Origin of the sequence: Komagataeibacter nataicola (assembly GCF_003207795.1) — a bacterium.
Lineage (GTDB): Bacteria > Pseudomonadota > Alphaproteobacteria > Acetobacterales > Acetobacteraceae > Komagataeibacter > Komagataeibacter nataicola.
This window is the reverse complement of sequence record NZ_NIRT01000008.1, coordinates 1-57,671: the sequence shown is the minus strand read 5'-3', so window position 1 is coordinate 57,671 and position 57,671 is coordinate 1. Positions and strand designations below refer to the sequence as shown.

Below are 57,671 nucleotides of genomic sequence, written 5' to 3'. Positions count from 1 at the left end.
GTGATCCAGCGCGACCGCAACCAGCCGGAATTCCACCTCACCTGGGCGCAGTATCGCAGCCGCGTGCTGGGCGCGCGCAAGATCAGTGACGGGCGCGCGGCCTTCGCCGCCCAGCGCGGCGTGCTCGAGCAGCAGGTGCTGACCCGCTATAATGTTGCACCCGGCGCCGTGATGGGCATCTGGGGGCTGGAATCGGCCTATGGCGCGCTGACCGGCAAATTCACGGTGGTCGATGCGCTGTGCACGCTGGCGTTCGAGGGCAGGCGGGCGAAATTCTTCCATGATGAACTCTTCCACGCGCTCGCCATCCTCAACGCGGGTGACATCACGCCAGACCTCATGACCGGCAGTTACGCCGGCGCCATGGGCCAGCCACAGTTCATGCCCAGCGCCTACCTCAGATACGCCGTGGATATCGACGGCGATGGCAGGCGCGACATCTGGCATTCCATGCCCGACATCTTCGGTTCCATCGCCAACTATCTGGCGGGTTCGGGCTGGGTGGGCGGCGAAAGCTGGGGGCAGGAAATCACCGTGCCCGACAGCGTGGCGCAATCCGAACTCGGGCGCACCCACACCCGCACCCATGCGGAATGGATGGCCATGGGCGTGCGCCAGATGGGTGGCGCGCCCTTTGCCGACCCCACCACAACCGGCGCGGTGCTGCGCCCCGATGGGCCAGGGGGCGAGGCCTTCATGGTCTATCGCAATTTCGCCGCGATCCGTCGCTACAATCCATCCGATTTTTATGCGCTGGCCGTGGGCCTGCTCGGTAACGAAATCACCTGACGGCTCCCGTCACGCCAGTCCTGCGCGCGGCTGGCACCTACCGGACCAAGGACGCAATGCACACCCGACGTTTCCTTCTGGCTGGCGCCACCAGCCTTCTTTTCTCGACCACGGCGCTCGCCGCACCCGCGGCCCGGCGGCGCCACCCTGCCGGGCCTGCCGCTGTTGATGCGGCGGCGCCTGTCGTTGCATCCTCGCCCGCCAACAGCCTGATCGGCCCGATCGACACCATCGCGCGCTGGGCGTGCATTGTCGATTACACCACAGGCGCCGTCATACTGGAGAAGGCGGCGGACGAGCGCATGCCGCCCTCATCGCTGACCAAGATGATGACGGCCTATATCGTGTTCGGCATGCTGCGCGCGGGCCGGCTGACGCTGGAGCAGATGCTGCCGGTCAGCGAGAAGGCATGGCGCATGCAGGGCTCGAAGATGTTCGTGCCGCTCAATGGCACCGTGGCCGTGGCCGACCTGATCCAGGGCATGGTGATCCAGTCCGGCAATGATGCCTGTATCGTGCTGGCGGAAGGCGTGGCAGGTTCGGAGGACCAGTTCGTCAGCCTCATGAACACGCAGGCAGCACAGCTGGGCATGACCAACACCCACTTCCTCAACGTGACCGGCTGGCCGATGGACGGGCATTACATGTCCGCGCGTGATGTGGCGACCATCGCCATGCACCTGATCCATGATTACCCTGAATACTATCATTTCTTCTCGGAAAAGAGCTTCCGCTACAATAAGATCACGCAGGAAAACCGTAACGCGCTGGTGGTCAAGGGCGTGGCTGACGGACTCAAGACCGGCCATACCGATGCCGGTGGCTTCGGCCTGTGCGCCAGCGCCGAGCGCGGCGGCAACCGCGTGGTCATGGCCATCAACGGCCTGCCCAGCAGCAATGCCCGCGCCAACGAGGGCGAGCGGCTGTTCGAGTGGTCGTTCGTCAATTTCGAGAACGCGACCCTGCTCCATAATGGTGCTGTGGTGGATCATGCTCCGGTCTGGCTGGGGCAGGCGCCCACCGTGCCGCTGGTGGCTACCCGTGATGTCACGCTCACCCTGCCGCATGGCTGGCAGAACCGGGTGCATGTGAGCATGGACTACCGCAGCCCCGTGGCGGCCCCGGTCACGGCGGGCCAGCAGCTTGGCGAGATGGTGATCGCCAATACCGGCCTGGCCGAGATCCGCATTCCGCTGGTGGCGGGTGCCGATGTGCCGCGCCTTGGCCTGATGGGCCGTGCCACGGCGGTGCTGGGCCGCAAGCTGGGGCATGGCTAGACCATGGCGGGCCTGTTCATTACCTTTGAAGGCGGCGAGGGGGCGGGCAAGTCCACCCAGGCGCGGCTTCTGGCCGAATATCTGCGCGCGCAGGGGTATGATATTGACCTCACGCGCGAGCCGGGTGGCACGCCGGGGGCGGAGGCATTGCGCGAACTGCTGCTGTTTGGCGGCCACGGCCTTTCGGCTAGGGCCGAGGTCATGGCCCATTTCGCCGCCCGCACCGATCATGTCGAGCAGCGCATCGCGCCCATGCTGGCGCGCGGCGGCGTGGTGATCTGTGATCGCTTTACCGATTCAACCGAGGCCTATCAGGGCTACGGCCTGAGCCACGGCGACCCGGCCATGCTGGGCCTGATCGCCACCCTGCGCGGCCTGATTCCCGTGGTGCCAGACCTGACGTGCATGCTCGAGGTGCCGCCCGCCATGGCGCAGGCCCGCCTGGCCGGGCGGGGCGATGCCCGCATCGACCGCTACGAGGCGGAAGGCGCTGCCTTCCATGCCCGCGTGGCCGAGGGTTTTGATGCCATTGCCCGGCGCGACGCCACGCGCTGCCGCCGCATTGATGCAAGTGGCGCCACGCAGGAAGTGCAGCAGGCATTGCGCGATATCGTAACCCCGCTGCTGCCCCATGCCTGATCCGCGCACCTGCCGCCGCCTGCTTGGTCATGACGCGGCATGGCGGGAATTCCAGGCGGTCATGCGCACGGGGCGGCTGCACCATGCCTGGCTGCTGACCGGGCCGGAAGGCATCGGCAAGGCCAGCATGGCCTTTCTCATGGCGCGCGCCCTGCTGCGGGCCGAGGACCATGACAGCCCGGTGGGCCGCCGCGTCACCGCTGGCACCCATGCCGACCTGCTGGTGATTGCGCGCGGCATGGATGAAAAGCGCAACCGTCTGCGCCGCGAGATCGTGGGCGATGACATCCGCCCCATTGGCGCTTTCCTGCGGCGCACGGCGGCCGAGGGCGGCTGGCGGGTGGTGATTGTCGATGGCGCGGAATACATGAACCGCACGGCGGCCAACGCCATTCTCAAGATTCTGGAGGAACCGCCCGAGCGCGCGATCCTGATCCTCACCACCGCCGTGCCGGGCCGCCTGCTGCCCACCATCCGCAGCCGCTGCCGGGTGCTGGGCCTGTCCGCCCTTGATGAAGCGACGATGCGCGCCGTGCTGGCCACCATGCCTGATACCCCTTCAGTCGAGGAGATCGAGGCCATCATTCCACTTGCGCATGGCGCGCCGGGCAAGGCGATGGAACTGCTTGGCGGTGATGGTCCGGCCCTGTCGCGTCTGGTGGCGGATGTGATGGAGGGCACGGCAGGCGAGGGGGCAGGCTATGACATTGCCGCACAGGTCACAAAACGGGAAAATGACTTTTGCGTCTTTTTCGATCTGCTGTGTGATGCCATATCTCACAAGGCACGCGCCCTGGCCGCCAGCACGGACAGGGTGCAGAATACGGATCTGCGCCCGGCCCGTCTGGCCCTGCTGTGGCAGGACATGATGCGGCTGCGCGCGGAAACGGAACAGTTCAATCTGGATAAACAGCAGGCGGTCCTTACGGCCCTTGCGCGGGTGAGTGAAACATGACACGGCGCTACTACGTCACAACACCAATCTATTACGTGAACGGGGCGCCTCATATCGGCCACGCCTACACCTCGGTCGCAGCCGACGTGATCGCGCGCTTCAAGCGGCTGGCGGGCTTTGACGTCTTTTTCCTGACCGGCACCGACGAGCACGGCCAGAAGGTGGAGCAGGCCGCCGAGGCCAAAGGCATGCAGCCGCAGGCCTTCGCCGATGCGGTCGCTGCCGACTTCCGCGACATGTACGACACGATGGACATCTCCTATGATGACTTCATCCGCACCACGGAGCCACGCCATGTGCAGGCGGCTCAGGCATTGTGGAAGAAGCTCGAGGAAAACGGCCACATCTACCTCGATGCCTATGAAGGCTGGTACGCAACCCGTGATGAATGCTTCTATGGCGAGGAAGAACTCATCGACGGACCCGACGGCAGGAAGGTCGCCCCCACGGGTGCCGCCGTTGAGTGGGTGAAGGAGCCGTCCTACTTCTTCAACCTGTCCAAATTCGGCGACAGGCTGCTTGAACTTTATGAAACCCGCCCCGGCTTCATCGAGCCGCAGAGCCGCCGCAACGAGGTGAAGAGCTTCGTAAAGCAGGGCCTGCGCGACCTGTCCATCAGCCGCACCAGCTTCAACTGGGGCATTCCCGTGCCGGGTGACCCGAAGCATGTGATGTATGTGTGGGTCGATGCGCTGGCCAATTACCTCTCCGCCGTGGGCTACCCGGACGAGACGGCCCCGCGGTGGGATTTCTGGCCCCCCAACCTGCACCTTGTGGGCAAGGACATCCTGCGTTTCCACGCCATTTACTGGCCCGCGCTGCTGATGGCGGCCGACCTGAAGCTGCCCGAGCGCGTGTTCTCGCATGGCTGGTGGACCATCGAGGGCCAGAAGATGAGCAAGTCGCTGGGCAACGTGGTGGACCCGCGCGACCTGGTGAAAACCTTCGGCCTCGATCCCATCCGCTTCTTCCTGATGCGCGAGATGCCCTTTGGTGGTGACAGCGACCTCAGCCGTCGCGCCATCATCTCGCGCATGAATGTCGAACTGGCCAATGACCTCGGCAACCTTGCCCAGCGCACCCTCTCGCAGGTTGCACGCAACTGCGAAGGTAAATTGCCCGCGCAGGGCAAACATACCGATGAGGACCGCGAACTGCTGGCCACCGCCAGCCTTCTGCCCGACATCATGCACCAGCAGATTGACCGCCAGGCCCTGACCGACGCGCTGGAAGAAGTGTGGAAGCTGATCCGCGCGTGTAACGCCTATATCGACCATCAGGCCCCGTGGAAGCTCAGGAAAACCGACCCCGAGCGCATGGGCGAGGTGCTGCGCGTGCTGGTCGATGCGCTGCGCATCATCGCTACCGTGTTGCAGCCTTACATGCCCGGCAGCATGGATAAAATGCTGACACAGCTTGGCGTGGCGGAAAGCGAGCGTGATTTCGCAGCCCTCGATGTGCCGCTGCCCGCGGGCCGCGTGCTGCCCAGGCCTGAGGGCGTTTTCCCGCGCCATGAGGAGCCTGAGGCATCATGACCCGCACGGGGCTGACCGACTCCCACTGCCATCTCGATCATTTTTCCGATGAGGAAATGCCCGAAGTCCTGGCCCGCACGCGCGAGGCCGGGGTGGACGGGCTGGTGACCATCGGCACGCGGCTGTCACGCGCGGACCAGCAGAAAAAGCTGGCCACGCTTGATACGCCCGACCTGCGGGTCTGGTGCACCATCGGCACCCATCCCGACCATGTGGACGAGGAGGCGCTCCCCACCGGGGCCGAACTCGCGGCCATGGCAGATGATGCCCGCGTGGTGGGCATTGGCGAGAGCGGGCTGGACTACTTCCATGGCGGGGAGGACATCCGCCCCCGCCAGCAGGAGAGCTTTCGGGTGCATATCGATGCCGCCCGCCGCACTGGCCTGCCGCTGGTCATCCACACGCGGGAGGCCGATGACGACACACTGGCCATTTTGCGTGACGAGACCGAGAGCCGGGGGGCGTTTCCATTCCTGATCCACTGCTTCTCATCCGGGCCGGAGCTGGCACGGGGCGCGCTGGAACTGGGGGGGTATATCAGCTTCTCGGGCATCGCCACCTTCAACCGCGCGCAGTCCGTGCGCGATGTGGCGAAGGACGTACCCGCCGGGCGGCTGCTGGTGGAGACCGATTCGCCCTATCTGGCGCCCGTGCCCAGGCGTGGCAAGCGCAACGAGCCGGGTTATGTGGCCTATACCGCGCGCCTGCTGGCCGAACTGCGCGGCATGGACGATGCGGCGTTCGCCAGCATGACCACGCGCAATTTCGGTCGACTGTTCACACAGGCGGTATAACGGCATGGATATGATCATACTGGGCTGCGGCGGTTCGGCGGGCGTGCCCATGCTCGGTGGTCCGGACGGGGCGGGGGACTGGGGCGAATGCGACCCCACCGAGCCACGCAACCGGCGCACCCGGGCCTCCGTGCTGATCGATGACGGGCCGGGCCGCCGCCTGCTTGTCGATACGGGGCCGGACCTGCGCGCACAGTTTCTGGCGCAGCGCATCGGCATGATCGACGCCGTGGTCTATACCCATGCCCATGCCGACCATATCCTTGGGCTGGATGAACTGCGCGCCATCAACCGCATCATCAACGGCCCGATTCCCGTCTATGGCACGGCGGAGGTGCTGGAGGAGATCCGCACCCGATTCGATTACGCCTTCCGCCCATGGACGCCGCCAGGCATCTTCCGCCCCATACTGGATGTGAACACCATCGCCCTGCCATCCACGCAGGTTGTGGCCGGGATGGAAGTGCAGTTTTTTGCCCAGACCCATGGCCGGATCGAAACGCTGGGCCTGCGCGCGGGGCCGATGGCCTACTGCACCGATGTTGCCGAACTCGACGAGCACGCCCTGGCCGTGCTGCGCGGGGTCGATACATGGGTGGTGGACTGCTTCCAGCGCGCAACCCATCCCTCGCATGGCTGGCTGGAGTGCGTGCTGGCATGGCGCGACGTAATACGGCCGCGCCGCACGGTGCTGACCCATATGGGGCCGGACATGGACTGGGCATGGATGCAGGCCAACCTGCCCGCAGGGGTCGAGGCCGCGTATGACGGCCTGCGCCTGAGCGCGTAAGGGCAGGCAGGCTGCTGTTTTTTTGCCCCGTGCGGGCAGAAAGCGCACGAAGCCCGCGCGTAATGCTTGCCAGCGCCCGCTTAGCCCCCTAAGAGGGTGCGCCAACGGTCGGTGACCCGAGGCGCGGGGTAGCCGCCATCTGCTGACGAGGCCCCTGCATCATGTCTTCCATTTCCCAAACCACATCGACTCCCCGGCTTGAGGACCGCATCCGCGAGGCCCTCGCCTTTGATGACGTGCTGGTCGTGCCCGATGAATCGAGCGTGCTGCCTTCGCAGACCTCGACAAAAACCCGGCTGACCCGCAAGATCACCCTCAACATTCCGCTGATTTCCTCGGCCATGGATACCGTGACCGAAGATAACATGGCCATCGCCATGGCCCAGAACGGTGGGCTCGGTGTCATCCACAAGAACCTGACCATCGAGCAGCAGGCCGAGCAGGTCCGCCGCGTCAAGCGCTTCGAATCGGGCATGGTGGTCAATCCGGTCACCGTCTATCCCGACCAGACGCTGGCTGAAGTGAATGCCACCATGTCGCGCCATGGCATCAGCGGCCTGCCGGTGGTCGAGCGTGAGACCAACCGTCTCGTGGGCATCCTGACCAACCGCGACGTGCGCTTCGCCACCGATCCCGCCCAGCGCGTGTATGAACTCATGACGCGCGAGAACCTCGTGACCGTGCGCAACGGCGTGGACCGCGACCAGGCCCGCCAGCTCCTGCACCGCCACCGCATTGAAAAGCTTCTGGTCGTTGATGACGAGGACCGCTGCATCGGCCTCATCACCGTAAAGGACATGGACCGCGCGGTGCAGTACCCGCAGGCCAACAAGGACAGCCTTGGCCGCCTGCTGTGCGCCGCCGCCACCGGCGTGGGCGATGATGGCGTGGCCCGTGCGCGCGAACTGATCGCGGCGGGGGTGGACGTGGTGGTGATCGATACCGCTCATGGCCACTCGGCGGGGGTGCTGAAAAGCATCGAGCGCATCCGCGCCATCGAAAACGATATCCAGATCATCGCGGGCAATGTGGCCACCCCCGAGGCGGCGCAGGCGCTCATTGGCGCGGGCGCCGACTGCGTGAAGGTAGGCATCGGCCCCGGCTCGATCTGCACCACGCGCGTGGTGGCGGGTGTGGGCGTGCCGCAGTTCTCCGCCGTGATGGAAACCTCGGCCGCGTGCCATGAGCTTGACGTGCCCGCCATTGCTGATGGCGGCGTGCGCACATCGGGCGATATCGTCAAGGCGATCGGCGCGGGGGCCGATGTGGTCATGATCGGCTCGCTGCTCGCAGGCACGGAAGAGGCGCCGGGCGAGGTGTTCCTGTATCAGGGCCGCACCTACAAGTCCTATCGTGGCATGGGCAGCCTTGGCGCCATGTCACGCGGGTCGGCGGATCGCTACTTCCAGCAGGACATCAAGGACACGCACAAGATGGTGCCCGAGGGCATCGAAGGCCGCGTGGCCTACAAGGGTGCGATGGGCGCCGTGGTGCATCAGCTCGTGGGCGGCCTGCGTGCAGGCATGGGCTATACCGGCTCGGCCACTGTTGCCGACCTGCAAAAGCGCGCGCGCTTCCGCCGCATTACCGGCGCGGGCCTGCGCGAGAGCCATGTGCATGACGTGTCCATCACGCGTGAAGCCCCGAACTACCGGCAGGACTGATCCTGCCGGCCTTTCCCACAATAACGGTTCCCTGATTCATGACACCCAGCGCACGGCTTTCCGCCGCCATTGACCTGCTTGCCGCAATGGAGGCGACGCCGCAGCGTCCTGCCGATGCGCTGGCCAATGCCTTCTTTCGTGAACGGCGTTATATTGGCGGCGGCGACCGCCGGGCCATATCGGCGCGCGTGTGGCGCGTGCTGCGGCACTGGCGCAGGCTGCACTGGTGGATTGAACGCGTGGGGGGCAAGGTCACGCCCCGCACGCTGGTGCTGGCCATGATGGCGCTCGACCCGGATGCGCGTGAAAACCCGCAGCATCTCTTTACCGGTGAGCGGTACGCGCCGCTGGGGCTGATTGGCTCCGAGAGCAGCCTGTATGACCAGCTTGAAGGGCAGGGGCTGCTCCACCCCGACATGCCGCCCGCCGTGCGGCTGGAGGTGCCGGACTGGCTGCTGCCCCGCCTTGAGCGGACCTTTGGCGCGGGGCTGGAAGCCGAACTGGCCGCCATGGATGGCGAGGCGACGCTTGACCTGCGGGTGAACCTGCTCAAATCAGACCGCCCCAGCGCGCAGGCCGCCCTTGAAGGGGAAGGCATCCATGCGGTTGATACCGCGCTCTCGCCGTGGGGGCTGCGGGTTGCGGGCCGCCAGCCCATCACGTCGTGCGCGGCGTTTCGCAGCGGGCTGATCGAAATTCAGGATGAAGGCAGCCAGCTTGTCGTCGCCGCCGTGGGCGCACGGCCGGGCATGCGCGTGCTCGATTACTGCGCAGGTGCCGCAGGCAAGACGCTGGGCATGGCCATGACCATGGAGAACCGTGGGCACATCGTGGCGTGCGACGTGTCCGAACCCCGACTGGAAGGCGCGGTGCGTCGCCTGCGCCGCGCGGGCGTGCATAATGCCGAGCGCCACCTGCTGGTGGCGGGCGACCGCTGGGCGCGCCGCCGCAGTGGCAGCTTTGACCGTGTGCTGGTCGATGCGCCATGCACCGGCACCGGCACATGGCGGCGCAACCCCGATGCCCGCCTGCGCCTGCGCGAGCAGGACCTTGTGGAACTGACCGAAAAGCAGGCCGCGATCATGGACCGTGCCGCAGCCCTGGTGCGGCCGGGCGGGCGGATGGTCTATGCCACATGCTCCGTGCTGCGTGAGGAAAATGGCGACCAGATTGCAGCCTTCCTGGCTCGCAATCCGGCCTTTTCGCTCGTCGTGCCCGATGGCGCGGATGATGACCTGCCCGCGGGACTGAGCACAGATGGACAGGTCAGCCTGACACCGCGCCAGCACCATACGGATGGTTTTTTTGCCGCCATCATGCAGCGTGAAGCGGGCTGAGGCCGTTTGAAAAAGATTCGCCAGAAAATTTTATAATTTCAAGGTATTATGAGGCCCGCCTTTTCAAACAGGCGGTGTTTTCCAGCTAAATCCTTTTCTCTGGCATCCTGTGCCCGTCATGTAGGGGGGAGGCAGCCATCAACAAAGCGTCAGCGCAACAAAAGAAAGTCAAAGCGCGCTTGCGGGGTCTTTAACATTCACGCCGTATTCTGTTGCGGCAAGAAATATTTTTGGCTTATCTATGACAGGCCGGTTCTGGTTTCCTGCCCTGGGGCGTTATTGTTGCACATATACAGTGTCATGTGCCGAATCTGACGGGATCATGGATGCGGCGCAGGGATGGGTGTGCGCGTGCCGCGCGCGGGGCTGAGGGGCCTTCCCATTCATGATCCATCGGCAGGCTGGCGCCAGCGGCATGTGCAACATTATGGGACATCGGAATGCAGGCAACAAACCTGGCAATTGGAATTCTGTTCGTGCTAGGCGGCGGCATTGCGGCCCAGTGGGTAGCGTGGCGCTTCAAGCTGCCTGCCATCGTGCTGCTGTTCGCCCTTGGGCTGATCTGCGGGCCGGGGCTTGGCATCCTGCATCCGGCGACGGCCATCGGGCCGTATTTCCACCCGCTCGTGTCCATGGCCGTGGCGTTCATCGTGTTCGAGGGCGGGCTCGCGCTTGACCTGCGGCAGTGGCGTGAATCGGGCGAGGGCGTGCTGCGCCTGACTGCCGCGGCCCTGCCCATCAACTGGGTGCTCGGCTCACTGGCGGCGCATTATGTGGGGCATCTGAACTGGGGCACGGCGTGGCTGTTTGGCGCCATTGTGGTGGTGACGGGGCCAACCGTGGTGCTGCCCCTGCTGCGGCACACCAAGCTGCGGCCAAGGGTGGCGGCCTTCCTGCGGTGGGAGGCGATCGTGAACGACCCCATCGCCGCCATTCTGGCAACACTGATGCTCGAATGCCTGCTGATCAGTTCCAGCCACACATCCGATGCATCGCTCGCAGCGGTGGAAATCGGGCCGCATCTGCTGTTCGCCACCATGTTTTCCATCGGGTGCGGCATTTTTCCCGCCCTGCTCATCAAGTTCCTTTCGGCGCGCGACCTGCTGCCCGAGATCCTGCGCATTCCCATGATCCTGGCCTTCGCCATGGGGGTTGCGGCCATCTGCAACCTGCTCATGCAGGGCGCGGGGCTCATGGCGGCCACCGTGTTTGGCATGGCGCTGGCCAACCTGCATGTGACCGGCATGTCGGAACTCCAGCGCATCAAGGAATCGCTGGGTGTGATCGTGGTCTCGTGCCTGTTCGTGCTGCTGACGGCGGACCTGCAGCGCACGGTGCTGTCAGAGCTGTCCTGGCCCATCATGGCGCTGACATTCACGGTCATGTTCGTGGTGCGGCCGCTGGGCATCTACCTCTCCACCATCGGGGCGAGCATGTCGTGGCAGGAGCGGCTGTTTGTGGGGTGGATCGCGCCGCGTGGCATCGTGGCCGCCGCCGTGTCCGGCGTGGTGGGGCTGCAGTTGCAGGAGGCCGGTTACGCGGGGGCCAACATGATTACGCCCGCCGTGTTCGCGCTGATCGCCTCGACCATGATCCTGCATGGATTCTCGCTGCGCCCGCTGGCGCGCGCGCTCAAGCTGACCCTGTCCGATGAGCCGGCGCTGGCCATCATGGGCGCCAATGCATGGTCCACCAACCTCGCCCGCGTGGTGCATGACCGGGGCGTGCCGGTGCTGCTTGTCGATACTTATGCGCCTGCGCTCAACAAGGCGGCGGGGGTGGGCGTGCCGGTGCTGCGCGCCGAACTGCTTTCGGTCGAAGGGCAGGAAAGCCTGGAGGAGCGCCCCGCCGACTACCTGATCGCCACCACGCCGGACGCCATCTATAACGGCCTTGTCTGCGCGCGCATGGCGCCTGATCTGGGGCGGCAGCGCGTGTTTCAGGTCAGTCCGGGCATTGCGAGGCTGGACCTGTATCACGGGCTGAGCCGGGATTCGCGCGGCAAGGTGCTGGGCGAGCCTGCGTGGAATTTCTCGCTCATCGATTCCCGCTACGCCCAGGGCTGGCGCTTTGGCAGCTATATTGCCGATGAAACCATAAGCGAAACCCGGCTGACCGATGGCCCGGCCATGTTGTTCATGATTATCCGCAAGGGCACGGCGATCTGGGTTTCCTCCGCCGAGGATGCGATTCCGGCCGAACCGGCGGAGGGTGACATCATCGTGCTGTTCATGCCGCCGGGGCAGGAGGATGCCAGCCGGACGGGCCTGCCCGTGGTCGATGGGCCTATCCCGGCGGCCTGACCTCGATTTCCGCAAGGCCTGCGGCCAGCAGGCGGCGTAGCACGGGCTCGGGCAGGGCGATGCAGCCCTCCGTGGGCCTGCCGCCTTTGGGCGGAAGGTGGAGGAAGATCGCCGACCCCGCACCAGAATGGACAGGCGCGTCGTTATAACCCAGCACAACCACAATGTCGTAAACGTGATCCTCGCGCCACAGACGCTCATGCCGGGCAGGGTGGGGCAGGGTGACATGGCGGTTGTAATCGGGGCTGGCGGGGTCATCGCACCAGCCATCGAGCGGCGAGAGCGGCTCGACAGGCAGATGACAAACAGGTGATGCCACCCGGTCGGCGCGATAGAACACGCGCCGCAATGGCAGAATACCGGCAGGTGTTGCGTGATCTCCCTCAATTTTACGGGTTTTTACGCCGCCCGCGCCGATGATGGCGGGCATAATTTCGCGAATGCAATGCAGTTGTGCATCCAGCCCTGTATTCGTTTGCAAAATAGCGCGTATCATGAATTCCTCTGGATCGGGTCGTATTTATGTTATCTCCGGCCTCATCCGGCTGCATACGGCATCGGGGCCGGCGGGTCATGGGCCTGCTGGTCATGGGGTCGGGCATGAACAGCAAGACAGAGACCGGTTCGATAAAGGGCCGGGACTAAAGTGATAAAGAGGGTTCGATGGCAGGAGCACGTCCCATACTGATAGCGGACGACGATCAGACTTTACGTCAGATGCTCGTTGAACAGCTACAGATTGATGGTGAATTTGAAGCGATCGAGGCTGGCTCCGTCGCCGAAGCCTGGGAAAAGCTGCAGAAACCGGGGGCGCGTTTTGACGCGATCATCCTCGATGTATCCCTGCCCGACGGGGACGGGCGTGATTTCTGCGCCGACCTGCGGCGCAAGGGCAAGCGCATCCCCATCATCATCCTGACTGGTTCTGATGACGAGACGGATGTGGTGCGCGGGCTAGATGCGGGCGCCAATGACTACGTGGCCAAGCCGTTCCGCATTGCGGAGCTTCTGGCCCGGCTGCGCGCACAGATGCGCATTTTCGAGAACAGCGAGGACGCGGTCTTCGCCATCGGGCCGTATATCTTCCGCCCCTCCGCCAAGCTGTTGCAGGAAACGGCCAAGAACCGCCGTATCCGCCTGACGGAAAAGGAAGCGGCCATCCTGAAGTTCCTGTACCGCGCGGGCACGCGCCCCGTGCCCCGGCAGGTGCTGCTCAATGAGGTATGGGGCTACAACGCGGCGGTGACCACCCACACGCTGGAAACCCATATCTACCGCCTGCGCCAGAAGATCGAGCCCGACCCCACCAATGCCAGCCTGCTGGTGACGGAAGGCGGCGGCTACCGTCTCGACCCCGAAGGCGGCAAGAGCGCCCTTGCCTGAACGGGTTTCATTCTGAACCGTGGATTGTGACGGGCCGCCCGGTTTCGGGCGGCCCGGTCGCGTTTGAACGACGGATTGATAAAAGTTTTGGGTGAGGCGTTTAAAAAGGCGGCGCCCGTCAATTTATCTGCTGATAACAGGCCGTCAGGCGTCGATGTCGATCAGCACCGGCACGTGGTCGGACGGCTTTTCCCAGTCGCGGGCGGTGCGGAGCACCTCCATGCCGCGCAGGGCATCCTGCAGGTCGGGCGTGACCCATACATGGTCCAGCCGCCGCCCCCGGTTCGATGCACTCCAGTTGCGGTTGCGATAGGACCACCACGTATAAAGCTTCTCATCCGGCGGCACGAATTCGCGCATGGCGTCGATGAAGCCGGTCTGCTGCCAGGCCAGCAGGCGCTCTGTCTCCGCAGGCGTGTGGCTGACAATCCTGAGCAGTTGTTTGTGGCTCCACACATCCTGCTCGAGGGGGGCGATGTTCAGGTCGCCCACCAGCACGGTGCGCCGCATGGCGCGGGCCGAGAACCACTGGCGCGCCTCCTCCACAAAAGCCAGCTTGTGGGCGAATTTGGGGTTCTCGACCGGGTCGGGCACATCGCCCCCCGCAGGCACGTAGAAATCGTGCACGTCAATCGCGTCATCCCCCGTGCCATGGCGCACGGCGATGTGGCGGCAGTCGCCCTTTTCGCACCAGTCCGGCGTATCCTCCAGCACGGTTACGGGTTGGCGTGACAGGATGGCCACCCCATTATATCCCTTCATGCCCCGAAACACGACATGCCCGAAGCCAAGGGCGCGCACGTCAGCAAGCGGGAACAGGGCATCGGGCACCTTGGTTTCCTGCAGGCAGACGATATCGGGTGATGTGTCCTGGCACAGCCGGGCGAGAAGCGGCATCCGCAGGCGAAGGGAATTGATATTCCAGGTGACGATACGCATATCGGCTGCATTGCCGATCCGTGGCAGGCTGACAAGAATATTTTTTTCCCCACACAGTCCGGCGCAGGACGAAAACAGGAACGAATGGCAAAAGGCGGCTGATATTTCCTGCAAAAATACAATCCGGGGAGCAGGACACAGGGATGCCATAATTTGTCCACCTGTGGGGTTGACAGCACTGAATCCGGCCTGTCGTGGAGCGGATTTTTTTTCCGGCCTCCGGCTTGTCCAATATAATTGTTTAAAAACAGTAGGTTGTTGTTAGTGATGTTTTTTTGGGCAATCCAAGTGCAGGAACGGAAAACCGCCACCCGCACGTTTTTTTCGGCCCCTGCTCCACAGACTTATCCACATTATCGGTGGATGAACGGCTGCCGTCCATGACAACTGCCATTTCCGACGCACCAGTCCGCCCGGTGGGGGTCGACGCGATCCACCATGCCCTGCGCACCATGCCGCAGGCGCCGGGCGTGTACCGCATGCTCGGTGAAAAGGGGGACGTGCTCTATGTGGGCAAGGCGCTGAACCTGAAGAAGCGCGTGATTTCCTACACCCATGTCAGCCGCCTGACCGAGCGCCTGCGCCGCATGGTGTCGGAAACGCGCAGCATGGAAATCGTCACCACCCATACCGAGGCCGAGGCCCTGCTGCTTGAGGCCAATTACATCAAGCGCATGCAGCCGCGTTACAACATCCTGCTGCGTGATGACAAAAGCTATCCGTGGATCATGCTGACCGACCGGCATGACTTCCCCCAGATCAGCAAGCACCGGGGCAAGCCGGTCAAGGGGGCGTCGTACTGGGGGCCGTTCGCCTCGGCCTGGTCGGTCAACCAGACGCTGAACCTGCTCCAGCGCACCTTCCTGCTGCGCTCGTGCTCCGATAGCGAGATGCAGGGCCGCACGCGTCCGTGTCTTCTGCACCAGATCCATCGCTGCTCGGCGCCGTGCACCGACCGCATCAGCCGTGAGGACTATGCCGAGCTTGCCGCCCAGGCGCGCAGCTTCCTGGCGGGCAAGGATCCGGACATGCGCGAGAAGCTGGGCCGTGAGATGGAACAGGCCGCCGAGGCGCTGGAATTCGAGCGCGCCGCCGCCATCCGCGACCGCATACGCGGGCTTTCGGCCCTGCAGCAGGATTCCAGCGTCATCAATCCCTCCAGCGTGAGTGACGCGGACATCATCGCCATCTGGCAGATTGCAGGGCAGTCGTGCATTCAGGTGTTCTTCATCCGTGCGGGGCGCAACAACGGCAACCGGGCGTTCTTTCCCAGCCATGCGCGTGATGAGAACGCGCCCGACGTGCTCGCAGCCTTCATTGGCCAGTTTTATGATGACAAGCCCCCGCCCGCCCAGGTGCTCGTCAATCAGGACCTGCCGGAGCTTGACGTGCTCACCGCCGCCCTGAGCCTGCGCCGGGGTCGCAAGGTCGAGATCATCCACCCGCAGCGTGGCGAGAAGCGTGGCGTGATCGAGCATGCTGCCCTGAACGCGCGCGAGGCGCTGGAGCGCAGGATGGCCGAAAGCGCGGGGCAGGCGAAGCTTCTGCAGGGCGTGGCCGACCTGTTTGGCCTCGACTCTCCACCCAAACGCATCGAAACCTACGATAACAGCCACATTCAGGGGGCGAATCCCTATGGCGTGATGGTGGTGGGCGGCCCCGAGGGGTTTGAAAAACGCGCCTACCGCAAATTCTCCATCAAGGGGCCGGTCACGCCGGGCGATGACTTCGCCATGATGCGCGAGGTGCTCGAACGGCGCTTCCGCCGCGCACTCAAGGACCGCGAGGAAGGCGTGCGCCCCGAGGACTGGCCCGACATCCTGCTTATTGATGGCGGGGCAGGGCAGTACACCGCCGTGCGCGGCGTGCTTGACGAACTTGGCGTGACGGGCGTGACCCTGGTGGGCATTGCCAAGGGGCCGGACCGTGATGCGGGGCGGGAGTGGTTCCACACCGCCGACCGGCCACCCTTCCAGCTGCCGCCGCGCGATCCGGTGCTGTATTACCTCCAGCGCCTGCGTGACGAGGCGCACCGCTTCGCCATCACCACCCACCGCGCCGGGCGCTCCAAAACGCTGGTGCGCTCGGAACTCGATGATATTCCCGGCGTTGGACCGGCACGCAAGCGCGCGCTGCTCAAGCATTTCGGATCGGCGCGCGGCGTGCGGCAGGCTGGCCTGGGAGAACTCGAGCATGCGCCAGGCATCAACCGCGACATGGCGCGGGTCATTTACGGTTTTTTCCATCCCGACTGGACAGGAGAGTGAGCGGCTGTCATGCAGATGTGAGCCTGTAAACTGCCTGACAGGCGTTATCAGTATCTTGGCTTTCTCCTTTTCTTGGTTATAGCAGTATCAGCATGCTTACCGACCTGCCCAACCTCCTGACCCTGTCCCGCATTGTCGTGGTGCCGATTGTCGTGGCGCTTGTGGTCATTCACACGGCGCAGACCGATTGCGCCGCGTGCGTGCTGTTTATCCTGGCGGGCATTACCGATTACTTCGATGGCAAGCTGGCGCGGGCATGGAACCAGAATTCCGACCTCGGCCGCATGCTCGACCCCATTGCCGACAAGCTGCTCGTTGGCGCGTCGCTCATGGTCATGGCGGGGCTGGGGCGGCTGCCTTACGGGTGCCTGTACCCCGCCATCATCATCCTGTGCCGCGAGATTCTGGTCAGTGGCCTGCGTGAATATCTTGCCGCCACCCGCATAGGCCTGCCGGTGACGAAACTCGCCAAATGGAAGACCGGATTCCAGATGACGGCCATCGGCTTCCTGCTGGCAGGCGACAGCACGGCGGGGCTGCTGCATATCGGCTGGCTGCCGGTCAATGTGCTCGGGGCCGTGATGATGTGGATCGCCGCCGCCCTGACGCTGATCACCGGGTGGGATTATGTCTCTACCGGGCTGCGCCATGTGGGGCGCGGCGCTTCGGGCGCCACCAAATTATCTTCCTGACCTACATGAAAAATTAACGCGCTTCATGGCTGATCGTCCCTGCGGGCCCATGCGCCCGCCGGTTTGGCGAGGAGGCGAGGGAAGAGCGTGGTGCGCAATGCAATGGTGCTGTCATTGCTGGCGGGGCTGGCAGGATGCGGCGGATTCGGGCCGATCCTGGCCGATAATACCGAATTTCCCGGCAGCCTGCCCAATACGCCACGCGCGGAGGGGGAGAACATGCGCCGCGTGAGCGGGCAGGCTCCGCAGGTGCTGCCCATCATGCCGCAGGCGCGCAACATCTGGCCCGTTCTGCCTGATGGGCAGGTGGACCCGGCGCAGGGGGACAGGGTCGCAGCCATGCTGCCCGGCGCCGGAGCCCGGCCCGGTGGCGGGGCCGGGCATGACCTGCCCGCGGGGGGCGAGATGCAGATTGGCAACGATGCAGTGGACGATGGGCTGCCCGGGCACGTTTCCGCATTGTCTTCGGGGCAGGGGGCAACGCATAAGGGCGCAGCGGATGCGGCGATCATCGTGCCCAATGGCGATGGCACCACAACCGAGGTCAGCGCCGATGGCACGGTGCATGAACAGCAGGCCCCCTGACGTGACCCGCCCCTGCGGGGCGCCGGGCCTGCCCTGAGTGGGAGAGAAGAGCGGAATGCTACGCATTCTTTATTTTGCATGGCTGCGCGACCGCCTCGGCCGCTCCGGCGAGACGCTGCCCCTGCCGCAGGGCGCGCATTGCGTGCAGGATCTGATTACGGCCCTGCGCGCGCGTGGCGGAGAGTATGCCGCCATCTTCGCCAGGCCTGAGCTGATCCGCGTAGCCGTGAACCAGAGTTTCGCCACGATCGCCGCCCCTATTGCCGCGCATGACGAGATTGCCTTCTTCCCGCCGGTTACAGGGGGCTGAGACCATTATGCCGCGTGTCACGATCCGCGTTCAGGCCGAGGTGTTCGATAGCGCCCATGAAACCGCGCTGCTGCTGCGCGGGCACGAGGATGTGGGAGGAGTCGCCGCCTTTACCGGAATCGTGCGTGGCGGTGGCGGGCTGGTGGCGCTGGAACTCGAACATTACCCCGGCATGACCGAATCCATGATGCGCCGCATAGCGGAATCGGCGTGCACGCGATTCGGGCTGGTGGGCTGCACGGTCATCCACCGGGTAGGCAGGCTGGCGGTGGGCATGCCCATCGTGCTGGTGCTGTGTGCCTCCGCCCACCGCAGCGCAGCGCAGGAGGCCACCGCCTTCATGATGGACTGGCTCAAGACCAGCGCGCCGTTCTGGAAACGCGAGGAATTTGCCAGCGGGCACAGCGCCTGGGTCGAACCCCGCGCACAGGATGAGGCGGCAAAGGCGCGGTGGGGCAGCCTGACGGACTGAGGCGGAGGGGAGAAAAATTAAAAAAAATAATCTCCCGTCAATGCGCTTGACGTAAGCTGGCCGCTGATTCGGAACAACGTTCCCCATTTTTCATGGCCTACATTATGTAGTGCAAAGCGGCATGAAATGGTCCATATATAGGGGCATATCATAAAACCCCGTCCCACCACGCAGGCGCCCGAAAGGCCCTGCGTGCCTTGGCGCGGGCCGATTACGGAGAATGTAAATGGTCCTGGATGACGTATCCGGCGGCATGGCCGATCGTTCTGCCAACGGGGATGGGATCGTCCAGGGAAAGGACAGTACGCCCATGCCTGACACGTCTGACATGCTGGACAGTGTGGTCCAGCTTCCCGGTCATCATCCCGTGCGCGTGGACCATTCCCGCGATGCGCTGCTTACGGCGTTTGGCAAGGCAACGCTCAACAACCGCTACCTTCTGCCTGATGAGAGCTATCAGGACCTGTTTGGCCGCGTGGCCTCGTATTACGGGGCCAACCCGGCCCATGCCCAGCGGCTGTATGACTACATCTCGCGGCACTGGTTCATGCCGGCCACGCCGGTGCTCTCCAATGGGGGCACCTCGCGGGGGCTGCCCATCTCGTGCTTCCTCAACGAGGCCAATGACAGCCTGCGCGGCATCGTGGACCTGTGGAACGAGAATGTGTGGCTGGCCAGCAAGGGTGGTGGCATCGGTTCCTACTGGGGCAACCTGCGCTCGATTGGCGAGAACGTGGGCCGTAACGGCAAGACCTCGGGCGTCATTCCCTTCATCCGTGTGATGGACAGCCTGACGCTGGCCATCAGCCAGGGCTCGCTGCGGCGTGGATCGGCTGCGGTGTACCTGCCGGTCTGGCACCCCGAGATCGAGGAATTCATCGAGCTGCGCCGCCCCACCGGCGGCGACCCCAACCGCAAGGCGCTCAACCTGCATCATGGCGTGCTGGTGTCGGATGCGTTCATGCGCGCTGTGGCCGATGATGATGAATGGGCGCTGCTCTCCCCCAAGGACAACACGGTCATCCGCAAGGTCTCGGCGCGTGCGCTGTGGATTCGCATCCTGACCGCGCGGATGGAGCAGGGCGAGCCGTACATCATCTATTCCGACCATGTGAACAACGCGCGCCCCGAGCACCACAAGCTGGCGGGGCTCGAGGTCAAGACATCGAACCTGTGCGCCGAGATCACGCTGCCCACCGGCATGGACCACCATGGCCGAGAGCGCACGGCGGTGTGCTGCCTCTCCTCGCTCAATCTCGAGACGTGGGATGAGTGGAAGGATGACCCGCAGTTCATCGAGGATGTGATGCTGTTCCTCGACAACGTGCTGCAGGACTTCATCGACCGCGCGCCCGATGACATGGAGCGCGCCCGCTACGCCGCCATGCGCGAGCGCTCGGTGGGGCTGGGGGTCATGGGGTTCCATTCCTTCCTGCAGGCCAAGAACGTGCCGTTCGAGAGCGTTGTGGCCAAGAGCTGGAACCGCAAGATCTTCCAGCACATCCGCGCGCAGGCCGATGCCGCCTCACGCAAGCTGGCCGAAGAGCGTGGGCCGTGCCCCGATGCGGCGGAATATGGCGTGATGGAGCGCTTCTCCAACAAGATGGCGATTGCGCCCACGGCGTCGATTTCCATCATCGCGGGCAATGCCAGCCCCGGCATCGAGCCGATCGCGGCCAATGTGTTCCTGCAAAAGACGCTGTCCGGCTCGTTTACCGTGCGCAACCGCCACCTTGACAAGCTGCTGACCAGCAAGGGCCGGAACACCAGCGATGTCTGGTCGTCCATCACGCTCAACAAGGGCAGCGTGCAGCATCTCGACTTCCTGACCCAGCAGGAGAAGGACGTGTTCAAGACCGCGTTCGAACTCGACCAGCGCTGGGTGATCGAGCATGCGGCGGATCGTGCGCCGTTCATCTGTCAGGCGCAGTCGATCAACATCTTCCTGCCTGCCAACGTGCACAAGCGCGACCTGCACCAGATCCATTACATGGCGTGGAAGCGGGGGGTGAAATCGCTGTATTACTGCCGCTCCCTGTCCATCCAGCGGGCCGATGCGGTGAGCGATGGCCAGGAAAAGCGTGACGTGCCGCCAAAGGATGGCGGCAGCCCCCCCGCGACATCGGGCGACTATGAGGAATGCCTCGCCTGCCAGTAGGGTGAGAAGAAAAGTTTTTGGTGAAGCTTTTTTTTAAAATCTTCAGAGACGCTGCCTTTCTGAAAAAAGGCAGCGTCCAGAAACTTTCATTATTTTTCAAACATCTGTGCGTTATTTAGGCCGTAAGCGGCATACCCTGTTCCAGGATGGCGCGGGCCGCGGGCGTAAAGCGGCCATCTGCTTCATGCAACACGAGGCCGGGCAGCATTTCGCTGCCCGCGCGTGAATTCGCCCGTCCCTGCACCAGCATGATACGCGCTGCCTGCCCTGCGCGGGGCCAGAAGGGCAGCACCCTGATCCGGCCCAGCTGCGCGCTCTCCATGGCTGTGCAGCATGCTGCCAGCAGGCTGGCGGGCAGGGCCATTGTCAACGTGCCGTGGTGGCGTAGCTGGGCGGCGAGGGCGCGCACCCAGCCGCCCAGCGCACCGGTGGGCAGGCGGCGGGCAAGGTCGCGCTGGGTGTGGGGTGAGGCCGACGACTCCTGCCCATGCCATGGCGGGTTGGCAAAGGCGTGGTCGATGCGGCGCACGCCGGGGCCAGACAGCAGAGGGTCATCGGGCAGGGCAGGCAGGGTGGCATGGCGCACATGCAGGTCGTGGCGATGGTTGAGCATGAAGTTGTGCCCGGCCAGCGCCGCGGTGGCGCCATCATGCTCCAGCCCGATTCCGGTCAGCCGTGGTACCCGATTCGACAGGCAGAGCAGCCCGGCGCCCGCGCCGCATCCACCTTCCATTACGGTCTGGCCAGGGCGCGCCGGCACGAAAGCCGCCATCAGAACAGGCTCAAGTCCGGTCCTGTTTCCAGTCGAAAACTGGCGATAGACCACCTTTCCGCCCAGCAGGTGGCCTGTGGTTACAGGGTCCATGCCCGTGGGGGGGAGAGGCAGGTCATGTACTGCTCCGTGCCGTGTGCCTGTGTGCTCCGGCTTGACCGTTATTCCAGCGCCGCCCATATACTCATTCTATGTTCATACATTCGGAACCGGGAGAGTAACCTTTTGGCCCTAGCAGTTAGTCTGCCGGAATCCGACGAAACGGCAAGTCAGAAAGACGAAGGGGCTCGCCGCCCGATGGCAGATGGATCAGAAGTCGCCCTGCGCGATCTGGCGGAATATCTTGCGGATGACATGGCGGCGTGCAACCGCGCCATTGTCGAGCGGATGGACAGCCCGGTCGCCCTTATTCCCCAGCTTGCAGCCCACCTCGTGGCCGCCGGCGGCAAACGGCTGCGCCCGCTGCTGACGCTGGCCTCGGCCCGGCTGTGCGGCTACAGGCCCGACGCCACGCACCAGCGCCACGTGGCGCTGGCCGCCTGCGTGGAGTTCATTCACACGGCAACGCTGCTGCATGATGACGTGGTGGACGAGAGTTCGCTCCGCCGGGGCATGGCCAGCGCCAATGCGGTGTTTGGCAACAAGGCCTCGGTTCTGGTGGGGGACTTCCTGTTCGCCCGCTCGTTCCAGCTCATGACGGATGATGGCTCGCTCAAGGTCATGAATATCCTCTCATCCGCTTCCGCCACCATTGCGGAAGGGGAAGTGTTACAGATGTCCACGCAGAATGACCTCTCCACACAGATCGATCAGTATCTGGAGGTCATTCATGGCAAAACTGCGGCACTGTTCGCCGCAGCCTGCCGGGTGGGCGCTGTCGTGGCCGACCGGGGCGAGGCGGAGGAGCGCGCGCTCGAATCCTACGGCACCAATCTGGGCATGGCCTTCCAGCTGGTTGATGACGCGCTGGATTACGCTGCTGACCAGGCCCGTCTGGGCAAGACGGTGGGTGATGACTTCCGTGAAGGCAAGATCACCCTGCCGGTGCTGGCGGCCTATGCCGCAGGTTCGGCGGAGGACCGTGCCTTCTGGCAGCGCGTAATCGAGGAAAGCGAGCAGAAGCCCGAGGATCTGGATCATGCCCTGCGCCTGATCGAACAGACTGGCGCCATCCGCACCACGCTTGAGCGTGCAACGGAATATGCCGATGCGGCACGTGAGGCGCTGTCCATCTTCCCGCCGAGCCGCCTGCGCCAGATGCTGCAGGATACGGCCAGCTATACCGTCAACCGCCTGCGCTAGCAGGCGGGGCGGCGGGTGTGTGCCTGTCCCTTGACTGGCACGAGAGGCGAAATGCGGGGGGCCTTGCCCCGTGTTTTGATACAGGAGGGTGCCGCATGCACCCTTCTCAAAAAGCTTCAAGGAACGTCGCTTTTTGTCAAAAGCCGACACCTCCTCCGAAAAAAATACTATCCGTGCTCAGAATTGGCTGCAGCGTCAAATAATCTGATCGCACCCTGCCTGTAGCCCAGTGCCGCCAGACCTGGCTGTAGAGCCGCCAGATCATGCGGCAGGGCGGTAAAGCAGAACTGCTCGGGCAGGGAGGAGGAAGGGGCTTCGGTTAGGGCTGGGCACGAGGCCAGTACGCGGGCAGCCTGCCGGGCTACGGCCGGGGCCGGGTCCAGCCAGGTGACATGCGGCGGCCCAGCTTCACGCATGGCATCGAGCAGGAAGGTGTAGTGTGTGCAGCCCAGGCCCACCACGTCGATTGCCGCCCCGCCGGGCTGCCCGAACAGGCCCGCGAGTTCCGCCCTGAGGCGGGTCGGGTCGGGCGGGGTGCCGCGAAAGGCGTTTTCCGCCATATCCGCCAGTCCGCGCGCGCCGTGGGCGAGTAGGGTGCAGTTGGGCGCAAAGCGCGCGCTGAGTGCCTTCAGGTAGGGCCGGCGCACGGTCGCCCGCGTGGCCAGCAGCCCGATCGTGCCGGTGCGGGTCTGGTCGGCGGCCCATTTTATGGGCGGCACGCAGCCCACAAAGGGCACGTCATAAGCCGCGCGCAGGCTATCGAGCGCCAGCGTGCTGGCGGTATTGCACGCCACCACCACCACGCTGGGCCGCAGGCGGGCAATGGCCGCCCCCACCAGGCGCACGATCCGCTCGCGCAGCAGGGTATCGGGCTGTTCGCCGTAAGGGAATACGGCCGTGTCAGCCAGATAGTCGACCGGTATGCCGGGCAGGAGGGGGCGGAGCTGGGCTACGACGCCCAGCCCCCCGATCCCTGAATCGAAGGCAAGAACACGCGGCATCAGTGAGCCCGTGGATCAGGCCCCGGCATCACGCCTGGCCTTGAGCGCCAGTGCCTCTTCCGCGCTGCCCACGCCACCATGCTTGGCTGACCACGCGCAGGGGTCTTCAAGGAAGCGACGGACCTCGGCGGCGTCCTTCTCCGAGAAGTAGGGCTTGCCCGCGCAGGCCTCGAGCACATCCCACCAGGTGCACAGGGCATGCAGGCTGATGTCCATATCCGCCAGCGTGCGGTATGCGCCGGGGAACACGCCGTAGAAAAACACGACAAAGGTGTGATCCACGATCGCGCCCGCCTTGCGCAGTGCGTTGGCAAACTGCACCTTCGATGAGCCATCGGTGGTCAGGTCTTCCACCAGCAGGGTGCGCATGCCCTCGGGCACATCGCCCTCGATCTGGGCATTGCGGCCAAAACCCTTGGGCTTTTTGCGCACATAGGCCATGGGCGCCATCATGCGGTCGGCAATCCACGCGGCGAAGGGAATGCCCGCCGTCTCGCCACCCACCACGGCGTCGATGCTTTCATAGCCGACATGGCGGCCGATCTTTTCTACTGCCAGTTCCATGATCTTCTGCCGCGCACGGGGGAAGAAGATGATGCGGCGGCAATCGATATAGACCGGGGATTTCCAGCCTGAGGTCAGGGTGTAGGGATCATCGGGGCGGAAATTGACGGCCTTGATTTCCAGCAGCAGGCGCGCGGTCATCAGCGCTGCATCGCGGTCCCATGCCGTTGTGCCTGTTGAAAGTCCTGCCCCATTCCCCGTGGCGTCGTGCATACCCTATCTCCGGCCAAATGAATTGCGTGTACTGAATGTCAGCACAGACGATTAACCGCAACAGGGCGGAAAATCCATCGGTGTCCGGCACGCAGGGGGCGTAATTGCCAAAAAAAGGCCGCATCGGAAATATAACGTGACCGGATCAGCAGAGTGTGAGTGCTCGCGTACCTTGCCCCCACGGGGTATTCGCTCTAGTATCTCAATATTAATAATCATTCTCACTAGTGGATCATCGCATCGTGTCTGTTGAAAACAGTCGCATCGCCCGCAAATGCGAGCGTGCCGTAATCACCGCCTACCAGGAACTGCGTGGCGTCGGGACCAGCGATGTGTCGGCTTTCCATGCCTGCACGACCCTCTACCGTATTCACCACCCCGAATCCTCGCTCAACGAGGCCCGGCGCCTGGTGTCGGAATGGATCGACCATCACCTGATCCAGAAGCGCCCCGGCCCGACAGCCGGGTGTGAGTGCGACTGACCCATCTGGAGGGCTTTATAAAAAAGAGAGCAGGCTGCGGATGGAGCCTGCCTTCTTTTTATGTCAGACGAGGGCCTTTATCGGAGAGGCAGTTCATGCTTCGTCAGGCCAGCCTGCCACAGAAACGCTGCATGTCTCCACGAAGGCGGATAATTCCGGCGGTGTTACAGGGGGACTGACGTGGCTTGGCCAGGCCGCTTCGCGAGACCCGCCTATCCATTGAAAACGACATGATGTTTTTCAGGCCCTCTGGCGCGTCGTAGCGGATGAGAGGCAAGGGCATGAATGATCCCTTTAAACAGGATCATCATATCTACGTGTCGTTCCATACGGGGTATGAGGAATTGCGTAAAATGGAGCATCTGGAAGCTGTCTGGCCAACTTCCGCAAGGCTCTTGGCCAAAAGCCATCCGAGGTGGTTCCCTGAACCGGCCCCCGGGAAATGAGAAGCTTATGGGTTAAAGAGCTTCATAAAGCGCAGTCATCCGCAAATCTAATTTTGATGATTCGATTGATAAATATGCCCGGTCCATTGGCATATGTAACCGACGCAACGTGTTATGGTAAAGGCAGTCTAAATAGATAGGGCCTCTACAAAAATCAAAATGTCGTGCCGGGCAGGGCCGTTTACCCACCCGGCACGGTCTTCAATCAGGCCCGCTTGTCAAACGGCACAAAGTCGCGCTGCGGCGAGCCGGTATAGAGCTGGCGGGGGCGGCCGATGCGCTGGCCGGGTTCCTCGATCATTTCCTTCCACTGGCTGATCCAGCCGGTGGTGCGGGCTACGGCAAACAGCACGGTGAACATGCTGGTGGGGATGCCCATGGCCTTGAGAATGATGCCGGAATAGAAATCGACATTGGGGTACAGGCTGCGCTTGACGAAATATTCGTCGTGAATCGCAATCTTTTCCAGTTCGATGGCGAGGTCGAGCAGCGGATCGTCCTTGATGCCAAGCTCGCCAAGCACCTCGTGGCAGGTGGCCTGCATGATCTTGGCGCGCGGATCGAAGTTCTTGTACACCCGGTGGCCAAAGCCCATCAGGCGCACGCCGCTGGTCTTGTCCTTCACCTTGGCGATGAATTCGGGGATGTTGTCCTTGTGGCCGATCTCGGCCAGCATCTTCAGCACCGCCTCGTTGGCGCCACCATGGGCAGGGCCCCACAGGGCCGCGATGCCCGCGGAAATACACGCAAACGGGTTGGCCCCTGTCGAGCCCGCAAGGCGCACGGTAGAGGTGGACGCATTCTGCTCATGATCGGCATGCAGGATCAGGATGCGGTCCATGGCGCGCGCAAGCACCGGGTTGATCTTGTAGGGCTCGCTCGGCACCGCGAACATCATGGACAGGAAGTTCTCGGCGTATGACAGGTCATTGCGCGGGTAGATGAAGGTCTCGCCCTGCGTGTATTTATAGGCCCAGGCCGCAATGGTCGGGATCTTGGCGATGATGCGCATGGCCGACTGGTTGCGCGTGGCCGCGTTCGAGACATCCAGCCCTTCATGATAGAAGGAGGACAGCGCGCCAACCGTGCCGCACAGGATGGCCATGGGGTGCGCATCACGGCGGAAACCGTTAAAGAAATTGCGGATCTGCTCATGCAGCAGCGTGTGGTGCTTGATGGAATTCACAAACCCGTCGTACTGCGCCTTGTCGGGCAGTTCGCCGTTAAGCAGCAGGTAGGCCACTTCCATGAAGGTCGCCTGTTCGGCCAACTGCGCGATGGGGTAGCCACGATGCAGCAGCACGCCCTTTTCACCATCGATGAAGGTAATCTTGCTGGAGCATGATGCGGTCTCGCCATAGCCGGGATCATAAGTGAATACACCGGCCTGGGCGGGCAGCTTGCGGATGTCGACTACCTCCGGCCCCATCGTGCCGGACAGCATGGGCAGTGTAACATCCTTGCCGTCTAGCGAGATTGTGGCAGTTTTTCCGGACTCGCTCATCTACAACTCTCCTCCTGGGGCCACGCCTGCGCTGGTGGGGCAGGGGGCCATGTCTCCAACCTCCGGGCATTCTGCCGTTCATGCGGCAGTTTATGGCTATGCCCAAATTATATTGCCCCGCGTGCCGCAAGGCGCGGCAGTCATCGGGCCTCGGTTCTGACGATAGGAACGAAACCCCCGCCGTGGCAATCCATGCACCCCCTTTGCCGCAATGACATTATTGGCAAGACAGGGCGTTAAGGTGGATTTCGCGGTCGGTGGCGGAATTCCATGGTTTTTCGGCAGTAAAACAGGCGATCGAGGCCGGCGGGAAGCCGCGCTGCATCGCGCCATCAAGGGCAGGCGGGCAATGCCGCGCGCCCCAGCCAAACACCAGGGCACCCAAGGCCGGATTGTGGCCTAACATCATGATATCGCTTGTTTTATCGTCAATGGCATAGAGCATGTCACGCACCGTTTCGGCGGTCGCTTCATACAGTTCGTTCACATATCGGATATCGGGTTTCTGATCGCCATAAAATGATCCCAGTGCCGCAAGCGTCTCGACCGTGCGCCGCGCGGGGCTGACCAGCACCACCTGCGGAGCAAAGGCGCGCGCGCGCAGCCACGCCCCCTGGGCGCGTGCGCTGTCACGGCCATGCGGGGTCAGCGCGCGGTTGAAATCGGCCTGCGCGCCGATCTCGCCAAACGCGGCGGGAGCGGCCTGGGCATGGCGCATGAGCACAAGCTGGCGGGGCATGGCGGCGGTTACTGGCCTGTGCCTGCGGCAATGGCCTCATGGTGGCGAATGACCTCGCGGATGATGAAGGCCAGGAATTTTTCCGCAAAATCGGGGTCCAGATGCGCGGCTGTGGCCAGTTCGCGCAGGCGCGCCACCTGCCGGGCCTCACGCGCGGGGTCAGCGGGTGGCATGTCGTTAGCGGCTTTGAGCCGACCCACCGCCTGCGTGTGGCGAAAGCGCTCGGCCAGCATGTAGATCAGGGCGGCATCGATATTGTCGATGCTGCAGCGCAGTTCTTCAAGCTTGAGCCGGGCTGCATCCTGTCTGGCCTCGGTGGTGTTCATCGGTGTCCGCGCTCCTGCGTTGGAAAAATTTTGTGAAATAAAGACTTACAGCACGGGCGGGAGGTCGATCCACGCGAGATGCCCCCCCTTGCCAGCCCCGGTATCGGTAAAGATGGCGCGCCCGCCCATGCGGCCGTGGCGCACCCAGGGCCGCCCGTCAGTGGAGCGGCGGTCATGCCCGCAATAGACGGTGTAGCCCGGCGGAATGTGATCGACCCAGTTCAGCCTGCGCTCGGGGTAGCCATCTTTCTGCATGCGGCCCGTCGTCTCGCCAAACAGGGCGCGTGACAGCAGGGGGGTGACCGTGCCCAGCCCCGGCGGCGGCAGTTCGCCAAGCATGCGGGCATGAAAGCCGCCATGCACGAATATGGACTGCCCCAGCACGATCCACGCGGGTGCGCGCGCAAGATCATCCAGCGCGCGCTGGTACACGTCACTGTTCTCCTCGCGCAGGAAGGCGGCCAGCGTTTCCATCAAAGGCGGGTCGCGGCGCATTTTGCGGCCCTGCAGCGCGCGGGCCAGCTTGCGGTCATGGTTGCCCAGTATGAACAGCCCGCGCCCTTCATCGATCAGGCGCTGCATCAGGCGGAATGCGCCTGCGCTGTCGGGTCCGTAATCCACCAGGTCGCCTAGCTGTATGACAAACCGGTCGGTCGCTGCGGCATGGCGGAAGGCGTGCAGGTCGCCATGCACGTCGCCCACCACCCGCAGGGGACGGCCTGCCAGCAGCCCTGCCAGCGGGTGCGTGGGCAGCGCGGGCGGGGTCGGGGGGGCAGCTTCTTCCCGCTCGGCGGCGGGCGGGGATATGGCATCCCGTGCCATGACTGGCCGATGAGAGGGAAATCGACGTCTCAAACGAAAATCCTCTCCTGTTGATGGCCGGTCCGGGTGTTGCCCCTTGCTGGGTCTGGTCTCCTATTATTCACAAGATTGGCCGCCATGCACTAGGGGGATGGGCAATAATGTATCCTTAATGACACAAACCGGTTGCATTCGGGTAACGATATTGTACACGAAAAACCCGAATATATTGCCCGGGACACAGACCGGCATAGGGCTTTGCGCTCCTGCCGGTGATGTGCCTGATGGAGTAAACGTGACACCGCCGACCGGAGTCCGGCTGCGGTGTCACACTTTTTTGTTGTGACGTAGCCTGCAGGACGGAGAACAGATGAAGACGTCATGCTGAAGTGAAACGCAGGGACAGGCGCAGTGGTGCAAAGGGAATACCCGCGCCACGGCCGCCATCCCCGCAGATCGGCCCCGGCCAGGGCCGTGACAACGGCATACGGCAATCCGGCGCGGTCTCGACCGGCCGGGCATAACGATAAGAGTTTGAGGGAAAGTTCATGATCGACCACACCCGAATCCGGAATGCGGCGCTCCGGGCCAAGATCACCACCGCCGAGCAGGCGGCCTCCCTTGTCCGCCCGGGCAGTACGGTGGGCACCAGTGGCTTTACCGGCGCCGGTTACCCCAAGGCCGTGCCGCAGGCGCTTGCAGCATTGATGGAGCGCGCGCACGCCGAGGGTAAGGAACACCGCATCCGGCTGCTCACGGGTGCCTCGACCGGGCCGGAACTTGATGGCGCGCTCGCCAAGGTCAACGGCATCTCTTTCCGCATGCCCTATAACTCCGATCCCGGCCTGCGCGCGCGCATCAACAAGGGCGAGACGGAATATCTCGACATGCATCTCAGCCATGTCGCCCCCATGGCATGGGCGGGCTTCTTTGGCACGATCGACACCGCCATCATCGAGGCCACCGCCATCCGTGAGGATGGCAGCATCGTGCCGTCATCTTCCGTCGGCAATTCCAAGACCTGGCTCGACACCGCCAGGCAGGTGATCATCGAGGTCAATAGCTGGCAGGACGCAGCGCTCGAGGGCATGCACGACATCTGGTATGGCGCCGCCCTGCCGCCGCACCGCCAGCCCATCCCGCTGCTGCGCCCCGATGACCGCATCGGCGGCACCTCGCTCAAGGTCGATCCGGCCAAGATCGTGGCGATTGTCGAGACCAATGCGCCCGACCGCAACGCCCCGTTCTCGCCGCCGGATGAGACCGCGCGCGGCATTGCGGGCCACCTGATGGAATTCTTCCGCCATGAAGTGAAGATGGGCCGCCTGCCGCCCTCGCTGCTGCCGCTTCAGTCCGGTGTGGGCAACGTGGCCAATGCCGTGATGGGTGGCCTTGAGGAAGGCCCGTTCGATGATCTGACCGCCTACACCGAAGTGATTCAGGATGGCATGCTCGGCATGCTGGAAAGCGGCAAGATGCGGGTGGCGTCGGCCACGGCCTTCTCGCTCAGCCCGGAAGCCGCCGAAGCGCTCAACAGCCGCATGCGCGAGTTCCAGAAGAAGATCATCCTGCGCCCGCAGGATATCAGCAACCATCCCGGCCTGATCCGCCGCCTCGGCTGTATCGCCATGAACGGCCTGATCGAATCGGACATCTACGGCAACGTGAACTCGACCCAGATCATGGGCTCGAAGATCCAGAACGGTATCGGCGGCTCGGGTGATTTTGCCCGCAATGCCTATATTTCCGTGTTCATGACGCCATCCACCGCAAAGGGTGGCAAGATTTCCGCCATCGTGCCCATGGCATCCCACGTCGATCACATCACGCAGGATTCGCAGGTGCTCGTGACCGAACAGGGCCTGGCCGACCTGCGTGGCCTCTCGCCCAAGCAGCGCGCGGAAGTCATCATCGCCAACTGTGCCCACCCCGATTACCGCCCGATGCTACAGGACTATTACAAGCGCGCCCGCGCGGGATCGTTTGGCCAGCAGTCGCCGCACCTGCTGACCGAGGCGCTTTCGTGGCATCAGCGCTTCATCGAGACGGGCAGCATGATGCCGTAAGGGCCAACTGGGAGCTGACGGGATGCGGGCAGGTACCGCCCCCGTCGCACCATCTATCGGCAATCATAAAAGTCTTTGGGCGCCGCCTTTTTTCCAAAAGGCGGCGTTTTCTCATCAGTCTGTTATCTGGCGGGTTCGGCATCCACCATTTCGGTCGCGCGTTCGAGGTCAACCGACAGCACGCGGCTGACCCCGCGCTCCTGCATGGTCACGCCATACAGCCGGTCCATATGCGCCATGGTCAGCTGGTGGTGGGTCACGACAAGGAAGCGCGTGCCCGCCTCGGCCACCATATCGGCGAGCAGGGCGCAGAAGCGGCCCACATTGGCGTCATCGAGCGGCGCATCGACCTCATCGAGCACGCAGACCGGGGCGGGGTTGCAGCGGAACACCGCAAAGATGAGCGACAGCGCGGTGAGCGCCTGCTCGCCGCCTGAAAGCAGCGAGAGCGTGGCGAGTTTCTTGCCCGGCGGCTGGGCATAGATTTCCAGCCCGGCCTGAAGCGGGTCGTCATTGCCCACCATGCCCAGATGCGCCCGCCCGCCATTGAACATGCGGGCAAACAGCGCCTGAAAATGCTGGTCGATCTGCGAGAACACCGCCATCAACCGCTCGCGTCCCTCCCGGTTAAGCTGCCCGATCATGCCGCGCAGGCGGGCAATGGCCGATTGCAGTTCGTCGCGCTCATGCAGGATCGTGTCGATCTTGCCCGATGCCTCCTGCGCCTCAAGCTCGGCACGCAGGTTGACCGGGCCAAGCTCATCGCGCTGGCGGGTCAGGCGGGCGACCTTGCGGCGCAGGCCGGTCTCGGCATTCACGCTCAGATCGGCGGGCACCACGCCGGCTGGCGGCGTTGAGTCCGCCTGCAACTGGGCCAGCAGCACCTGTGCCTGCTCGCGCCTGCCTTCGGCGCGGACCACGGCTTCACGGGCCGCGGTCAGCACCTCTTCCGCCGTGCGGCGGCCCTGCTGCACTTCCGCCATGCGGGTTTCAGCCTGCTGCAGTTCCACCATCGCCGCAGCGTGGCTGGCTTCATGCTGGGCCAGTTCGGTCGCGATCGCATCGCGGCGTTCGCGCACGGCAACGGGCTGGGGAGCCACACGCTCATGCTCGGCCTGCGCATTATGCAGGCGGCTTGCCGCAGCTTCGGCTTCCAGGCTGGCGGCTTCCACGCGGGCGGTCCACTGCGTCATGTCCTGCCCCGATGCGTCAAAGCGCTGGCGCAGGGTGGCCTCCTCCGTATGCAGGCGGGCCAGGGTCTCGCGCTGCTCGGTTTCCTGGGCGCGCAGGCTTTCGGCCTCTTCGCGCAGGCTGGCCAGCGCGTGTTCCAGTCCGCTCATGTCAGGCAGGGCCTCAAGGCGGGTGCGGGCGGCGGCAACAGTTGCTTGTGCCTGCTGCAGCCCATCGGTCAGGTCAGCCATGCGGGCCTGCCGGGCTTCAAGCCGGGCACCGGTTTCGCGCATTTTCTGCTCAAGGGCCGCGCGTGCGATGCGGGCCTGTTCCAGCCGGGTCGTGGCCTCTTCCACCACTATCCGGGCCTGTTCCAGCGCCTGGCCTGCCTGTGTCGCGGCAGCGGTCGCCTGTCGGGCTGCATCCTGCGCCTGGGCAGGGGCGGGCAGGGCAGCAAGCTGTTCGCGTCGGGTGGCCAGTTCATTGCTGGCGGTGTTGCGGTCGGTTTCCAGCCGGGCCTGTTCGGGCAGCAGGGCCTGCAGGCGGGTTTCCGCCTCCCCATGCCGGGTCGTGGCGGCCTGCAGGGCGCGGCGGGCCTGTTCCAGTGCGGCTTCAGCCTGCTGGCAGCGTGTACGGAGCGCCTTTTCGGCATCCTGCGCCTGCGTGGCAGCCTGTGCTGCCGCCTGCTGGGCACGGGCCAACTGATCGAGGTCGGGCAGATCGGCTTCCTGCGCAGTGGCGCGCGCGCAGGCGGCATCGGAATCCATCAGGGCGGCCTGGGCCGTGGCCTGCTGCACCGAGAGCGTATCGATCTGGGCCGCGATGGTGGCGTGCTGGCGTGAAAGCTCGGCCTCTGCCGTGCGGGCGGCCTCGAGTGCGTTCTCGGCTTCCATGCGGGCATCGCGGGCCGTCGTCAGGGCTTCGGCTGCCTGCTGGCGGGTGGTTGTGGCGGTTTGTGCCGCCTGCTCCAGCGCCGGGAGCACACCGCGCAGCTGCTCGAGTTCCGCGCGCAGGGTGCGCAGGCGGCCGAGCTGTTTAAGCCGGAGTGCCGCGCGGTCGGGCAGGTTGGGGGCCTGCGTGTAGCCATCCCACCGCCACAGCGCCCCCTCGCGGGTGATAAGGCATTGCCCCGGGGTCAGGCTGGCCTGAAGGGCCGCGCCATCCATGCCATCAGGCAGCAGGCCGGCGGCACCCAGCGCGCGTGACAGGGCAGGCGGTGCCTCGAGCACGGCGGAAAGCGGCTCGATGCCCGCGGCAGGAAAAGGGGCTTGCGTGGCCGGAGGCAGATCATGCCATGAGCGGGGGGCCATGCCTTCGACCACCGCCTCAAGCCCATCGGAAAGCACCACGGCCAGCGCGGTTTCCAGCCCGGCGGGCACGTGCAGGCTATCGGCCAGCGTCATGCCGCTGGCGGGGTTGGCCTGCGTCTCGCTGTGCAGGGCGCGGGCCAGGCCATCGGCTTCCGCCTCGAGGCCCGACAGGCTGGCGCGGGCCTCGGTCAGGCGGGCGGCGCAGGCTTCATCCTCCTGCGTGGCGGCCACGCTCGCGGTCTCGATTGCCGCCATGTGCTGGCGGGCAGAGTCCAGTGCTGCCGCAGCAGCCTCGCGTTTGGTGGTGAGCGCCTGCAGGGCCTCATCGGGCACGGCCTGCGCGCGCAGGCGTATCATGCTGGCGGCGAGTGTATCCACTTCATCGCGCGCGCGCTTGTGGGCGGCCCGGGCAGCGCGCAGGGCTTCCTCGGTGGCGCTGCGGGTGGCGCGGGCTTCCTTCAGGCGGGCATTGGCCTGAATTTCGGCCTGAGTGGCCTGTGCGCGGGCGTCTTCCGCCGTGGCGCGTTCGGCGCGGAGGGTATCAAGAGCCGTTTCGGCCTCGGTGGCCGTCCGGGCCAGACGGGCGCGCTCATCTTCGGGCACCAGCTCGGCACGGGCATTGCGCACATGGTTGCCCAGCGCGGCCACGTCGCGCTCGAGCGCTTCGAGCCTGCTGGCGGCGGTGGCGGTATCCTGCGTGGCCTGCGCATGCACGCGCAGGCTCTCGGTCGCGGCATTGCGGGCAAGGTCGGCCTGTAGCGCGGCATCCGCATGGGCGCGGGTGGCATCCTCGCGCGCGGTCATGGCCTGCGTGGCCTGCGCCTCGGTCAGGGTGATCTGTTCGTCATGGGCGGCGATGGATTCGGCCGTTGGCATATCGGCTTCCAGCGCCGCGATCTCGGTGGCGAGGGCCGCGTGCTGGGTGGCAAGACGCTCATGCGCGGCGGTGGCGGTGGCAAGGCCTTCACGCGCCTGCGTGGCCTGCAGTTCGGCCTCGCGCACGGTGGTGGTGGCCTCTTCCACGCGCGCAGCCATTCCGGTCAGGGCCTGCGCCAGCGTGGTGCATTCGGCCTGTGCCGCCTCACGCAGGGCGGGCAGGGCTGACAGGCGTTGGGCCACCTGCGCCCGCTCAGCCTCAAGCTGTTCGAGCATGAGAGTGGCGTCATCACGCCGGGCAAGGGCCGCAGCCTGCACGCCCTCGCATTCAGCAAGGCGGGTCCGGGCCTGTTCCAGCGCGGCCTCGGCGCGGGCCAGTTCCTCGGCAATGGTTTCGGCGCGGACCTTGAAGCGCTCCAGCGCGGTGCGTCGCGTGTCCACCTGCTCGCGCAGGGCGGGCAATGTCTTTGTCACTTCGTAATCGGTGAGGACGGCGGTTTCGGCCATCTCCTCGGCGGCCCTGAGGTCGGTGCGGGCGGCGAGCAGGCCAGCTTCTCCCTCGGCCACGCCGTTATGGGCGCGGGCATGCAGCAGCGCCAGAAGGGCGGTTTCGGATTCGCGCAGCCCCTGCGAGAGTTCGCGGTAACGGCTCGCCTGTTCGGACTGCTCCTGCAGGTCACCGAGCCGGGATTCGAGTTGCAGGCGCAGGTCTTCCGCGCGCGCGAGGTTGGCCTCGGTTGCGCGCAGCTTGAGTTCGGCCTCGTGGCGGCGACCGTGCAGGCCGGTAATGCCTGCCGCTTCCTCCAGAATGGTGCGCCGCTCCTCGGGGCGGGCATTGACCAGCGCCGAGACGCGGCCCTGGCTGACCATGGCCGATGACCGCGCGCCCGAGGCCAGATCGGCAAACAGGGTCTGCACGTCGCGCCCGCGCGTGGTGCGGCCATTGATGCGGTAGCCGCTGCCCGCCCCGCGCTCGGCGCGGCGGCAGACCTGAAGCTCATCCTGCCCGGTAAAGGGGGCGGGGGCGATTTCGGCTGCGCCTTCCAGCGTCAGGGTGACTTCCGCCATGTTGCGGGCGGCGCGCGCGGTGGTGCCAGCGAAGATCAGGTCATCCATTTCGCCGCCGCGCAGGGCGCGGGCATTGGTTTCGCCCATGACCCAGCGCAGGGCCTCGACCACGTTGGACTTGCCGCAGCCGTTGGGCCCGACAATGCCGGTCAGGCCAGGCAGGATCTCCACGGAGACCGGGTCGGCGAAACTCTTGAAGCCTGCGATGCGCAGCCGGACGAAACGGGCGGTCATGCTCAGCGGGCCGCCGCTTCAACCTTCTGGGCAAACTGCTCGTAGGTCAGTTCCTGAGCCACCTGCTCCTTGTCATTGAAGCGGAAGGTGGGCGTGCCGTCGATCTTGTACTGGGCCTGGGCGCGGTCTTCCTCGTCCATGATGGCATGGCGCAGCTTGTCGTCATGGACGGTCTGCTGGAACAGGTCGGAGGACATGCCGGCAAGGGCGGCCATTTTCTGGATTTCGGCCTCGGATTCCGCCGGTTCCTTGCCAAAGGCCCAGCGATCCTGGCTCGACAGCAGCGCAAGCACGAATGGCTCGTAACGCTCGGGGGCAAGCGCGCGTGCGACCATGCAGCCGGTCAGTGCGATCTGGTCGAGCGGAAAATCACGGAAAATGTAGTACACCTTGCCCGTATCGATCAGCTTGCTGCGCACTTCGGGGAAGACCTCGGCGGCAAAACGCGCGCAATGCGTGCAGGTAAGCGAGAAGAATTCCTCCACATGCACCTTGGCCGCAGGGTTGCCCACGGCGCGGATGGACAGGCGCGGGTCCGCCGCCTGCGCCATGGCCCGGCCGGACATCAGGCCGCCAGCCATGAGGGTGGGGGTAAGGGCAAGCAGGGTGCGGCGTGTGATGGGCATTAGGGTCACTCTCCGGTGGGGACAGGGGTGGGGCATGGCCCCGGCGGGTATCAGTATTAAGGCGGCGCGGGGCGTGCGTAAATCCATCATGCCCGCATCGGATGGCGCGCCGGGGCTGACGCGCCATCCGTTCAGGCTGGCTGCGCGGCGGCCTCACGCGGGGGGAGGCGCACGCGCACGTGGCGGATATGGCGGGCATCCGAATCAAGGATGCGGAACACCATGCCGCTTTCATGCGTCACGATCTCGCCGCGCGTGGGCACGTGGCCTGCCAGACGGAACACCAGGCCGCCCACGGTCTCGATCTCGGCCTCGCGCTCCTCGCGCGTGAGCACGGGGCCGACTTTTTCTTCAAAGGCGGCGACGGGGGTGCGGGCGTCGACATCGAGCGTGCCATCGGGCCGTTCGCGCATCATGTTCACGGTCGGTTCGTCATGCTCGTCGGAAATATCGCCCACGATGGTCTCGATCAGATCCTCGATGGTGACGAGGCCGTCAATGCCGCCATACTCGTCGATCACGAGGGCAAGATGCACGTGTCGCAGCCGCATCTGCAAAAGCAGATCGAGCACGGGCAGCTGGGGCGCGACCATGAGCGGCTGGCGCAGCAGCGGCTCCATGCGGAAGGCCTCCGACGTGCCGACATAGGCGATCAGGTCCTTCACATGGATCATGCCCACGATGTCGTCAAGCTGGTCGCGATAGACCGGCATGCGGGAATGGTTTTCCCGCCGGATCATGGCCAGCGCCTCATCGAGGCTGATATCGACCGGCATCGCCACGATGTCGGCGCGCGGAATCATCACGTCATCCGCCGTGATGCCGCGCAGGCGCAGCACGTTGGCCAGAAGCGCGCGCTCCTGCCGGTCGAGTTCGGAGGCGTGGGGATTGGCGTCATCCCCCGCCGCATCATCGGCTTCCTTGACCAGCGCGGCAATGGAATGACGCAGCCCCGGTTCAGCGCGCCTGCGGCTGAACAGCGACAGAAATCCCTTGCCGCGCGACCCGGATGGAGGCTCCTCGTTGGCATCGGTGCCGGGGCGGCTCATGAGCGTGCCCCCCGGCTTACCATGCGGCCCGGTTTCCACGGGTTGGCAACGCCAAGGCCGGACAGGATGCGGGCCTCGAGCATTTCCATCTCGCGGGCCTCGCCGGGGTGGTGGTGGTCATATTCGGCCAGATGCAGCACGCCATGCACCACCAGATGCGCCAGATGGCCGGCCATGTCGCGGCCTGCGGCCTGCGCCTCGCGCGCCACCGTCTCGAAGGCGATGATGATGTCGCCGCCCCATATGCCGCCTGCGGCGGGGTATTCGAAGGTGAGGACATTGGTGGGCCTGTTGCGCCCGCGATGCCGCCAGTTCATGCGGGCCACCGTGCGGTCATCGGCCAGTACCACCGTGACCGGGCCATGGCAGCCCGTGGCTCCGAGCGTGGCGCGCACCGCGCGGTCCACCACGCGGGCGGGGTGGAGGACGGCACGGTTCCAGCGCCTGTCCGCCACCGTGACATCGGGGCCATCGAGCCCGGCCTTCAGGGCGGGCTGCATGGCCCGTCCTGCTGCGACCCCGCCCGTGTGGGCGGGGCCTGTGCTACTTCGAGGTTTCATCGTTCTCCTGCTGCGACCGGGCGCGATGGGGGCGGCGTTCAGCCCCGGCACGCTGGTCGTATGCCTCCACTATACGCGCCACCAGCGGGTGGCGCACCACGTCACGCGATTCAAATCGCATCATGCCGATCCCGGGCAGGCCGTCGAGGGTATCGACCGCCTCCCGCAGGCCGGATGTCACGCCACGCGGCAGGTCAACCTGGCTCAGGTCGCCGGTAATGACCATGCGCGTGCCTTCACCCATGCGGGTGAGGAACATCTTCATCTGGGCGGGGGTCGTGTTCTGCGCCTCGTCCAGAATGACAAAACAGTGCGCCAGCGTGCGCCCGCGCATGAACGCCAGGGGCGCGACCTCGATCTCGCCCGTGCCCATGCGCCGGATCACCTGATCGCCCGGCATCATGTCATGCAGGGCGTCATACAGCGGGCGGAGGTAGGGGTCGATCTTTTCCTTCAGGTCGCCGGGCAGAAAGCCCAGCCGTTCGCCTGCCTCCACCGCTGGGCGCGACAGCACGATGCGGTCGACCTGGCCCGCCTGCAGCATGGCTACCGCCTGCGCCACGGCCAGGTAGGTCTTGCCGGTGCCGGCAGGGCCAAGACCAAACACCATTTCCTGCCGGGCGAGCATGGCCATGTATTCGGCCTGACCAACCGAGCGCGGGGCCACGGGGCCGCGACGGGTCATGATGGTGGGCAGGTCGGCCAGCGTGGGGCTGGCGGGGGCCGTGGCAGTACGGGTGTCGGGCATGGCGGGCAGTCCTCCCGTAACAGGGCGTGGCGCAGGCGCCGAAAAGGCATGGGCGGCAAGCCGGATGGCGGTATCGACGGTGGCGGTATCGACCATCTGCCCCACTGTTGCGCGGCGGTAGAGTTCGGTCAGCGTGGCCTGTGTCAGTTCCACCCGCTGGGCCGCGCCCGTAATGGCGATGCGGTTGCCCCGGCACGCCAGCCGGACATCAAATCCACGTTCAAGATGCAGCAGGTGGCGGTCATGGTCACCCACAAGCTGCGCCAGCAGCACGTTATCTTCAAACTGCATGGTCACGGTGCGGTCATTGGCCGCGGCCGTGCCACCGGGGGGACGCCGCCCGCCGCTGCGACGGGGGGCGTGGAGCGTGGATTGTGTCTGTTCTCTCAAGCCCTGTCTGTCTCCTCTGTCAGGATACCACCAAGCGAGTTGGTGTACCTGTGGCGGATATCCACATTGGCGATCTGGCCGATCAGGCTGTCCGGGCCTTCAGCGCTCACGGCCTGCAGCCATGGGCTCTTGCCCGAAACCTGACCGGGCTTGCGCCCGCGGCCCGTAAAGAGCACGGGCACCACCTGGCCTATGGTTGCATCATTGAATGCATCCTGCTGCACGCGCAGCATGGCCTGGAGTTCCTGCAGGCGGGCATCCTTCACGTCCTCGGGCACGTGCATGCCAGCGCCTGCTGCGGGCGTGCCGGGGCGGGAGGAATACTTGAAGGAATAGGCCTGCGCGAAGCCGATCTCATCAATCAGGCGCATCGTGTCGGCAAAATCGGCATCCGTCTCGCCGGGATGGCCCACAATGAAATCCGACGACAGGGCAAGGTCGGGCCGCGCCTCACGCAGGCGGGCCACGAGCATGCGGTAGTCATCGGCTGTGTGCCCCCGGTTCATCGCGGCCAGCACCCGGTCGGAGCCGGACTGCACCGGCAGGTGCAGAAACGGCATGAGCTGCGGCAGGTCGCGATGGGCGGCGATCAGGTCATCCTCCATGTCGCGCGGGTGCGACGTGGTGTAGCGGATGCGCTCGATGCCCAGCTCCCCCGCCAGCACGCGGGCAAGGCGGGCAAGGCTCCATGTGCGGCCATCCGGGCCATCACCATGATAGGCATTCACATTCTGGCCCAAAAGCGTGATTTCGCGCACGCCGCCTGCCACGAGCCTGCGGGCCTCATCGATCACGGCCTGCGCGGGCCGGCTGCTTTCCGCCCCGCGCGTGTAGGGCACGACGCAGAAGGAGCAGAATTTGTCGCACCCTTCCTGAATGGTGAGGAAGGCGGACCCGCCCGCAGGGGCCGCACGGTCAGCGGGCAGGAAGTCGAATTTCTGCTCGACGGGGAAGTCGGTCTCGATCACGGCCCCTGCCGCGCGGGCGGCGCGGGCCACCATCTCGGGCAGGCGGTGATAGGTCTGGGGGCCGAGCACGATATCGACATAGGGCGCGCGGGCCAGGATTTCCCTGCCTTCCGCCTGGGCCACGCAGCCCGCCACCGCAAGCACTGTGGCCGCACCCTGCTCGGCGCGCGCTTCCTTGACCTTGCGCAGGCGGCCAAGTTCGGAGAACACCTTCTCCGCCGCGCGGTCGCGGATGTGACAGGTGTTGAGGATGATCATGTCAGCCGCATCCGGCGTGCTGACGGCCCGGTAGCCAAGCGGGCGCAGCACGTCGGACATCCGCTCGCTGTCATACACGTTCATCTGGCAGCCCCATGTTATGACATGAAGCCCCCTGGTGGATGACGTGCTGGCTTGTGGCGTGGCCACGCCGGGGCGGGGAGACAGGCTGTTCACGGGTCAGGTATCCTCAGGCATCATCGCGGGCACGCGCCCGCGCAACGGGGGCAAGACATCGGGCCTTGCCTGCGCGCGGTCAAGAGGCTTGCCGCCGATAAAGCCGGGAACACATGGTCTGCCCATCAACGCTCCTGGTGCGAAGGGTGGGATGCCGGGTGCGGCTCCCTTGCCCGATCTGTCCTGATCATGCCTGCCGGAATCGGGGGTATGTCAAGTCAGGAACGCGGGCGTGGAGACAGTTTGCAACATCCCCGGCCCGTTTTGCCCTTCAATGCGACAAATTCGGAACTTATTAAGGGAGAAGCGTTAATATCGGTTTGATCATGCATGGCGGGAATGGCAGACAAGACCCTGTGGGCAACTGACCGCATGAAAGAAGACAGCAACAGGGGCAGCACCGTTTGACAGGATTGCGTCATCCCCGCCTGGCGAGCCATGCCCGGCGCAGGGCCGGTTATGTTACCCTGTTCGTGGTCATTACGGTTCTCCTGCCGGGGCTGCCTGCGGCTTTCGCCGCCGACCCGCAGGACTACACCACCACCATCCGCCCCACCGGCAATGCCGACCTCGATGCGGCGCTCAAGGCCTCGTCCGACCTGCTTTCTCTCCAGAAAACGCAGGCCGTCAGCCCGTTTGCCCTGACCGGGCGCATCCACAACGATTATTCCCGCCTGATCAGCGCGCTGGAAAGCTATGGCTATTACGCGGGCACCATTACCATCACCATAAGCGATGGCAGCCACAAGGCCGCCACCCCGGCTGATGGCGGGCAGGACGGGCGCGACCCCGACCTGCCGGAATGGCTGCAGGCCCTGCCCGCGGGCCACAAGGCGCAGGTGAGCATTACGGCCAGCACCGGCCCGCTGTTTCGCATCGGCACGGTCACGCTCAACCCCGATAAGGGCGATGGCCCCATCCACCTCAACCCCACCGAGGTGGCGGCGTTTGGCATGAAGCCGGGTGCGCCCGCGCAGGCCGAAGCCGTGCTGACGGCAGGGGCGGCGCTCCAGACCGCGTTGACGGAGGAAGGCTACGCGCTGGCCCATGTCAGCACCCCGCAGGCCTGGCTGCGCCCTGCCACCCATACGCTCGACATTGCCTATACGGTGCATCGCGGCCCGGTGGTGAACCTTGGCGCATTTGCCTTTGGTGGGCTGCAGCGCACGCACCCCGCCTATATCGCGCGCAGGCTGACCATCGCACCGGGCGAGCTGTACCAGCCTTCGCGCATCGAGCGCGCCCGGCAGGATATCGCCTCGACGGGGCTGTTTTCCGATGTGCAGGTCAACCATGGCGATACGCTCGCACCTGATGGCAGCATGCCGCTCGATTTCGGCTTTCATGAAGGCAAGCGTCACAGCGTGGGGGCGGAGGGTGGATATTCAACCGATCTCGGTGGCCGCGCGGGTGTGACCTGGACGCATAACAACCTGTTTGGCAATGCCGAGCGGCTGCGGCTCACCGCGCTGATCACCGGGCTGGGCGGCTCGGCGGAGCAGGGGCTGGGCTATGATTTCTATGCCGACCTGATGAAGCCCGATTTCGGCTCGCGCCAGCAGAACCTCAGCGCCCGCATCGAGGGCATCAAGCAGGAACTCTATTCCTACCGCCAGACCGCGCTGCTCGCGCGCATCGGCATCGTGCGCCACGTCAACCGGCACTGGAACGTGTCGTTCGGCGGCCAGATCGAGCAGGAACAGATCGAGCAGATGCGCGCCACCAACAGCTACTTCATCCTCTCGGTGCCGCTCACCGCCAATTACGACGGCACGGGCGTGGACAACCCCATCACCCCCGCCACCCATGGCGTGCGGGTGGGCGCGAGCATCACGCCCTCGGCCTCACTGACCGATGGCACCTCGTTCTTCGCCATCATGCAGGCCACGGTCTCGACCTATTTCGACCTCCGGCATCTTGGCCTGTCGCGCCCCGGCCGCAGCGTGCTGGCGTTTCGTGGCACCATTGGCAACGTGGAAGGGGCCTCGACCTTCGCCATTCCGCCCGATCAGCGGCTTTATGCCGGTGGCTCGGCCACGGTGCGCGGCTTCCGCTATCAGGGCGTTGGCCCCCAGTTCACCAATACGCGCTACGCCATTGGCGGCACGTCGATGGATGCGGGGTCGTTTGAATACCGCCAGCGCATATTGCAGAAATTCGGCGCGGTGGGCTTTATCGATGCAGGCCAGGTCACGGCGGACCGCACGCCCTTCCAGGGCACGGTGCGCGTGGGGGCCGGGGCCGGGGCGCGCTACTATACCCCCATCGGCCCGGTGCGGCTTGATGTGGCGGTGCCGCTCAACCGCCCCGCCAAAGGTGACAGGTGGGAGCTGTACGTGGGCCTGGGGGAGACATTCTGATGCCGCAAGACACGCCATCCGCCCCCCGGCCGCGCACGGCGCGGCGCATCGCACGCGCCTGCGCGCTGGCTCTGGGCATTCCGTTCGGGCTGGTGGCCGTGGCGCTGGCCATGGTGCTGGTGGCGGCCAATACCGGGGCGGGCCAGCGCGAAATCGAGCGCCGCCTGCCGGGCCTGACCGGGGGCAGCGTGCACCTGTCGGGGCTGGGCGGGCGCTTTCCCGATGCGCTGCATGTCCAGCATCTTGAACTTGATGACTACAAGGGTGCGTGGCTGTCGATCGATGACCTCCAGCTTGACTGGTCGCCCCTGCGCCTGCTTACGCGGCGGGCGGTCATCAGCAACCTGTCCATGGCGCGGCTGGCCATTCCGCGCCTGAGCGAGGATGACCCCGCCCACCCGCCAAAGCCCGAAAAACCCTCGAGCGGCAGCATCCACATGGGCGTGGATATCAGGGCCGTGCATGTGGCGCGCATTGATGTGGGGGCGGCCCTTGCACAGGTTCCCGCCGCCTTCAGCCTCAATGGCCATGCCAGCCTGGCTGATATCGCCCCGGTGCTCGACCATTTCTCGGTCGCAACCCTGCCGCCAGCCGATATCGCGCTGAAGCTGGTCCGGCTCGATCATCCCGGCAGCCTCGACCTTGTCACGAAGCTGGGCAAGGGCGACGTGGCGCTGGACCTGCATGCCCGTGAAGGAACGGATGGCTTCCTCGCCACGCTCAGCCACGTGCCCGCCCTTGCGCCGCTTGACCTCTCGCTGGGGCTGCATGGCCCCCGCCAGAATACGCAACTGGCGCTTGCGCTGGCCACGGGGGGCATTCATGCCAGCGCGCATGGACAGCTCGGGCTGCTCGATCACCACATGGCGCTGGATGTCGCGGCCCATAGCGGCGCGGTAACGGCTACGGGCGGCACGGGCTGGCAGGGTGCGGATCTTGCCGCCCATCTGGGCGGCACGCTGGACCGCCCCACGGGCAACGGCACGCTCGACATCGACCGCCTGACCTATAACGACACCAGCTTCACCAACCTGCATCTGGTGGCCGACGGGCTGAGCGCTCCGGTTGCGGGGCAGCCGGAACATGCGGCGGTGCACGCCACCGTGACGGGCCTGCGCATTCCGGGCAGCCAGCCCATGCTGTTTACCGCCGACCCGTTGAAACTGGATATGCTGTGGCGGCCCGACGCGCCAAAGGGGCCGGTTACGCTGTCGCTGTCACACCCGCTGGCGCAGGTGACCGGGCAGGCCACCACCACGCAGCCGATCGCCGCCACCTTCCATGCCGACCTGCCCAACCTTGCCCCGCTGGCAGCGGCCGGGGGCACCAGCCTGCATGGCCATGCAGGCCTTGATGGCCACGTGAGCCTGCCCGTAAAGGGGCAGGACGGGCAGTTTGGCCTCGAGAGCCAGATCGTTCTCGATGGCGGTCTGCCGGTGGCGGTGGGTCTGGTGGGTGACAGGGGGCATGTCAGCGTTGCCGGCACCATTACGCCGGGTGGGAAGGAGGGCGATACAATCCGCTTCACCACCTTGCAGGCGCAGGGCCGCACCCTGCAACTTGATGCCACGCCCACCCGGGTCATCACCGGCACGCCGCTCAACGTGGATGCCACGGCGCATCTGGCCCTGTCGGACCTGCACGTGCTGGCGCCCACGCTCAAAGGGCACATGCAGGCTGACCTGCATGCGGCAGGCCCGGTCAATGACCTCATGGCCAGCCTGAAAACCCAGGCCAGCATCGCGGCCGGCAACACGGCGGCGGGGGACGTGCAGGCCAGCCTGACCATGCAGCACCTGCCCCGGATCAGGCAGGGGGAGCTTGCCATTTCCGGCACGGTGGACCGCGCGCCCATACAGGTCAGCGCCCATCTCGACAGCAGCGCCGATAACAGCCGCCACCTGCAGATTGCCCGGTTGGGCTGGAAGAGCCTTGGCGGCACGGCGGACATGACCCTGCCTGATGGCCACAAGGTGCCAGCCGGCATGCTTGATGTGCACATGACCCGCCTGGCCGACCTGCATGACCTGACCGGGCAGGATATCAGCGGCCATGTCGCCGCCACGCTGCACACCACCAGCGCCACGGCCACTGTACCCGCAGCGCTGGCGGTAAATGTGGATGGCGCGCTCAATGCCGCCATCGCCCGCATCGACCGGGTGGTGCTCAAGGGCCACGTGCTCGACCCCACGGGTGATGCGCCCACGACCGACCTCGACCTGGCGGTGGATAACGCCCATTTCCACGATATGGGGGGGCGGGCACATGTCACCGCCAAAGGGCCGCTTTCGGGCCTGGACGTAAATGCCCAGTCCACGCTCGATACGCCGTGGACCGGCCCGGCCACGCTGGATACGGCGCTGGTGGCCAATATTAGCGGGCAGTCGGTAAGTGTACGCCGCCTTGTGGCGCAGGCGCGTGGCGAGCAGGTGCGCCTCGATAGCCCGGTCAGCGTGGGGTATGGCAAGGAGATCGCGCTCGACCACCTGCGCGTGAGCCTTACCCCGCCGCGCGGGCAGGTGGGCAGCGTGGAGGCCAGCGGCAAGGTCAGCCCGGCGCTTGACCTGCATGTGGCGATCAACCGCCTCTCGCCCGACCTGCTGGCTCCCTTCGTGCCCACGCTGCACGCGCAGGGCCAGCTCTCCGCCGAGGCCCGGCTGACCGGCACGCCCGCCAGCCCCACGGGCAAGGTGAGCCTGCGTGGCACGGACCTCAAATACCACACGGATTACACATCCTCGCTTGCGCCCGCCTCCATCGAGGCTACGGCCAACCTGAATGCGGGCATGGCGCGGGTGGATGCCCAGATCGAGGCGGGACCGCAGATCAATCTGGGGCTGCATGGCACGGCGCCGGTCAACAAAGCCGGGCAGATCACCCTGCAGGCGGATGGCAGGGTGGATCTCGCAGTGGCCAATGCCTATCTGGGCGCGCAGGGCATGCAGGCGGGGGGCAACCTGCAGGTGGCGCTGGGCGTGCGCGGCACCCCGGCCCAGCCCCGGCTCAATGGCACGCTCAGCCTGAGCAATGGCCTGTTCCATGACTTTGGCGAGGGCATACAGCTCTCAGGCATGCAGGGCACGGTCAATGCCGTGGGCGACAGGCTGGTCATCGCAGCGCTCACCGCGCAGGCGGGCAAGGGCAGCCTTGCGGTTTCGGGCAGTTATGGCGTGCTCCAGCCCGGCCAGCCGATCGACCTGCATGTTCATGCCGATAACGCCCGCCCGCTGGCCAGCGACCTGATTACCGCCACCCTCAATGGCGACCTTGACGTGAAGGGACAGCTTTCGAGCCGGATCGATGCGACCGGCAACCTCACGCTCAAACGGGTGGATATCAACATTCCCGATTCCCTGCCCAGTTCGGTCGCTCATCTGGATGTCATACGCCCCGAGGACGAAAAGAATCAGGACAAGGCCCCCAAAGCCGCGCCGCTGGTGGTCGGGCTGGGGCTGGATGTGACCTCGCCGGGGCAGTTCTATGTGCGCGGGCATGGCCTGAATACGGAAATGCATGGCCATGTCCACGCAGGCGGCACCGCAACCGCACCGGTGATGACGGGGGCGTTCTCGCTGGTGAAGGGTGGGTTCTCGCTCGGTGGCATCTCGCTTGATTTCAGCAAGGGACAGGTGGGGTTCAATGGCATGGGGGTGACGCATGCCATCGACCCGACGCTGGATTTCGTGGCCGAGCGCAGCACCAATGATGGCACGGCCCGGCTGAACGTGGGCGGCTATGCCAGCGCGCCCAAGATCACGTTCTCCTCCTCGCCACCGCTCTCGCAGGACCAGATCCTGGCCATCCTGCTGTTCGGCACCGATACGCAGTCGCTCTCGCCCACGCAGATGGCCTCTATCGCCGCCGCCGTGGCCAGCGTGAGCGGTGGCTCCGCCTTCGACCCGCTGGGCATGGTACGCAAGACGCTGCATCTGGACCGGTTGCAGATGAGCAGTTCCTCCAACGGCTCGGGCAGTAATGATACCGGCGCGATCGAAGCGGGAAAATATGTCATGCGCGGGGTATATGTGGGGGCCAAGCAGGCTACGTCCGGCTCAGGCACGCAGGCGCAGGTGCAGGTTGACCTGACCAGGCGGCTCAAGATCAACACCACCGTGGGCACTGGCGGCAACGTGACCGGCTTCACCACGCCGGAAAATGATCCGGGTAGCAGTATCGGCCTGCTTTATCAGTTCAAATACTGAAAAAACGTCACGTCAAGCTTGGGCTGGGCAGCATTTACGGGCAGGGGCTGGCCTGTTCCATCGTGGGGGAATGCGCATTCGGATAGGCTATCTGTGGGCTGGCGGGGTTGCCGTGCCGCCCTGGCGCGCAACTGTTCCAGCCTTGCCCTCCTGTTGAAGCGCTTGCGGCGGGCCTTGCGCTGGTTCTTGTGGGCGACAGGGGTCTGCTCCGCCTGTTGTGTCGTGGGCAGGGGGCGTGTGGCATCAACGCAGCTATAGGCCCCGCATATAAGGTACGGGCAGCCATGTGATGCGGGTGGTGTGGTAACGCACGGGGCCGTGCCGTTTCTGCAGGGCATTCATGCGGTCGAGGTTGCGGCGCGTATCAATGATCGCATCACGGCGGAAGAATTTTCCGGTATTTCCACCGTGCGTGACAACCGGTGCGGCCGGGTTGGATTACGCCACATAGCAAAACCGCTGGCACGGGGGCCAGCGGTGTCTTGTCGGTTTGGTGGGGATGGGGCGGGGATCAGGCCGCCTTCATCACCTCGGTCAGGTTTTCCAGCACTTCGGTCGGCTCCTTGCCTTCCAGCACGGCCACCTCGGCCACAAAGCGTTCCTGGGCGGCCTCGAACAGCTTGCGTTCGCTAAAGCTGCCATCAAGGCTGTCAACATTGCGGCGCAGGTCGCGCAGTACTTCGGCAATCTGCACGAGATCGCCGGAGTTGATCTTTTCCTGATAGGCCACCGCGCGGCGGGCCCACATGCCACGGCTGACATGGGGCTTGCCCTTGATGATGGCCATTGCCTTGTCCACGATCTCACGCGAGACGATCTTGCGCAGGCCTGATTTGCGTGCCTTCGAGAGTGGGATGCGCAGCGTCATCTGGTTGCCGGGGAACGAGATCTGGATCATCTCCAGTTTCGTGCCCGCGATCTCGTCGACCCCGATCCGGTCAACGCGGCCCACGCCATGCGCGGCATAGACGATGGCATCGCCTTCGCGGAACGGATCTTCATCTTTTACAGCCGTGCTGGACTTGGCCTCGGCTGCCGTGGTCGCGGCGGCGGTCCGCGCCATGGCATCGGTCACAGTGCCCTTCTGGGTGGTTCTGAACATGCTCATGCCCGCCGTATAGCATAAATTCCGCCTGCTGTCTTGAGGCGCTTGCATGGCGGTGCGTCAGTCCTGTATGCCCCTGACCGGTGCGAGCGGCGGTGGTGCGGGCAACCCGCAGGACTGCATGAGGTCAATCTCGATGGTGCGCGATATGGTCAGCATCGGCATGCCGTGCGGTGTTGAGCCAAAGGGGTCCTGCAGGTCGCTGCCGATCTTGTCGAGGGCGACGAACAGAAGTCCCACAAGCGATGAGCCGAGCGGCGTGATCCACCCCAGCGTCTGCACCATGGAAAGCGGCAGGATAATGCAGAACACCGCCGCCACCACCTTGGGCAGAACCGAGAACTGGATGGCCAGCGGCGTGTTGCGGATGCGTTCAAGCCCGCCCTGCGCGTTGCTCATGTCGGACAGGATGCGGTCGATCTGGCCCTGCAGCGCGCCATCGATATCCATCCTGCGGCATTCCGCATCCACCCGCAGCCCGATCTGGAACAGGATGGCGGCGGGAATGTTGGCGCGGCCTTCGATGCCGGGCTTCATGGAATCAGGCAGGAGGCGCAGCACGTCATCGAGATCATCAAGCCGGCCGAGCGCGCTGCGCAGCGCGTAGGGGTAGGCGGCCATGGCGCAGGCCAGATCCGGGCAGCCGCGCAGGATGGTACCAGCCTGCCGCGCAAAGGAGCGGCTGTTATTGGTCACGGCCCCCCACAGGGTGCGCCCCTCCCACCAGCGGTTATAGGCGGTGTTGTTGCGAAAGCTCATGAACAGCACCAGCGCCGAGCCGATGAGCGAGATGGGCAGGGTGGGCTGCTCCATCCATTCCTGATGGAATATCTGGAACATCACAACCACCACCACATCCCACGCGCATAGCAGCACGAGCGAGAACACGCTCTCGCGCATGAGGATCCACAAGCCGATTTTGCGATTGATGACCATATGGTGTTCCCGGAACGGTTGAAAAAAAGCGGGGAGCCGTAGCCTGCCCTGTTTTTGCGCTTATCACATCCTGCCGCAGGCATGGCAGCGTGGCATGGTGCGTGGCATCATTTGTCACTCAAAGAGCTTAACGCTTTCCTGACCGGCCAACATTGACGTGCCCCGCCCCGATGCCCTTAATCGTTGCGAAGATGTACGGGTCGTAGGGCCTGCAACATATGTAAGGAAAGACTGCTCAATGGATGTAAGGGCTGCCGTCGCCTTCGAGGCTGGCAAACCGCTTGAAATCGAGACCGTGCAACTCGAAGGCCCGCGTGAGGGCGAGGTGCTGGTGGAAATCATGGCCACCGGCCTGTGCCATACCGACAAGTTCACCCTCTCGGGCGCCGACCCGGAGGGGCTGTTTCCCGCCATTCTCGGCCATGAAGGGGCAGGGATCGTGCGCGAGGTCGGCCCCGGTGTGCGCCACCTGAAGCCCGGCGATCACGTGATCCCGCTTTACACGCCGGAATGCCGGGAGTGTAAATCCTGCCTCTCGCGCAAGACCAACCTGTGCACGGCCATCCGCACCACGCAGGGCAAGGGGCTGATGCCTGATGGCACGTCGCGCTTTTCGTTCAAAGGGCAGCCGATCCATCACTATATGGGCTGCTCCACCTTCGCCAACTTTACCGTGCTGCCCGAGATCGCGCTGGCCAGGATCCGGCCCGATGCCCCGTTTGACAAGGTGTTCTACATCGGCTGCGGCGTGACCACCGGCATCGGCGCCGTGCTGTTTACCGCCAAGGTCGAGGCCGGAGCCACGGTGGCCGTGTTCGGGCTTGGCGGCATCGGGCTCAACGTGATCCAGGGGGCGAAGATGGTCGGCGCCGATCGGATCATCGGCATCGACATCAATCCCGGGCGTGAGGCCATTGGCCGCAAATTCGGCATGACCGATTTCATCAACCCCAGGGATCTTGGCCCCGATGGCGACCTCGTTGGCCATATCGTGGAGCTGACTGGCGGGGGCGTGGATTACTCGTTCGAATGCGTGGGCAACCCCACGCTCATGCGCCAGGCGCTGGAATGCGCGCATCGGGGCTGGGGTGTTTCCACCATCATCGGCGTTGCGGGCGCGGGGCAGCAGATCAGCACGCGCCCCTTCCAGCTCGTGACCGGGCGGCGGTGGATCGGCTCGGCCTTTGGTGGCGCGCGCGGGCGCACCGACGTGCCGCGCATTGTGGACTGGTTTATGGAAAACCGCATCGACATTGACAGCCTGATTACCCACAGGCTGCCGCTCGAGCGCATTAACGAAGGTTTTGACATGATGACAAAGGGTGAAAGCATCCGCACGGTTGTGGAGTTCTGATCCATGAGCAAGATCACAACCATTGAAGAACACGCAACCTGCGGCGGGCAGGTCGGTTTTTACAGTCATTCCTCCACCACGCTGGGGCTGGAGGCGCGTTTTGGCGTGTTCCTGCCCGCCCGTGCGCTGGCGGGCGAGAAGGTGCCGGTGCTGTTTGTGCTGGCGGGCCTGACCTGCACGCAGGAGACCTTCCTCATCAAGGCAAATGCCGTGCGCTTTGCCGCCGAGCACGGACTGGCGCTGGTCGCCCCCGATACCTCGCCGCGTGGCGCCGGCGTGCCGGGCGAGGACGAGACATACGACCTTGGCACCGGAGCCGGTTTCTATCTTGATGCCACCACGCCCGGGTGGCAGGCGCATTACCGCATGGGCAGCTATATCGATACGGAACTGCCGCAACTGGTGCAGGAGCATTTCGCCATTGATGGCGCGCGGCGTGGCATCATGGGGCACTCCATGGGCGGGCATGGCGCGCTGGTGCATGCACTCACGGCCCCGCAGGCATGGAAATCCGTCTCGGCCTTCGCCCCGATCTGCCACCCTGCCATCGTGCCGTGGGGCGAGAAGGCGTTTGCCGCCTATCTTGGCCCGGACCGCAAGGCCTGGGCGCGGCATGATGCGACGCTGCTGCTTGAAGCAGGCCACACCCACCCCACCACCATCCTGATCGATCAGGGGGCCGCGGACCAGTTCCTGCACAACCAGCTCAGGCCCGACCTGCTGCGCGTGGCGGCAGGCACGGCGGGGCAGGCGCTGCAACTGCGCGAGCATGCGGGCTATGACCACTCCTACTGGTTTATCCAGTCCTTCATTGCGGAGCATATCAAGCATCATGCCACGATTCTTGGTGCGCTCTGAAATTTCGCTGAAGGACAGAAGTTTTTGGTGAAGCTTTTTTCAAAAAGCTTCAAGGGAACGCCGCCTTTTTAAAGAAAGGCGGCGCCCGAAAACTTTTATTTTTCTTATTCGCCCATCAGGTGCAGCACGATCTCGCGCCGGTGGGGGCGGGCGCGGTGCTCGAACAGGTACAATCCCTGCCATGTGCCCAGCACCGGCCTGCCACTGGCCACGGGGATGGCAAGCTGCGTGTTGGTGAGCATGGCGCGCAGATGGGCGGGCATGTCATCGGGGCCTTCATCATCATGGATGTAACGGCCGGGCTGTTCGGGCACCAATGCCTCGAAATACCGCTCTATGTCCGTGCGCACGGTCGGGTCGGCATTCTCCTGCACGCATAGCGAGGCGGAGGTATGCCGGCACCACAGGGTGAGCAGGCCGGTTTCAATGCCGCTCTGGCGCACCCAGGCCAGTACCGGCCGGTCGATCGGAACCAGCCCCTTGCCCTGCGTGCTCACCTGAAGGCTGTGCAGTTCCTGGCGCATGGGGCGGTTCCTTCCGGGGTTATTTCAGGAAGCCGATCAGCGATTCCGCTTCCGATACGATGGGTTCGGCAATAACGCGGGCCCGGTTGGCGCCTTCGCGCAGCGTGTCGCACAGGAAGCGGGGTTCCTTGAGCAGCCGCTCCGTCTCGGTGGCGATGGGGCAGACCGCGCCCACCACCACCTCGGTCAGCGCGGCCTTGAACGGGCCAAAGCCCTGACCGCCAAACTGCCTGAGCACATCCGCCGTCGTAAGCCCGGCAAGCGTTGCATAGATAGTGACAAGATTGCGGGCCTCGGGCCGGTTTTCAAGGCCGGCTTCCTCCGATGGCAGGGCCTCTGAATCGCTTTTGGCGCGCTTGATCTTGCTGGCGATGGCATCGGCATCATCCGTCATCTCGATCCGGCTCTGGGCGGAGGGATCGGATTTGGACATTTTCTTGGTGCCGTCGCGCAGGCTCATCACGCGCGCGCCCTGTGGCGGAATGAGGGCCTCGACCTGTGGGAAAAATTCCACCCCGTAATCATGATTGAATTTCTGGGCAATGTCGTTGGTCAGCTCAAGGTGCTGCTTCTGGTCCTCGCCCACCGGCACGGCGGTCGCCTTGTAGGCCAGGATGTCGGCTGCCATCAGGTCGGGATAGACGTACAGCCCTGCGGAATGCTTCTCGCGGTCCTTGCCTGCCTTGTCCTTGAACTGTGTCATGCGGTTGAGCCAGCCCAGGCGTGCGACACAGTTGAAGATCCACCCCAGCCGGGCATGCGCGCTGACAGCAGACTGGTTGAACAGGATATGCTTGCGCACATCAATGCCCGAGGCCAGCAGCACGGCGGTCTGGGCCAGTGTCTGCTGGCGCAGGGTGGCGGGGTCCTGCCATGTGGTGATGGCGTGCATGTCCACCAGGCAGAAAATGCAGTCATGGTCGCGCTGGAGCGCAACCCAGTTGCGTATCGCGCCCAGGTAGTTGCCAAGCTGCGGGATACCGGTCGGCTGAATGCCGGAAAACAGGCGTTGCATAAAAGTATTTTCCGTTTTTTTGCCCGCGCCGGTCAAGATGCGCGGTTGTCAGGGCAGGGGGTGGATCGCATCAAGGCGGCGGCGTTCATCGGCCACCATGCTGCTGCTCAGGGGGTGGGTGCGTTCACGCGCCACCTCGGCTGCGGTAAAGACCGGAGCAGGGTGCGTATCGCCGCGCGTGGCCAGATAACTCAGGATGGAGGCGATCTCTTCATCCGACAGATGGGCGCGGAAAGACGGCATGAAGAAATTGTAGGGCACGCCATCAATCTTCAGCGGGCCATTCAGCCCGTTCAGCAGCACATGCATGAGGTACTGCCTGCCCTCGGGCGAAGTGGCGATCCTGTCCACGCGGCCGGTTATGGGCGGTATCTCGCCCTTCAGGCCTTCACCGCCATGGTGGCAGATGCCGCAGTTGGTGCGGTAGCGTGCATAGCCTTCCTGCCCATGGCGCGTGCAGGCGGCAAGCAGCGCCATGGCGGCAAGCATGCAGCCCCCACGCAGTACGGACGCGATGCGCCCGGTTGCAATACCCATGTCGGTTGTCCGGTTCCTGTCCCATCATGTGAAAAGAGCCACCCACCCGGCGGATGAATGGCTCTTTGTGGGCTTAACGGCCGCCGGGCGAGACGCCGAGCAGCTGGATCTTGAAAATCAGCGGGCTGTCCGGCTGGATGATGCCCATTGACTTGTGGCCATAACCAAGCTCGGGTGGCACGTACAGCATCCACGTATCCCCCACATGCATCTTGGGCAGCGCTTCCTGCCAGCCCTTGATCACCATTTCCAGCGGCATCTGCATATACGCGCCGTGGCCATGCTGGTCGGAGCTGTCAAAGATGCCGCCATCGGGCAGGCGGCCTTCATAGATTACCATCACGCTGTCATTGATGGTGGGCTGCGCTCCATCCTTCGGGCCGGACTGGAGCACCTTGTAGGCCAGCCCGTCGGGCAGGGTCTGGACACCGGGCTGCTTGCGCACGTTGTCCATGAACTGCGCCGGGGTCAGTTCCGGCTGGTCATCCTTGTTTCCGCCGCCACAGGCTGCAAGTGGCACCGCCACCACGGCTGCGGCAAGAAGGGGAATGACACGGGAAAAGCGTTTCATGACACCTCGGCAGGCTGTTGAAGGGATGAAGAAAGAACGCAGGCGATCAGAGCGCGCCGCCACGGCGGCCGATCTTGGCGCCAAGGCGCAGGCGCAGCGCGTTGAGCTTGATGAAGCCCTGCGCATCGGCCTGGTTATAGGCGCCCTGATCGTCCTCGAAGGTGACGACGCGGGTGTCATACAGGCTGTTGGGGCTTTCACGGCCCACGCAGATCACGTTGCCCTTGTACAGCTTCAGCCGCACGCGGCCGCTGACGGAATGCTGGCTGCGGTCGATCAGCGCCTGCAGCATGTGCCGCTCGGGCGAGAACCACAGGCCGTTATAGATCACCTCGGCATAGCGCGGCATCAGGCTGTCCTTGAGGTGCATGGCCTCGCGGTCGAGCGTGATGCTCTCGATGCTGCGATGCGCGGTCAGCAGGATCGTGCCGCCCGGCGTTTCGTAAATGCCGCGCGACTTCATGCCCACGAAGCGGTTTTCCACCAGGTCGAGGCGGCCGATGCCGTTGTCGCGGCCGAGTTCGTTCAGGCGCGTAAGCAGCGTTGCAGGCGACATGGCCACGCCGTTGATGGCCACCGGGTCGCCGGACACGAAATCGATGGTGATCTCGGTTGCCTTGTCGGGGGCTACCTCGGGCGAGATGGTGCGCTGGAACACGATCTCATCGGGGCCGACCGCCGGATCTTCGAGCAGCTTGCCTTCGGATGACGAGTGCAGCAGGTTCGCATCGACCGAGAAGGGCGCCTCGCCGCGCTTGTCCTTGGCGATGGGGATCTGGTGCTCCTCGGCAAAGGAGAGCAGGCGCGTGCGCGAGGTCAGGTCCCATTCGCGCCAGGGCGCGATGACGGTAATGTCGGGCTTGAGCGCGTAATAGGCCAGCTCAAAACGCACCTGGTCGTTGCCCTTGCCGGTGGCGCCATGGGCCACGGCATCGGCGCCGACCTGCTCGGCAATCTCGATCTGGCGCTGGGCGATCAGCGGGCGGGCGATGGAGGTGCCCAGCAGGTACTGCCCCTCATACAGCGCATTGGCGCGGAACATGGGGAAGACGAAATCCTTGACGAAGGTCTCGCGCAGATCCTCGACAAAGATTTCCTTCACGCCAAACATTTCTGCCTTGCGGCGGGCGGGCTCAAGCTCCTCGCCCTGGCCGAGATCGGCGGTGAAGGTCACGACTTCACAGTTATAGGTGGTCTGCAGCCAGCGCAGAATCACGGAAGTATCAAGACCGCCCGAATACGCGAGAACGACCTTTTTGACATCCTTGGCGGCCATGGGAGAACGCTCCTGTCGACAAAACTTGGACAATACTTTGCCGGGAAAACCGGCGGCCTGCCCTCCTAGCATCCCACGCTGCGGGCGACCAGAAGCGAAAGACGGATTTTTACGTCATTCCACCGGATCGGGCGCGCCTTCGGGGCGTGCCGCGCGGCGCAGGCGCTGGCTTTCGGTGCGCAGTTGCCCGCAGGCGGCCAGGATATCGCGCCCGCGCGGCATGCGGATGGGCGAGGCAAAGCCCGCATCCATCACGATATTCGCAAACTTCTCAAGCTGTTCACGCGTGGAAGGGCGGTAATTGCTGCCGGGCCATGGGTTGAACGGAATAAGGTTGACTTTGGCCGGAATGCCCGAGATCAGCCGCACGAGTTCACGCGCATCGGCCTCGCTGTCATTGATGCCGCGCAGCATGATGTATTCAAACGTGATACGCCGCGCATTGCTGGCGGCGGGGTAGCGGCGGCACGCGGCAATGACCTCCCTGATGGGGTATTTGCGGTTGAGCGGCACGATCTCGTCGCGCAGGTCATCGCGCACGGCATGCAGTGATACGGCAAGGTTGATGCCAAGCTCCGCCCCGCACTGGTCCATCATTGGCACCACGCCGGATGTGGAGAGTGTGATGCGTCGGCGCGAAAGGCCAATGCCCTCGCCATCCATGATGATGCGCATGGCCTTGGCCACGTTGTCGTAATTATACAGCGGCTCGCCCATGCCCATCAGCACGATGGTCGAGAGCAGGCGCGGCGTGTCGCCCTTGGGGCTGGGCCATTCGCCATAGCTGTCACGCGCGGCCATGAACTGGCCCACGATCTCGGCGGCCCCAAGGTTGCGCACCAGCGCCTGCGTGCCGGTATGGCAGAAGGTGCAGGACAGCGTGCAGCCCACCTGCGAGGAAATGCACACCGCACCCCGGTCTTCCTGCCGGTCGGGGATATAGACCGTTTCCGCCTCCTGCCCATCGCGGAAGCGGAAGAGGAACTTGCGCGTGGAATCCTGCGAGGTCTGTTCCGTCACCACGCCGGGGCGGCCGACGACAAAGCGCTCGGCCAGCTTCTCCTGCAGGGGGCGGGCAATCGAACTCATGCGCGAGAAATCGGTGGCGCCCTGATGGTAGATCCAGTGCCACAGCTGCTTGGTGCGGAATGGCTTTTCGCCAATCTCGACCATGATCTCGGTCAGTTCCTCGCGCGACAGGCCCACAAGGTCGCGCCTGCCATCGGGCAGGGCAGCCGTGGGCGGCGCAAACTGGGCGGATTTGGCCCGGATGCGCGTGCGCTCCGCATCATCAAGGAGCGAGGCCGCCGTCCCGTCACGTAACCGGGAAGGAGAAGTTGCGGGGGCTGCGGACATACCGGGGCTGCCTCTGTTCTGCATGTCGTTCAATAAGGGAAGGGGCGGTGATACCGCTCTTGCCAGCGTATGTATCACACTCGGCGCAGGGGATGCGACCGCCGATCAGCGGTCCTTGCGGGCCGCGATCAGGAATTCGCGGTTGCCTTCCGGCCCGGTGATGGGGCTGGCATCAATGCCCAGCACACGCCAGCCTGGCAGGTTGGCCCACCAGTCGCGTATCATTTCGCACACGGCCTCATGCACCGCCGGGTCGCGCACCACGCCCTTGGGGCCAACAAATTCACGCCCGGCCTCGAATTGCGGCTTGATCAGCGCAATGGCCCAGGCACCCGGCACGCACAGGTCAAGCCCGGCAGGGAGCACCGTGCGCAGGCCAATGAAGCTGGCATCACAGACCAGCGCGCCAATGGGGTCGGGGATGATCGTGGCATCGAGCGCGCGGGCGTTGCATTTTTCCAGCACCACGACCTGTTCGGTATTGCTGCGCAGCTTCCATGCGAGCTGTCCGTGGCCGACATCAACCGCATAGACCTTTTGGGCCCCTTCATGCAGCAGCACGTCGGTAAAGCCGCCGGTCGAGGCACCGACATCAAGGCAGGTGAGGCCCGCAGGCGAGAAGCCGAAATGCTCAAGCCCATGCGCCAGCTTGATCCCCCCGCGCGAGACCCACGGGTGGTCCTGCCCCTTGAGCGCAAGCGGCGCATCCTCTGGCAACTGGTCGCCCGCCTTGGCAATGCGCCGGTCAGATGTATAGACCAGCCCCGCCATGATGAGCGCCTGCGCCCGGGTGCGGCTTTCCACCAGCCCCCGGTCCACCAGCATCTGGTCAACGCGTCGTTTTGCCATGCGGCGCTACCCCGACCGGCCCGCTACTCAGGCCATCTGCCGGGACTGCGGCACGCCAAGGGCGGAGAGCGCGGTCGCCACGATGGCGGGCGCATCCAGCCCGGCCTCATGGTACTGGGCCTCCTGGCTGTTATGGTCGATGAAGCGGTCGGGCAGGGTCATGGGGCGGAAGCGCACGCGGTCGAGCAG

The 57,671-nt window shown here is 64.8% G+C and carries 49 protein-coding genes (1 of these 49 running past the window's edge); 24 read left to right on the top strand and 25 right to left on the bottom strand.

The features are described from left to right. The 10 genes from CDI09_RS06365 to CDI09_RS06320 form a co-directional block, all read left to right on the top strand. Positions 1-789: the 3' portion of a lytic murein transglycosylase gene (locus tag CDI09_RS06365; RefSeq protein WP_167370166.1), read on the top strand. 228 nt of this gene lie to the left of the window's left edge; the window shows 789 of its 1,017 coding nt (coding positions 229-1,017); its start codon lies off the left edge, out of view; the stop codon is at positions 787-789. Between the two features lie 56 nt (positions 790-845). Then, positions 846-2,066, top strand: coding sequence for a D-alanyl-D-alanine carboxypeptidase family protein (locus CDI09_RS06360; protein WP_236944595.1), 1,221 nt, complete (start codon positions 846-848; stop codon positions 2,064-2,066). A 3-nt stretch (positions 2,067-2,069) separates the two neighbouring features. After that, a complete protein-coding gene (gene tmk / locus CDI09_RS06355; protein ID WP_078524236.1) occupies positions 2,070-2,705 on the top strand; it encodes a dTMP kinase in 636 nt (211 codons plus the stop codon). Next, positions 2,698-3,660, top strand: a complete 963-nt coding sequence (locus CDI09_RS06350) for a DNA polymerase III subunit delta' (RefSeq protein WP_078524235.1) — start codon at positions 2,698-2,700, stop codon at positions 3,658-3,660. Before tmk ends, CDI09_RS06350 begins: the two co-directional genes overlap by 8 nt. After that, positions 3,657-5,195, top strand: a complete 1,539-nt coding sequence (metG, locus tag CDI09_RS06345) for a methionine--tRNA ligase (protein WP_078524233.1) — start codon at positions 3,657-3,659, stop codon at positions 5,193-5,195. Before CDI09_RS06350 ends, metG begins: the two co-directional genes overlap by 4 nt. After that, on the top strand, positions 5,192-5,989 hold the full coding sequence (locus tag CDI09_RS06340) for a TatD family hydrolase (RefSeq protein ID WP_078524231.1): 798 nt from the start codon (positions 5,192-5,194) through the stop codon (positions 5,987-5,989). Before metG ends, CDI09_RS06340 begins: the two co-directional genes overlap by 4 nt. Positions 5,990-5,993: 4 nt before the next feature. Then, positions 5,994-6,779, top strand: a complete 786-nt coding sequence (locus CDI09_RS06335; protein WP_078524230.1) for an MBL fold metallo-hydrolase — start codon at positions 5,994-5,996, stop codon at positions 6,777-6,779. 161 nt (positions 6,780-6,940) lie between these two features. Then, positions 6,941-8,443, top strand: coding sequence for an IMP dehydrogenase (gene guaB / locus CDI09_RS06330; RefSeq protein WP_078524228.1), 1,503 nt, complete (start codon positions 6,941-6,943; stop codon positions 8,441-8,443). 38 nt (positions 8,444-8,481) lie between these two features. Continuing rightward, on the top strand, positions 8,482-9,780 hold the full coding sequence (locus CDI09_RS06325; RefSeq protein WP_078524227.1) for an RsmB/NOP family class I SAM-dependent RNA methyltransferase: 1,299 nt from the start codon (positions 8,482-8,484) through the stop codon (positions 9,778-9,780). 440 nt (positions 9,781-10,220) lie between these two features. Beyond that, on the top strand, positions 10,221-12,083 hold the full coding sequence (locus CDI09_RS06320) for a cation:proton antiporter (protein ID WP_078524225.1): 1,863 nt from the start codon (positions 10,221-10,223) through the stop codon (positions 12,081-12,083). On the opposite strand, the gene CDI09_RS06315 is transcribed toward CDI09_RS06320, so the two are convergent. Beyond that, positions 12,067-12,579 carry a L,D-transpeptidase family protein gene (locus tag CDI09_RS06315; protein WP_205836659.1) on the bottom strand — a complete coding sequence of 171 codons (513 nt, stop codon included), beginning with the start codon at positions 12,577-12,579 and terminating at the stop codon, positions 12,067-12,069. The genes CDI09_RS06320 and CDI09_RS06315 overlap by 17 nt on opposite strands. A gap of 167 nt (positions 12,580-12,746) precedes the next feature. On the opposite strand from CDI09_RS06315, the gene CDI09_RS06310 reads away from it, so the two are divergent. Next, complete coding sequence (locus CDI09_RS06310) at positions 12,747-13,466, top strand: response regulator transcription factor (protein ID WP_061273227.1); 720 nt, start codon at positions 12,747-12,749, stop codon at positions 13,464-13,466. 144 nt (positions 13,467-13,610) lie between these two features. Here the strand turns inward: CDI09_RS06310 and CDI09_RS06305 are convergent, their stop codons facing one another. Continuing rightward, positions 13,611-14,405, bottom strand: a complete 795-nt coding sequence (locus CDI09_RS06305) for an exodeoxyribonuclease III (protein ID WP_236944594.1) — start codon at positions 14,403-14,405, stop codon at positions 13,611-13,613. A 380-nt stretch (positions 14,406-14,785) separates the two neighbouring features. On the opposite strand from CDI09_RS06305, the gene uvrC reads away from it, so the two are divergent. The 6 genes from uvrC to CDI09_RS06275 all read left to right on the top strand — a co-directional run bounded on the left by uvrC (position 14,786) and on the right by CDI09_RS06275 (position 20,889). Then, on the top strand, positions 14,786-16,672 hold the full coding sequence (uvrC, locus tag CDI09_RS06300) for an excinuclease ABC subunit UvrC (protein WP_167370165.1): 1,887 nt from the start codon (positions 14,786-14,788) through the stop codon (positions 16,670-16,672). Between the two features lie 92 nt (positions 16,673-16,764). Further along, positions 16,765-17,364 carry a CDP-diacylglycerol--glycerol-3-phosphate 3-phosphatidyltransferase gene (pgsA, locus tag CDI09_RS06295; RefSeq protein WP_078524220.1) on the top strand — a complete coding sequence of 200 codons (600 nt, stop codon included), beginning with the start codon at positions 16,765-16,767 and terminating at the stop codon, positions 17,362-17,364. Positions 17,365-17,451: 87 nt separating this feature from the next. After that, positions 17,452-17,949 carry a hypothetical protein gene (locus CDI09_RS06290; RefSeq protein WP_236944593.1) on the top strand — a complete coding sequence of 166 codons (498 nt, stop codon included), beginning with the start codon at positions 17,452-17,454 and terminating at the stop codon, positions 17,947-17,949. 55 nt (positions 17,950-18,004) lie between these two features. Next, positions 18,005-18,259, top strand: coding sequence for a molybdopterin converting factor subunit 1 (moaD, locus tag CDI09_RS06285; protein WP_078524218.1), 255 nt, complete (start codon positions 18,005-18,007; stop codon positions 18,257-18,259). Positions 18,260-18,266: 7 nt separating this feature from the next. Next, positions 18,267-18,731: a molybdenum cofactor biosynthesis protein MoaE gene (locus CDI09_RS06280; protein ID WP_078524216.1), complete on the top strand. Its 465-nt coding sequence runs from the start codon at positions 18,267-18,269 to the stop codon at positions 18,729-18,731. A 310-nt stretch (positions 18,732-19,041) separates the two neighbouring features. Beyond that, complete coding sequence (locus CDI09_RS06275) at positions 19,042-20,889, top strand: ribonucleoside-diphosphate reductase subunit alpha (RefSeq protein ID WP_236944592.1); 1,848 nt, start codon at positions 19,042-19,044, stop codon at positions 20,887-20,889. A 115-nt stretch (positions 20,890-21,004) separates the two neighbouring features. Here the strand turns inward: CDI09_RS06275 and CDI09_RS06270 are convergent, their stop codons facing one another. Next, entirely contained in the window at positions 21,005-21,754 is a 750-nt protein-coding gene (locus CDI09_RS06270; protein WP_078524213.1) for a tRNA1(Val) (adenine(37)-N6)-methyltransferase, read from the bottom strand. Positions 21,755-21,958: 204 nt separating this feature from the next. On the opposite strand from CDI09_RS06270, the gene CDI09_RS06265 reads away from it, so the two are divergent. Then, positions 21,959-22,963, top strand: a complete 1,005-nt coding sequence (locus tag CDI09_RS06265) for a polyprenyl synthetase family protein (protein WP_078524211.1) — start codon at positions 21,959-21,961, stop codon at positions 22,961-22,963. A 167-nt stretch (positions 22,964-23,130) separates the two neighbouring features. Here the strand turns inward: CDI09_RS06265 and murI are convergent, their stop codons facing one another. After that, entirely contained in the window at positions 23,131-23,964 is an 834-nt protein-coding gene (murI, locus tag CDI09_RS06260; protein WP_078524210.1) for a glutamate racemase, read from the bottom strand. 15 nt (positions 23,965-23,979) lie between these two features. Next, positions 23,980-24,741 carry an orotate phosphoribosyltransferase gene (locus tag CDI09_RS06255; RefSeq protein ID WP_078524208.1) on the bottom strand — a complete coding sequence of 254 codons (762 nt, stop codon included), beginning with the start codon at positions 24,739-24,741 and terminating at the stop codon, positions 23,980-23,982. A 227-nt stretch (positions 24,742-24,968) separates the two neighbouring features. On the opposite strand from CDI09_RS06255, the gene CDI09_RS06250 reads away from it, so the two are divergent. Next, a complete protein-coding gene (locus tag CDI09_RS06250; RefSeq protein WP_078524206.1) occupies positions 24,969-25,223 on the top strand; it encodes a hypothetical protein in 255 nt (84 codons plus the stop codon). Between the two features lie 651 nt (positions 25,224-25,874). Here CDI09_RS06250 and gltA read toward each other — a convergent pair. The 4 genes from gltA to CDI09_RS06225 form a co-directional block, all read right to left on the bottom strand. Continuing rightward, positions 25,875-27,173: a citrate synthase gene (gene gltA, locus CDI09_RS06240; RefSeq protein WP_078524204.1), complete on the bottom strand. Its 1,299-nt coding sequence runs from the start codon at positions 27,171-27,173 to the stop codon at positions 25,875-25,877. 217 nt (positions 27,174-27,390) lie between these two features. Beyond that, a complete protein-coding gene (locus CDI09_RS06235; RefSeq protein WP_078524203.1) occupies positions 27,391-27,912 on the bottom strand; it encodes a SixA phosphatase family protein in 522 nt (173 codons plus the stop codon). Between the two features lie 8 nt (positions 27,913-27,920). Continuing rightward, the gene (locus CDI09_RS06230; protein WP_078524201.1) at positions 27,921-28,238 is read right to left on the bottom strand and encodes a chorismate mutase; all 318 of its coding nucleotides are present in this window, start codon (positions 28,236-28,238) and stop codon (positions 27,921-27,923) included. Between the two features lie 45 nt (positions 28,239-28,283). Next, positions 28,284-29,060, bottom strand: a complete 777-nt coding sequence (locus CDI09_RS06225; protein ID WP_078524199.1) for a metallophosphoesterase — start codon at positions 29,058-29,060, stop codon at positions 28,284-28,286. A 527-nt stretch (positions 29,061-29,587) separates the two neighbouring features. On the opposite strand from CDI09_RS06225, the gene CDI09_RS06220 reads away from it, so the two are divergent. Further along, complete coding sequence (locus tag CDI09_RS06220; protein ID WP_078524197.1) at positions 29,588-31,105, top strand: acetyl-CoA hydrolase/transferase family protein; 1,518 nt, start codon at positions 29,588-29,590, stop codon at positions 31,103-31,105. Between the two features lie 122 nt (positions 31,106-31,227). Here the strand turns inward: CDI09_RS06220 and CDI09_RS06215 are convergent, their stop codons facing one another. From CDI09_RS06215 to CDI09_RS18795, 7 genes are all read right to left on the bottom strand, one after another. Then, on the bottom strand, positions 31,228-35,763 hold the full coding sequence (locus CDI09_RS06215; RefSeq protein ID WP_078524196.1) for an AAA family ATPase: 4,536 nt from the start codon (positions 35,761-35,763) through the stop codon (positions 31,228-31,230). A 2-nt stretch (positions 35,764-35,765) separates the two neighbouring features. After that, complete coding sequence (locus tag CDI09_RS06210) at positions 35,766-36,389, bottom strand: thioredoxin domain-containing protein (protein ID WP_078524194.1); 624 nt, start codon at positions 36,387-36,389, stop codon at positions 35,766-35,768. Between the two features lie 131 nt (positions 36,390-36,520). Then, a complete protein-coding gene (locus CDI09_RS06205) occupies positions 36,521-37,438 on the bottom strand; it encodes a hemolysin family protein (RefSeq protein WP_078524192.1) in 918 nt (305 codons plus the stop codon). Continuing rightward, on the bottom strand, positions 37,435-37,938 hold the full coding sequence (ybeY, locus tag CDI09_RS06200; RefSeq protein ID WP_236944705.1) for an rRNA maturation RNase YbeY: 504 nt from the start codon (positions 37,936-37,938) through the stop codon (positions 37,435-37,437). The genes CDI09_RS06205 and ybeY overlap by 4 nt, the downstream gene beginning before the upstream one ends. Before the next feature lie 43 nt (positions 37,939-37,981). Then, a complete protein-coding gene (locus CDI09_RS06195; RefSeq protein WP_078524189.1) occupies positions 37,982-39,043 on the bottom strand; it encodes a PhoH family protein in 1,062 nt (353 codons plus the stop codon). Positions 39,044-39,132: 89 nt separating this feature from the next. Then, positions 39,133-40,539, bottom strand: a complete 1,407-nt coding sequence (miaB, locus tag CDI09_RS06190) for a tRNA (N6-isopentenyl adenosine(37)-C2)-methylthiotransferase MiaB (protein WP_078524187.1) — start codon at positions 40,537-40,539, stop codon at positions 39,133-39,135. A gap of 3 nt (positions 40,540-40,542) precedes the next feature. Further along, complete coding sequence (locus tag CDI09_RS18795) at positions 40,543-40,665, bottom strand: hypothetical protein (protein ID WP_255210374.1); 123 nt, start codon at positions 40,663-40,665, stop codon at positions 40,543-40,545. Positions 40,666-40,952: 287 nt separating this feature from the next. Here CDI09_RS18795 and CDI09_RS06185 point away from each other — a divergent pair, with 287 nt between their 5' ends. Both CDI09_RS06185 and CDI09_RS06180 read left to right on the top strand, forming a co-directional pair. Continuing rightward, positions 40,953-42,899, top strand: a complete 1,947-nt coding sequence (locus tag CDI09_RS06185; RefSeq protein ID WP_078524185.1) for an autotransporter assembly complex protein TamA — start codon at positions 40,953-40,955, stop codon at positions 42,897-42,899. After that, positions 42,899-47,101: a translocation/assembly module TamB domain-containing protein gene (locus CDI09_RS06180; RefSeq protein WP_078524184.1), complete on the top strand. Its 4,203-nt coding sequence runs from the start codon at positions 42,899-42,901 to the stop codon at positions 47,099-47,101. Before CDI09_RS06185 ends, CDI09_RS06180 begins: the two co-directional genes overlap by 1 nt. Positions 47,102-47,612: 511 nt before the next feature. Here CDI09_RS06180 and CDI09_RS06175 read toward each other — a convergent pair. Both CDI09_RS06175 and CDI09_RS06170 read right to left on the bottom strand, forming a co-directional pair. Then, the gene (locus tag CDI09_RS06175) at positions 47,613-48,209 is read right to left on the bottom strand and encodes a CarD family transcriptional regulator (protein WP_078524182.1); all 597 of its coding nucleotides are present in this window, start codon (positions 48,207-48,209) and stop codon (positions 47,613-47,615) included. A 57-nt stretch (positions 48,210-48,266) separates the two neighbouring features. After that, on the bottom strand, positions 48,267-49,142 hold the full coding sequence (locus tag CDI09_RS06170; RefSeq protein WP_170120484.1) for a bestrophin family protein: 876 nt from the start codon (positions 49,140-49,142) through the stop codon (positions 48,267-48,269). Between the two features lie 238 nt (positions 49,143-49,380). Here CDI09_RS06170 and CDI09_RS06165 point away from each other — a divergent pair, with 238 nt between their 5' ends. Further along, positions 49,381-50,496, top strand: a complete 1,116-nt coding sequence (locus tag CDI09_RS06165) for an S-(hydroxymethyl)glutathione dehydrogenase/class III alcohol dehydrogenase (protein ID WP_078524181.1) — start codon at positions 49,381-49,383, stop codon at positions 50,494-50,496. A gap of 3 nt (positions 50,497-50,499) precedes the next feature. After that, positions 50,500-51,354, top strand: coding sequence for an S-formylglutathione hydrolase (gene fghA / locus CDI09_RS06160; RefSeq protein WP_078524179.1), 855 nt, complete (start codon positions 50,500-50,502; stop codon positions 51,352-51,354). Between the two features lie 104 nt (positions 51,355-51,458). Here the strand turns inward: fghA and CDI09_RS06155 are convergent, their stop codons facing one another. The 7 genes from CDI09_RS06155 to CDI09_RS06125 all read right to left on the bottom strand — a co-directional run bounded on the left by CDI09_RS06155 (position 51,459) and on the right by CDI09_RS06125 (position 57,482). Beyond that, the gene (locus CDI09_RS06155) at positions 51,459-51,878 is read right to left on the bottom strand and encodes a secondary thiamine-phosphate synthase enzyme YjbQ (RefSeq protein ID WP_078524177.1); all 420 of its coding nucleotides are present in this window, start codon (positions 51,876-51,878) and stop codon (positions 51,459-51,461) included. A 19-nt stretch (positions 51,879-51,897) separates the two neighbouring features. Further along, positions 51,898-52,893: a tryptophan--tRNA ligase gene (gene trpS, locus CDI09_RS06150; RefSeq protein ID WP_078524175.1), complete on the bottom strand. Its 996-nt coding sequence runs from the start codon at positions 52,891-52,893 to the stop codon at positions 51,898-51,900. A 48-nt stretch (positions 52,894-52,941) separates the two neighbouring features. Beyond that, positions 52,942-53,430, bottom strand: a complete 489-nt coding sequence (locus CDI09_RS06145; protein ID WP_078524172.1) for a c-type cytochrome — start codon at positions 53,428-53,430, stop codon at positions 52,942-52,944. Positions 53,431-53,503: 73 nt separating this feature from the next. Then, positions 53,504-54,001, bottom strand: coding sequence for an FKBP-type peptidyl-prolyl cis-trans isomerase (locus CDI09_RS06140; RefSeq protein ID WP_078524171.1), 498 nt, complete (start codon positions 53,999-54,001; stop codon positions 53,504-53,506). A 46-nt stretch (positions 54,002-54,047) separates the two neighbouring features. Then, positions 54,048-55,277, bottom strand: coding sequence for an argininosuccinate synthase (locus tag CDI09_RS06135; protein WP_078524169.1), 1,230 nt, complete (start codon positions 55,275-55,277; stop codon positions 54,048-54,050). A gap of 114 nt (positions 55,278-55,391) precedes the next feature. Beyond that, positions 55,392-56,633 (bottom strand): 23S rRNA (adenine(2503)-C(2))-methyltransferase RlmN, encoded by a 1,242-nt coding sequence (rlmN, locus tag CDI09_RS06130; protein WP_078524167.1) that lies wholly within the window; start codon positions 56,631-56,633, stop codon positions 55,392-55,394. A gap of 105 nt (positions 56,634-56,738) precedes the next feature. Beyond that, positions 56,739-57,482 carry a TlyA family RNA methyltransferase gene (locus tag CDI09_RS06125; RefSeq protein ID WP_078524165.1) on the bottom strand — a complete coding sequence of 248 codons (744 nt, stop codon included), beginning with the start codon at positions 57,480-57,482 and terminating at the stop codon, positions 56,739-56,741. Positions 57,483-57,671: the final 189 nt, after the last annotated feature.

What these genes read in the sequence shown, in the direction of transcription:
- CDI09_RS06140 (WP_078524171.1), bottom strand. Translation starts at nt 54,001, where the DNA reads ATGAAACGCTTTTCCCGTGTCATTCCCCTTCTTGCCGCAGCCGTGGTG.
- CDI09_RS06315 (WP_205836659.1), bottom strand. Translation starts at nt 12,579, where the DNA reads ATGATACGCGCTATTTTGCAAACGAATACAGGGCTGGATGCACAACTG.
- CDI09_RS06145 (WP_078524172.1), bottom strand. Translation starts at nt 53,430, where the DNA reads ATGGGTATTGCAACCGGGCGCATCGCGTCCGTACTGCGTGGGGGCTGC.
- murI (WP_078524210.1), bottom strand. Translation starts at nt 23,964, where the DNA reads ATGCCGCGTGTTCTTGCCTTCGATTCAGGGATCGGGGGGCTGGGCGTC.
- CDI09_RS06350 (WP_078524235.1), top strand. Translation starts at nt 2,698, where the DNA reads ATGCCTGATCCGCGCACCTGCCGCCGCCTGCTTGGTCATGACGCGGCA.
- CDI09_RS06360 (WP_236944595.1), top strand. Translation starts at nt 846, where the DNA reads ATGCACACCCGACGTTTCCTTCTGGCTGGCGCCACCAGCCTTCTTTTC.
- CDI09_RS06265 (WP_078524211.1), top strand. Translation starts at nt 21,959, where the DNA reads ATGGCAGATGGATCAGAAGTCGCCCTGCGCGATCTGGCGGAATATCTT.
- CDI09_RS06210 (WP_078524194.1), bottom strand. Translation starts at nt 36,389, where the DNA reads ATGCCCATCACACGCCGCACCCTGCTTGCCCTTACCCCCACCCTCATG.
- moaD (WP_078524218.1), top strand. Translation starts at nt 18,005, where the DNA reads ATGCTACGCATTCTTTATTTTGCATGGCTGCGCGACCGCCTCGGCCGC.
- CDI09_RS06230 (WP_078524201.1), bottom strand. Translation starts at nt 28,238, where the DNA reads ATGAACACCACCGAGGCCAGACAGGATGCAGCCCGGCTCAAGCTTGAA.
- CDI09_RS06225 (WP_078524199.1), bottom strand. Translation starts at nt 29,060, where the DNA reads ATGGCACGGGATGCCATATCCCCGCCCGCCGCCGAGCGGGAAGAAGCT.
- CDI09_RS06255 (WP_078524208.1), bottom strand. Translation starts at nt 24,741, where the DNA reads ATGCACGACGCCACGGGGAATGGGGCAGGACTTTCAACAGGCACAACG.
- CDI09_RS06220 (WP_078524197.1), top strand. Translation starts at nt 29,588, where the DNA reads ATGATCGACCACACCCGAATCCGGAATGCGGCGCTCCGGGCCAAGATC.
- CDI09_RS06275 (WP_236944592.1), top strand. Translation starts at nt 19,042, where the DNA reads ATGCCTGACACGTCTGACATGCTGGACAGTGTGGTCCAGCTTCCCGGT.
- CDI09_RS06155 (WP_078524177.1), bottom strand. Translation starts at nt 51,878, where the DNA reads ATGCGCCAGGAACTGCACAGCCTTCAGGTGAGCACGCAGGGCAAGGGG.
- pgsA (WP_078524220.1), top strand. Translation starts at nt 16,765, where the DNA reads ATGCTTACCGACCTGCCCAACCTCCTGACCCTGTCCCGCATTGTCGTG.
- CDI09_RS06280 (WP_078524216.1), top strand. Translation starts at nt 18,267, where the DNA reads ATGCCGCGTGTCACGATCCGCGTTCAGGCCGAGGTGTTCGATAGCGCC.
- CDI09_RS06325 (WP_078524227.1), top strand. Translation starts at nt 8,482, where the DNA reads ATGACACCCAGCGCACGGCTTTCCGCCGCCATTGACCTGCTTGCCGCA.
- CDI09_RS06170 (WP_170120484.1), bottom strand. Translation starts at nt 49,142, where the DNA reads ATGGTCATCAATCGCAAAATCGGCTTGTGGATCCTCATGCGCGAGAGC.
- CDI09_RS06165 (WP_078524181.1), top strand. Translation starts at nt 49,381, where the DNA reads ATGGATGTAAGGGCTGCCGTCGCCTTCGAGGCTGGCAAACCGCTTGAA.
- CDI09_RS06270 (WP_078524213.1), bottom strand. Translation starts at nt 21,754, where the DNA reads ATGGACCCTGTAACCACAGGCCACCTGCTGGGCGGAAAGGTGGTCTAT.
- CDI09_RS18795 (WP_255210374.1), bottom strand. Translation starts at nt 40,665, where the DNA reads ATGGGCAGACCATGTGTTCCCGGCTTTATCGGCGGCAAGCCTCTTGAC.
- CDI09_RS06335 (WP_078524230.1), top strand. Translation starts at nt 5,994, where the DNA reads ATGGATATGATCATACTGGGCTGCGGCGGTTCGGCGGGCGTGCCCATG.
- guaB (WP_078524228.1), top strand. Translation starts at nt 6,941, where the DNA reads ATGTCTTCCATTTCCCAAACCACATCGACTCCCCGGCTTGAGGACCGC.
- trpS (WP_078524175.1), bottom strand. Translation starts at nt 52,893, where the DNA reads ATGCAACGCCTGTTTTCCGGCATTCAGCCGACCGGTATCCCGCAGCTT.
- CDI09_RS06305 (WP_236944594.1), bottom strand. Translation starts at nt 14,405, where the DNA reads ATGCGTATCGTCACCTGGAATATCAATTCCCTTCGCCTGCGGATGCCG.
- CDI09_RS06175 (WP_078524182.1), bottom strand. Translation starts at nt 48,209, where the DNA reads ATGAGCATGTTCAGAACCACCCAGAAGGGCACTGTGACCGATGCCATG.
- CDI09_RS06215 (WP_078524196.1), bottom strand. Translation starts at nt 35,763, where the DNA reads ATGACCGCCCGTTTCGTCCGGCTGCGCATCGCAGGCTTCAAGAGTTTC.
- CDI09_RS06180 (WP_078524184.1), top strand. Translation starts at nt 42,899, where the DNA reads ATGCCGCAAGACACGCCATCCGCCCCCCGGCCGCGCACGGCGCGGCGC.
- CDI09_RS06135 (WP_078524169.1), bottom strand. Translation starts at nt 55,277, where the DNA reads ATGGCCGCCAAGGATGTCAAAAAGGTCGTTCTCGCGTATTCGGGCGGT.
- CDI09_RS06340 (WP_078524231.1), top strand. Translation starts at nt 5,192, where the DNA reads ATGACCCGCACGGGGCTGACCGACTCCCACTGCCATCTCGATCATTTT.
- fghA (WP_078524179.1), top strand. Translation starts at nt 50,500, where the DNA reads ATGAGCAAGATCACAACCATTGAAGAACACGCAACCTGCGGCGGGCAG.
- CDI09_RS06320 (WP_078524225.1), top strand. Translation starts at nt 10,221, where the DNA reads ATGCAGGCAACAAACCTGGCAATTGGAATTCTGTTCGTGCTAGGCGGC.
- uvrC (WP_167370165.1), top strand. Translation starts at nt 14,786, where the DNA reads ATGACAACTGCCATTTCCGACGCACCAGTCCGCCCGGTGGGGGTCGAC.
- rlmN (WP_078524167.1), bottom strand. Translation starts at nt 56,633, where the DNA reads ATGTCCGCAGCCCCCGCAACTTCTCCTTCCCGGTTACGTGACGGGACG.
- ybeY (WP_236944705.1), bottom strand. Translation starts at nt 37,938, where the DNA reads ATGCAGCCCGCCCTGAAGGCCGGGCTCGATGGCCCCGATGTCACGGTG.
- CDI09_RS06310 (WP_061273227.1), top strand. Translation starts at nt 12,747, where the DNA reads ATGGCAGGAGCACGTCCCATACTGATAGCGGACGACGATCAGACTTTA.
- gltA (WP_078524204.1), bottom strand. Translation starts at nt 27,173, where the DNA reads ATGAGCGAGTCCGGAAAAACTGCCACAATCTCGCTAGACGGCAAGGAT.
- CDI09_RS06125 (WP_078524165.1), bottom strand. Translation starts at nt 57,482, where the DNA reads ATGGCAAAACGACGCGTTGACCAGATGCTGGTGGACCGGGGGCTGGTG.
- metG (WP_078524233.1), top strand. Translation starts at nt 3,657, where the DNA reads ATGACACGGCGCTACTACGTCACAACACCAATCTATTACGTGAACGGG.
- tmk (WP_078524236.1), top strand. Translation starts at nt 2,070, where the DNA reads ATGGCGGGCCTGTTCATTACCTTTGAAGGCGGCGAGGGGGCGGGCAAG.
- CDI09_RS06235 (WP_078524203.1), bottom strand. Translation starts at nt 27,912, where the DNA reads ATGCCCCGCCAGCTTGTGCTCATGCGCCATGCCCAGGCCGCTCCCGCC.
- CDI09_RS06205 (WP_078524192.1), bottom strand. Translation starts at nt 37,438, where the DNA reads ATGAGCCGCCCCGGCACCGATGCCAACGAGGAGCCTCCATCCGGGTCG.